General features: G+C 66.0%; 42 protein-coding genes. 25 read left to right on the top strand and 17 right to left on the bottom strand.

The annotated features are described in order from the left end of the window. Positions 1–171 precede the first annotated feature (171 nt). Both NA5_RS35045 and NA5_RS35040 read right to left on the bottom strand, forming a co-directional pair. Entirely contained in the window at positions 172–1791 is a 1620-nt protein-coding gene (locus tag NA5_RS35045) for an acyl-CoA dehydrogenase family protein (protein ID WP_062993326.1), read from the bottom strand. Continuing rightward, positions 1778–2407 carry a TetR/AcrR family transcriptional regulator gene (locus tag NA5_RS35040; protein WP_062993325.1) on the bottom strand — a complete coding sequence of 210 codons (630 nt, stop codon included), beginning with the start codon at positions 2405–2407 and terminating at the stop codon, positions 1778–1780. The genes NA5_RS35045 and NA5_RS35040 overlap by 14 nt, the downstream gene beginning before the upstream one ends. Positions 2408–2461: 54 nt before the next feature. On the opposite strand from NA5_RS35040, the gene NA5_RS35035 reads away from it, so the two are divergent. Both NA5_RS35035 and NA5_RS42640 read left to right on the top strand, forming a co-directional pair. Beyond that, a complete protein-coding gene (locus NA5_RS35035; protein WP_218020230.1) occupies positions 2462–3235 on the top strand; it encodes a crotonase/enoyl-CoA hydratase family protein in 774 nt (257 codons plus the stop codon). Between the two features lie 2 nt (positions 3236–3237). Further along, positions 3238–4914: a hypothetical protein gene (locus tag NA5_RS42640; RefSeq protein ID WP_062993324.1), complete on the top strand. Its 1677-nt coding sequence runs from the start codon at positions 3238–3240 to the stop codon at positions 4912–4914. A gap of 530 nt (positions 4915–5444) precedes the next feature. Here the strand turns inward: NA5_RS42640 and NA5_RS35025 are convergent. After that, the gene (locus tag NA5_RS35025; protein ID WP_062993323.1) at positions 5445–6128 is read right to left on the bottom strand and encodes a pyridoxamine 5'-phosphate oxidase family protein; all 684 of its coding nucleotides are present in this window, start codon (positions 6126–6128) and stop codon (positions 5445–5447) included. A gap of 81 nt (positions 6129–6209) precedes the next feature. Here NA5_RS35025 and pdxR point away from each other — a divergent pair, with 81 nt between their 5' ends. Next, on the top strand, positions 6210–7640 hold the full coding sequence (gene pdxR / locus NA5_RS35020; protein ID WP_062993322.1) for a MocR-like pyridoxine biosynthesis transcription factor PdxR: 1431 nt from the start codon (positions 6210–6212) through the stop codon (positions 7638–7640). On the opposite strand, the gene NA5_RS35015 is transcribed toward pdxR, so the two are convergent. Beyond that, positions 7599–8714, bottom strand: a complete 1116-nt coding sequence (locus NA5_RS35015) for a lipase family protein (protein WP_157110815.1) — start codon at positions 8712–8714, stop codon at positions 7599–7601. The two genes, pdxR and NA5_RS35015, sit on opposite strands and share 42 nt — an antisense overlap. Positions 8715–8814: 100 nt before the next feature. On the opposite strand from NA5_RS35015, the gene NA5_RS35010 reads away from it, so the two are divergent. The 4 genes from NA5_RS35010 to NA5_RS34995 are packed head-to-tail and all read left to right on the top strand — an operon-like array spanning position 8815 to position 12671. Continuing rightward, entirely contained in the window at positions 8815–9468 is a 654-nt protein-coding gene (locus NA5_RS35010; RefSeq protein WP_062993320.1) for a TetR/AcrR family transcriptional regulator, read from the top strand. A gap of 10 nt (positions 9469–9478) precedes the next feature. Then, positions 9479–9724 (top strand): DUF2630 family protein, encoded by a 246-nt coding sequence (locus NA5_RS35005; RefSeq protein ID WP_062993331.1) that lies wholly within the window; start codon positions 9479–9481, stop codon positions 9722–9724. Then, a complete protein-coding gene (locus NA5_RS35000; protein ID WP_062993319.1) occupies positions 9721–11151 on the top strand; it encodes a dihydrolipoyl dehydrogenase family protein in 1431 nt (476 codons plus the stop codon). Before NA5_RS35005 ends, NA5_RS35000 begins: the two co-directional genes overlap by 4 nt. Before the next feature lie 14 nt (positions 11152–11165). Further along, positions 11166–12671, top strand: a complete 1506-nt coding sequence (locus tag NA5_RS34995; RefSeq protein ID WP_062993318.1) for a carboxylesterase/lipase family protein — start codon at positions 11166–11168, stop codon at positions 12669–12671. Position 12672: 1 nt separating this feature from the next. Here the strand turns inward: NA5_RS34995 and NA5_RS34990 are convergent, their stop codons facing one another. Beyond that, on the bottom strand, positions 12673–13542 hold the full coding sequence (locus NA5_RS34990; protein WP_062993317.1) for an Fpg/Nei family DNA glycosylase: 870 nt from the start codon (positions 13540–13542) through the stop codon (positions 12673–12675). Between the two features lie 207 nt (positions 13543–13749). Next, a complete protein-coding gene (locus tag NA5_RS34985) occupies positions 13750–14613 on the bottom strand; it encodes an NAD(P)H-binding protein (protein ID WP_062993316.1) in 864 nt (287 codons plus the stop codon). Positions 14614–14725: 112 nt separating this feature from the next. Here NA5_RS34985 and NA5_RS34980 point away from each other — a divergent pair, with 112 nt between their 5' ends. Then, complete coding sequence (locus NA5_RS34980) at positions 14726–15757, top strand: Lrp/AsnC family transcriptional regulator (RefSeq protein ID WP_245672571.1); 1032 nt, start codon at positions 14726–14728, stop codon at positions 15755–15757. Here NA5_RS34980 and cobF read toward each other — a convergent pair. After that, on the bottom strand, positions 15733–16473 hold the full coding sequence (gene cobF / locus NA5_RS34975) for a precorrin-6A synthase (deacetylating) (RefSeq protein ID WP_062993315.1): 741 nt from the start codon (positions 16471–16473) through the stop codon (positions 15733–15735). The two genes, NA5_RS34980 and cobF, sit on opposite strands and share 25 nt — an antisense overlap. A 42-nt stretch (positions 16474–16515) precedes the next feature. Between cobF and NA5_RS34970 the strand changes: the two genes are divergently transcribed. The 7 genes from NA5_RS34970 (at position 16516) to NA5_RS34940 (ending at position 22559) form a co-directional block, all read left to right on the top strand. Next, positions 16516–17322 (top strand): thymidylate synthase, encoded by an 807-nt coding sequence (locus tag NA5_RS34970; protein WP_062993314.1) that lies wholly within the window; start codon positions 16516–16518, stop codon positions 17320–17322. Continuing rightward, positions 17319–17831: a dihydrofolate reductase gene (locus tag NA5_RS34965; RefSeq protein ID WP_062993313.1), complete on the top strand. Its 513-nt coding sequence runs from the start codon at positions 17319–17321 to the stop codon at positions 17829–17831. The genes NA5_RS34970 and NA5_RS34965 overlap by 4 nt, the downstream gene beginning before the upstream one ends. Before the next feature lie 198 nt (positions 17832–18029). Next, the gene (locus NA5_RS34960; RefSeq protein WP_062993312.1) at positions 18030–18359 is read left to right on the top strand and encodes a cupin domain-containing protein; all 330 of its coding nucleotides are present in this window, start codon (positions 18030–18032) and stop codon (positions 18357–18359) included. Between the two features lie 56 nt (positions 18360–18415). Further along, positions 18416–19444 carry a Dyp-type peroxidase gene (locus NA5_RS34955; protein ID WP_062993311.1) on the top strand — a complete coding sequence of 343 codons (1029 nt, stop codon included), beginning with the start codon at positions 18416–18418 and terminating at the stop codon, positions 19442–19444. After that, positions 19441–20241 carry a family 1 encapsulin nanocompartment shell protein gene (locus tag NA5_RS34950; RefSeq protein WP_062993310.1) on the top strand — a complete coding sequence of 267 codons (801 nt, stop codon included), beginning with the start codon at positions 19441–19443 and terminating at the stop codon, positions 20239–20241. The genes NA5_RS34955 and NA5_RS34950 overlap by 4 nt, the downstream gene beginning before the upstream one ends. A 76-nt stretch (positions 20242–20317) precedes the next feature. Then, positions 20318–20848: a hypothetical protein gene (locus NA5_RS34945; protein WP_062993329.1), complete on the top strand. Its 531-nt coding sequence runs from the start codon at positions 20318–20320 to the stop codon at positions 20846–20848. 64 nt (positions 20849–20912) lie between these two features. Next, positions 20913–22559, top strand: coding sequence for a TerD family protein (locus tag NA5_RS34940; protein WP_062993309.1), 1647 nt, complete (start codon positions 20913–20915; stop codon positions 22557–22559). A gap of 20 nt (positions 22560–22579) precedes the next feature. Here NA5_RS34940 and NA5_RS34935 read toward each other — a convergent pair whose 3' ends face one another. Next, the gene (locus tag NA5_RS34935) at positions 22580–23233 is read right to left on the bottom strand and encodes a TetR/AcrR family transcriptional regulator (RefSeq protein WP_062993308.1); all 654 of its coding nucleotides are present in this window, start codon (positions 23231–23233) and stop codon (positions 22580–22582) included. A gap of 232 nt (positions 23234–23465) precedes the next feature. Here NA5_RS34935 and NA5_RS34930 point away from each other — a divergent pair, with 232 nt between their 5' ends. The 4 genes from NA5_RS34930 to NA5_RS34915 all read left to right on the top strand — a co-directional run bounded on the left by NA5_RS34930 (position 23466) and on the right by NA5_RS34915 (position 28606). After that, a complete protein-coding gene (locus NA5_RS34930; protein ID WP_062993307.1) occupies positions 23466–25001 on the top strand; it encodes an amino acid permease in 1536 nt (511 codons plus the stop codon). Positions 25002–25197: 196 nt separating this feature from the next. After that, positions 25198–25947, top strand: coding sequence for a DUF1989 domain-containing protein (locus tag NA5_RS34925; protein WP_062993306.1), 750 nt, complete (start codon positions 25198–25200; stop codon positions 25945–25947). Beyond that, a complete protein-coding gene (locus NA5_RS34920; protein WP_062993305.1) occupies positions 25944–26564 on the top strand; it encodes an urea amidolyase associated protein UAAP2 in 621 nt (206 codons plus the stop codon). The genes NA5_RS34925 and NA5_RS34920 overlap by 4 nt, the downstream gene beginning before the upstream one ends. After that, the gene (locus NA5_RS34915; protein ID WP_084484656.1) at positions 26561–28606 is read left to right on the top strand and encodes a 5-oxoprolinase/urea amidolyase family protein; all 2046 of its coding nucleotides are present in this window, start codon (positions 26561–26563) and stop codon (positions 28604–28606) included. The genes NA5_RS34920 and NA5_RS34915 overlap by 4 nt, the downstream gene beginning before the upstream one ends. 7 nt (positions 28607–28613) lie before the next feature. On the opposite strand, the gene NA5_RS41540 is transcribed toward NA5_RS34915, so the two are convergent. After that, positions 28614–28766, bottom strand: coding sequence for a hypothetical protein (locus tag NA5_RS41540; protein ID WP_169811408.1), 153 nt, complete (start codon positions 28764–28766; stop codon positions 28614–28616). An 82-nt stretch (positions 28767–28848) separates the two neighbouring features. Next, entirely contained in the window at positions 28849–30003 is a 1155-nt protein-coding gene (locus tag NA5_RS34905; RefSeq protein ID WP_062993303.1) for an epoxide hydrolase family protein, read from the bottom strand. Between the two features lie 63 nt (positions 30004–30066). Here NA5_RS34905 and NA5_RS34900 point away from each other — a divergent pair, with 63 nt between their 5' ends. Then, positions 30067–31017: a helix-turn-helix transcriptional regulator gene (locus NA5_RS34900; RefSeq protein ID WP_062993302.1), complete on the top strand. Its 951-nt coding sequence runs from the start codon at positions 30067–30069 to the stop codon at positions 31015–31017. 110 nt (positions 31018–31127) lie between these two features. On the opposite strand, the gene NA5_RS34895 is transcribed toward NA5_RS34900, so the two are convergent. Continuing rightward, the gene (locus NA5_RS34895) at positions 31128–31601 is read right to left on the bottom strand and encodes a MarR family winged helix-turn-helix transcriptional regulator (RefSeq protein WP_062993301.1); all 474 of its coding nucleotides are present in this window, start codon (positions 31599–31601) and stop codon (positions 31128–31130) included. Between the two features lie 110 nt (positions 31602–31711). Between NA5_RS34895 and NA5_RS34890 the strand changes: the two genes are divergently transcribed. Then, positions 31712–32836, top strand: coding sequence for a GDSL-type esterase/lipase family protein (locus tag NA5_RS34890; RefSeq protein WP_063813783.1), 1125 nt, complete (start codon positions 31712–31714; stop codon positions 32834–32836). On the opposite strand, the gene NA5_RS34885 is transcribed toward NA5_RS34890, so the two are convergent. Next, a complete protein-coding gene (locus NA5_RS34885) occupies positions 32829–33443 on the bottom strand; it encodes a TetR/AcrR family transcriptional regulator (RefSeq protein WP_062993299.1) in 615 nt (204 codons plus the stop codon). The two genes, NA5_RS34890 and NA5_RS34885, sit on opposite strands and share 8 nt — an antisense overlap. A 71-nt stretch (positions 33444–33514) precedes the next feature. Between NA5_RS34885 and NA5_RS34880 the strand changes: the two genes are divergently transcribed. Next, positions 33515–34087, top strand: a complete 573-nt coding sequence (locus NA5_RS34880) for a peroxiredoxin-like family protein (protein WP_062993298.1) — start codon at positions 33515–33517, stop codon at positions 34085–34087. Here the strand turns inward: NA5_RS34880 and NA5_RS34875 are convergent. Then, complete coding sequence (locus NA5_RS34875; RefSeq protein WP_062993297.1) at positions 34073–34648, bottom strand: Uma2 family endonuclease; 576 nt, start codon at positions 34646–34648, stop codon at positions 34073–34075. The genes NA5_RS34880 and NA5_RS34875 overlap by 15 nt on opposite strands. A gap of 227 nt (positions 34649–34875) precedes the next feature. Here NA5_RS34875 and NA5_RS34870 point away from each other — a divergent pair, with 227 nt between their 5' ends. Continuing rightward, positions 34876–36261: a serine hydrolase domain-containing protein gene (locus tag NA5_RS34870; protein ID WP_062993327.1), complete on the top strand. Its 1386-nt coding sequence runs from the start codon at positions 34876–34878 to the stop codon at positions 36259–36261. A 40-nt stretch (positions 36262–36301) separates the two neighbouring features. Here the strand turns inward: NA5_RS34870 and NA5_RS34865 are convergent, their stop codons facing one another. The 3 genes from NA5_RS34865 to NA5_RS39875 are packed head-to-tail and all read right to left on the bottom strand — an operon-like array spanning position 36302 to position 37978. Next, positions 36302–37135: a helix-turn-helix domain-containing protein gene (locus NA5_RS34865; protein WP_062993296.1), complete on the bottom strand. Its 834-nt coding sequence runs from the start codon at positions 37133–37135 to the stop codon at positions 36302–36304. Then, positions 37132–37671, bottom strand: coding sequence for a DUF6879 family protein (locus tag NA5_RS39880; protein ID WP_084484655.1), 540 nt, complete (start codon positions 37669–37671; stop codon positions 37132–37134). Before NA5_RS39880 ends, NA5_RS34865 begins: the two co-directional genes overlap by 4 nt. Beyond that, on the bottom strand, positions 37652–37978 hold the full coding sequence (locus NA5_RS39875; protein WP_084484654.1) for a hypothetical protein: 327 nt from the start codon (positions 37976–37978) through the stop codon (positions 37652–37654). The genes NA5_RS39880 and NA5_RS39875 overlap by 20 nt, the downstream gene beginning before the upstream one ends. Before the next feature lie 219 nt (positions 37979–38197). Between NA5_RS39875 and NA5_RS34855 the strand changes: the two genes are divergently transcribed. Both NA5_RS34855 and NA5_RS34850 read left to right on the top strand, forming a co-directional pair. Beyond that, positions 38198–38431, top strand: a complete 234-nt coding sequence (locus NA5_RS34855; RefSeq protein ID WP_157110814.1) for a hypothetical protein — start codon at positions 38198–38200, stop codon at positions 38429–38431. Between the two features lie 294 nt (positions 38432–38725). Continuing rightward, positions 38726–39016: a DUF6968 family protein gene (locus NA5_RS34850; RefSeq protein WP_157110813.1), complete on the top strand. Its 291-nt coding sequence runs from the start codon at positions 38726–38728 to the stop codon at positions 39014–39016. An 81-nt stretch (positions 39017–39097) separates the two neighbouring features. On the opposite strand, the gene NA5_RS34845 is transcribed toward NA5_RS34850, so the two are convergent. Continuing rightward, a partial coding sequence (locus NA5_RS34845) for a non-ribosomal peptide synthetase (RefSeq protein ID WP_157110812.1) occupies positions 39098–49578 on the bottom strand: 10481 nt, incomplete at its 5' end.

Genomic DNA, 49578 nt, shown 5'->3' with positions numbered 1-49578 from the left:
GCGGCGGGCATCCGTAGCGGACTGAGACGGGCACAACGGACTGACGCGGGCGCAGTGGACTGATACGAGCGCGGGCACCTGTAGCGCGCCGACGCGGGAGCCTGTCAGGAGGTCCCTGGACTTCGCACCCGCGCGTCGGCGCCCACACTGGATCCCTGCGAGCGTGCGTGGTCAGGTGAGGGCGCGGGCGATGATGTCGGTGGTGTTCACGCCGGTGGGGAGGGTGCCGAAGGCGATGCCCCAGTCGTCGCCCAGGCGGGTCGCGCAGAAGGCGTCGGCGACGGCGGGGTGGCCGTGGCGGACCAATTGCGCACCCTGCAGCACCAGGGCCATGAGTTCGACGACGCGGCGGGCGCGGTATTCGATTTCGTCGAGGTCGGACAGCTCCTTGCCGAGGCGGGCGATGGCATCGTCGAGACGGGGGTCGGCACCAGCGGCGAGAGAGACTTCGTTGAAGAAGGCCTCCACCGTTTCGGGCTGACGACCCATGGCACGCAAGGCATCCAGCGCCGCGACATTGCCGGAGCCTTCCCAGATGGACATGAGCGGAGCCTCGCGATACAGCCGGGGCATACCGGATTCCTCGGCATAACCATTGCCGCCGAAGCATTCCAGAGCCTCGGCCGCATGCGCGGGGGCACGCTTGCACACCCAATACTTGGTGACCGCCAACGCGATTCGGCGCAGCGCGGCCTCGGCGGGATCGGTGCCCGCGCGGTCGGTCGCACCGGCCAAACGCATCATGACCGTGGTGGCGGCGTCGGATTCGATTACCAGGTCGGCGAGCACGTTGCGCATCGCGGGTTGATCGATCAGCTTGGCCCCGAAAGCTTCTCGGTGCCGCGCATGGTGCGCGGCGTAGACGGCGCCGACGCGCATGCCGGTAGCCGAGCCGATGACGCAGTCCAGGCGGGTCATATTGACCATTTCGATAATGGTCTTGACGCCAGCCCCTTCCGCGCCGACCAGCCAGCCGGTGGCGTTCTCGTATTCGATCTCCGAGGACGCGTTCGACTTATTGCCGAGCTTGTCCTTGAGGCGTTGGATCCGGATGGGGTTGCGGGTGGCGTCCGGGAGAACGCGCGGCAGCAGGAAACAGGACAGGCCGCCGGGCGCCTGGGCCAGGGTGAGGAACATATCCGACATGGGCGCCGAGGTGAACCACTTGTGGCCGACGATGCGGTAGCTGCCATCGGTTTGCGGTGTGGCGGTGGTGGTGTTGGCGCGGACGTCGGAGCCGCCCTGCTTCTCGGTCATCGACATGCCTGCGATGAGACCGGCCTTTGTCGACGGTTCGCGCAGGCCGAAATCGTAAGTGCGGGAACCGAGTAGCGGTTCGTACTTGGCCGCGAGTTCCGGATTGTGGCGCAACGCGGGCACGACGGCGTAGGTCATCGAGATCGGGCACATATGCCCGGCGTCGGCGACGCCCCAGGTGTAGAACTTCGCGGCGCGGGCAACGTGGGTGCCCGGCCGGTCGTCGAGCCAAGGCGAGCCGTGTAGTCCGTGTGCGACAGCGACTTTCATCAGCTCATGCCAGTACGGATGGAATTCGACCTCGTCGATGCGGTTGCCGTAGCGGTCGTGCGTATGCAGGACGGGCGGGTATTCGTTGGCGAGGCGGCCCCACTCCTGCGCTTCGAATCCGCCTGCGAGCGTGCCGAGTTCGCGCACCTCGGGTTCGGCCCAGCCCGCGCCTTCGCGGTGCAGTCCCTCGAGCAGGGCCGGGTTCCGCGCGACATCGAAGGGCACGATATCGGGAACCTGGTTGAAGACTTCATGCGTCGGCATCGGACACTCCTGAGTCGGATTCATCGCGCACACCCAGTGCGCGTAACGCGAAACTGATGAGTTCGGGCACAACGGATTCGCTGTGCGGTGCGTCGGCCAGCGGGCCGACCAGGACCTCGCCGATCGCGCCGACGAGCGCGGCCGCGCTGGTCCTGGCATCCTGCGCGGGCAGTTCACCACGCGAAACACCTTCCGCGACAGCGGATTCGAAGGCTTCGGCGAAGGCGCGACGGAAACGCAGACGCTCGGCGTCGACCACGGTATCGACGGGTTCGACGAGCAGGACGTAGGCGAGTTTCGGATTCTTCAGTGCCCGTCCCGCGAAGGTCTCCACCGCCGCGGTCACCCGTTCGACGGCGGTTCCGGCGGCACTCGCGGAGACCACGGCGGCCACCTCATGCGCGACAACTTTCCGAAATACCGCACTCACCAGGTCGGCCTTGCCGCTGAAGTTCTTGTAGACCGTCCCGGTGGCCACGCCGGCCTCGGCGGCGACGGCCGCCATGGACAGTCCGGCATAGCCCGCGCGGGACAGCACCTTGGTCGCCGCCTGCACGATCAGGCCCGCCTGGGCATCGAGGCGAGCCTGTACAGCAGGGGTTCTGCGGTAGACCATACAAGAAGTGAACCATAAATTCATTTCTTCACACAAGGGTTGTTCTGACGGCGTATGGTCGTGCACGTGACTGTGCGAATCGAACGCAACGGGCCCGTGACCACGGTGATCCTGCACCGCCCTGAGGCACGCAATGCCGTCGACGGTCCGACCGCCGCGGCACTGGTCGACGCATTCCGCGAATTCGATGCCGATCCGGATGCTGCGGTCGCCGTGCTGTGGGGCGAGGGCGGCACCTTCTGCGCGGGTGCGGACCTGAAGGCACTCGGCACCGAGCGCTCCAATCGGGTCACCGAGGACGGTGACGGTCCGATGGGGCCGACCCGAATGCGGCTGTCCAAACCGGTGATCGCCGCGGTCTCGGGATACGCGGTCGCGGGTGGACTGGAGCTGGCCCTGTGGTGCGATATGCGAGTTGCCGAGCAGGACAGCACATTCGGCGTGTTCTGTCGCCGCTGGGGTGTGCCGCTGATCGACGGCGGCACGATTCGGTTGCCGCGCATTATCGGCACCGGACGTGCGATGGATTTGGTGCTCACCGGTCGCGCCGTCGCGGCCACCGAGGCGCTGCAGATCGGGCTGGTCAATCGGGTGGTGCCGAATGGCGAATCCCGCAGCGCCGCTGAGCAACTCGCCGCCGAGCTGGCCGCACTGCCGCAGACGTGCCTGCGCTCGGACCGCATGTCGCTGCTGGAGCAGGACGGTATGGAAGAACAGACCGCACTGCTCAATGAATACCGACATGGCCTGAAGGCCCTGGCCGACGGAGCCTTGGACGGCGCGCAACGGTTCGCCGCCGGTGCGGGCCGTCACGGAGCGCATACCTGACAATGGCGCCTGCCCAACGCCTGAGCGTCGTCGACGAGATCTTCCTGCGCACCCATCGCGGGCTCGGCACCCCGATCGTGCTCCAGGGTTTGTGGCGCACCTCCGATCGCGTCGATTCAGACTTGCTGTGCCAGGTGCACGCGGCGCTGCGAGTTGGACCGTTGGGACGCAGGGTGATTCGACCTCGCGTTCCGGGCGCACGTCGCAGTTGGCGGGCGAACACTCGGGCATATCCGCTCGCATTCACCGATGGCACTATCGCTGCCGGAGCCCTGCTCGAGTGGGCCGATGAGCAGGGCGCGAACCTCGACCCCGAATACGGCCCGGGTTGGCGCTTGTCGACCGCTCAGCTGGATGACGGCGGATCGATCGTGTCGCTGACCTGCTCACATGCACTCGCTGACGGCCGAGCACTTGTGCTCGCGGTGGACGACGCGCTGGGCGGTACGGGCTTGACCACACCGTCGGTGCGGGCAACGCATTCCCCGGACACCGGATCAGGCATGAGCTCGGCGCGGTCGACAGTCCGTCCGATCAGCACGTCAGCCGCGAAATCCACTCCGCCAGAAACGCATGGCTCAGGGATTGCCAAAGATCCGCCCGGTCGACCGAGCACGAACGGGCCGGTCACATCCGATGCCACCGCCGCATCGGAATCGAATCACTCCGGTGGGAAGGATCGGTTGGTCGGCACCGCGGACTGTCGCAACGCGCCGACCGAGGATCCAGGGTCGGCTTATAAGACGCTGCCGGGCCGATCGAATGTGGGCGGCTCGATGTCGAAGTCTTCGGCTTGCACTGAAATCCGGTGCAACCCGTGGGGGAATACCTCGTCGGAGCGAGAGGTCGAGGCCCGATATTCGGCGTCGGATTGGTCCGATGCTCGGCGGCAGTGGGCGATCGTTGTGCGCGGCACTTTCCGCGCACTTCGTCGGGGGATCCCCGAACGTCCTACCCGAGCGGCATCGGCTCGCGAACACGACTTGTCGACCAGTGCACGCGGGTCGATCGCTGGACGCGCAGGGATCGAGAGCGTGCCGACCATCAGCGTCGTACTGCAGTGTCCCGCTGCGGACTGGGAGTCGGCGGCTGCGGCGCAGGGCGGCACCGCCAATAGCCTGTTCATCGCGCTGGTCGCGAAGGTGTTGTTGGCCAGTGGGTTTCCGGGCGAGACGATCGATGCCAGTCTCCCGGTCGACACCCGCGATGAGCCGCGCGTCGACAATGACCTCGCGATGACCGAGATCACCATCGAGCGCACCGATACTCCGGCCACCATCCGCGACAAGACCCGAATCGCCTACGAGCGGCGCATGTCCAGCCCCGGTGGGATGCCGGAGGAACTGCTGCAGGTCATTCCGGACCGCTGGGCCTATGCCCTGTCCAAGGGCGCCGGTGAACGAGACATCCTGTGCTCCAACATCGGAACGCTTCCCGACTCCCTGCACGCCCTCGGCCCACACCGCTGCACCGGCGTCGCGGCCCGCGCCATCCATCCCGGCCTCACCGCGGACCGCCTCCCCCGCACCCGACTATCCGGCTATCTGTGCCGCATCGCGGACACCTACACCCTCGCCCTCGTGAGCCTCGACCCCACCCGCATCGACACCCCCGAAACCCTCCGCACCCTGGCCCACAAAACCACAACCACCCTCGGCCTCCCGGTCACCCTGTGGTGACCTCGGGCACCCGGCCCGGGCTACCGCACACCCTGTGAGCACCTCGCAAAAGCTATAGCCTGTGCGAAGTCCGCACTAGTTATGCGGGAACCGGGCTGGCGCAGCGGCGGTCGCGGGGAACCCAGCCCGTGAGACGCGGAAGTTGGCACGCAGTGGTGTGGCTAGCCGCCGAGTGCGCGTAGGTCCGACGCGCAATTGGGGCGCTCGACGAAAAATCGCTGCTCGCAACAATTGGTTCCTCGTCGGCCGACACCAGTTGCGGCCATGGACGGCGCAAGCGCTCGCAGATGGGCTCGGACACCAGTCGCACACGCTTGTCGCACACTCAGTGAGCACCTCGCAGAAGCTATGGCCTATGCGAGGTCCGCACTAGCTATGCGCGAGCCGCATATCGTCGGCTGGGACAACCGTGGTCGACGTCGATGCCTGCGCCTGGCGGTTTCGAGTCGGCACGCTTGTCGCATACCTGGTGGCTGCCTCGCAGAGGGTGCAGCCTGCGCTGGGTGTGCGGTCTACTTGGAGGGGCGGGGTCAGGGGGTGGGGAGTGGGGTGAGGTCGGTTCGATCGAGGACGTCCTGGGGGATCTCGATGCCGGGCTCGAGATCGGCCGAGGGGATCGGGGGGTCCCAGACCTGGCGCAGGGGTAGGACGCCTGCCCAGACCCCGCCTGTTTCGATATCGGCGGTGTCGTCCTTGGGGCCGCCGGTTCGGACCTTTACCGATGCCTCGGTCAGGTCGAGGGCGAGGACCATGGTGGCGGCCATTTCCCTTTTGTTCGGCTGCCGCACGCGATCCCACGCACCGGGGGCGGAGTGTTCGACGATGACGCGCAGCGCGTGCATGCGCTCATCGGGGTCGGTGAGTTCGACGGCGCGGCCGCGCACCACGGCCGAGCGGAAGTTGGCGGAAAAGTGCATGGCAGAACGGGCGTAGACGATGCCATCGACGAGGGTGACGGCGATGGAGATATCGCCGGTCAGCGCCGCCCGCAGGTTTCCGGCGCCGGTCGAGCCGTGCAGGTACAGCGTGTCGCCGTCACGGCCGTAGACGGTCGGGAGCACCACCGGGCTGTCGTCGAGTACGACGCCGAGGTGGCAGACCAGGCCCGCGTCGAGGACCGCATCCAGCTCGTCGCGATCGGTTCGGCCACGCTCCTTGGAACGTGTCAGGGTGGTACGTGGGGTAGGCGAAAGCGGCGGCCGAGAGTTCGTCATACCTTTAGCGTGGAGCCGGAAGTGGCATTCTGAAATAGCCAATTCATGGAAATTCGAACAGTCCAATTCGGGAGGTGTGCGATGCTGGAGGAACTTCCGCTCGTCCTCGACCGCGAGGCTGACCAGCCATTATCGGTTCAGGTCGCGGAGGCGCTGCGCGCCGCGGCCAGCAACGGACTGCTGCGCGCGGATGATCGACTCCCCTCCTCGCGAGCGCTGGCCCAGCGCCTCGGCGTGAGCCGCACGGTGGTCGCCGCGGCCTACGACCAACTGCACGCCGAAGGCTGGATCGCGGGCCGCCGCGGCTCGGGCACCTACCTGACCACCGCCCCCGTCGAACCGCCCGCCCGAGCGAATACGCGCAGCATCGCCGAGCACGAACCGGACCTGCTCGATCTCGGCCCCGGCGCGCCCTGCGTCGAAGCGCTCGACCAGGCAGCCTGGCGACGTGCCTGGCGGGCGGCCGCCGACAACTCGCCCATCATCCGCAAGGATCGCGGCGGCGAATCGGAATACCGCGCGGTGGTCGCCGAACACCTGCTGCGCCACCGCGGCCTCGGTGCGGGCAGCAAGTCGGTAGTGCTCGCGACGGCCGGAACCAGTTCGGCCGTAGGCGAACTCGCGACCGCCGTGCTGCGCCCCGGCGACGCCATTGCCATGGAAGATCCGGGCTATCAGCGTGCCGCGGGCGCATTCGTCGCCGCTGGCGTCCGAGTACTTCCGGTGCCGATCGATGCGGACGGCCTGCGCGTCGACCGACTGCCCGACCCCATCAAGGCCGTGTATTGCACTCCGGCACATCAATTTCCACTCGGCACTCGCATGCAGGCGGCACGTCGCGTACAACTCGTCGAATTCGCCAGGCGCGCTGGCCTACTCATCATCGAGGACGACTACGACGGCGAATTGCGCTACGACACCGCGCCTTTGCCGCTACTGGCCGCAATGGCACCCGATGTCGTCATCCATCTCGGCACTACGAGCAAGATCCTGTCGCCGACCTTGGGCATCGGCTGGCTCGTCGCAGCCCCGGATATCACCGAAGCCGTTGTCGCACACCGCGAACGAACCGGTACCAGCCCGAGTCCCGCTGGCCAGCGCGTACTCGCCGAATTCGCCCGGCACGGCGATCTCGCCCGACACCTGCGCCGACTGCGCCGCGCGGTGCCTCCGCGCCGAGCCCTGGTCGTGGACGAGCTGCGCCGCCGTGGACTCGAAGTACTCGGCGACGACGCCGGTTCGCACGTGGTGGTGCCACTGGATTCGGCCGAAGCCGAACAACGTGCCGTGGCAATGGGCCGAGCGCGCGGTGTGGCGCTCGATGGATTGTCCCGCCACCACCTCGCGGCACAACAACACCCACTCGCGGTCGCAGCCGGTCCGCACACCTTCGGGATCGCACTCGGCTACACCGCACTGAGCTGGAACGAGCTGACCACCGCCGTTCCGATCGCCGGAGCATGCCTGGGTTCAGCCGAACAGTCGGGCGACGAACGGCATGCTGTCCGGTAGCGAACCAGCGACGGTCGCGTTGTGATCGAGGCCGGGATAGACGTGTACCTCGGGCCGGACGCCATTGGCCTGCAGGTCGGCGACCAGCTTCGCGGTCAATGGCGCGGGCACATCGGTGTCATCGGTGCCCTGGCCGATGAACAGCGGGCGGTCGTATCCGGTCATCGGCACATCCATGATCGGACGCGCGGTCGCGGCGAAGTCACCGTCCGAAAGTGGCCGGGCGAACAGCTGATTCACGGTGACGCCCTCGGCGCGCTGGGCCAGCGGTGCGAAGCACAGCGTCCGGGCCGCGGCGACCAATTCCTTGCCGACGGGGGTGAGGTAGCTGTCCAGGTCGAAGTCCGGGCGTGCCGCCTTCAACCCGTTCATCACATATGTCGCGTAGGCGGTCAGGTGCGACGACCGAATCGTCGGTGTCGACGGGCCGACCAATGTGAACGCGTCGACGATATTCGAGGCGGGTCCGGTGGCGACCGCACCGCGATAGTCGAGATCAGGACCGTACTTCGTCGCCAGCGATGCGGTGAACACCGCTGCCCCTCCGCCCTGGGACTGTCCGATCGCCACCCATTTCGACGAAAGCGAGTCGTCGACAGCGCGGGCGGCGCGCACCATATCGATCGCGGCATGCGCCTCGGCGCGACCATGGAGATAGGCATGCACACCGGGCGTGCCGAGACCGATGTAATCGGTCGCAACGACGGCATAACCCTGCCGCAGCCAGGTGGCCAGGTAGTTCTTGTCGCGCTCGGAGCGGCCCGCGGTCGACGGGGCGCAATCGTCGCCGATGCCGACGGTCCCGTGTTCCCATGACAGCACCGGCCAGCCGCCGGGTGGGGGCGTACCCGCTGGGATGAAGATCGCGCCGGTCGATTGGGCGGGCCGATCGTCGGAGTCGCGGGTCCAGTAGGTGAGTCGGCGCGCGGATCCGGTGCCCGCGAGCCACAGGTCCGATGGCAGCACCTCGTCGCGCAGCACCGTTCCGGGTTCGGCCGGATCCGCCTGCGCGGTCGCGGCCAAGGGTCCGGCCAGGATGGCCGCCGCGGCCAGGGTGATCAGTGTCCGACGCATCGACACTATTCCTCTCACTCGGAGTTGCTGTCTCATCGAGACACTTTAGCCAGACTAAACTAGAAAGTGTCACATTGAGACAGATGATTCTGGAGGTCGCATGGAGCAGAGCGGTCTGCGCGAAAAGGAGAAGGCCCGGGTGCGCCGGGAACTGATCGATACCGCGCTGCGCCTGTTCGAGCGGCAGGGTTTCGAGCAGACCACCGTGCAGCAGATCGCCGATGCTGTGCAGGTTTCGCGGCGCACCTTCCACCGTCACTTCCCGTCCAAGATGGCCGTGGTGTTCGCGCACGAGGAAGATCTGATGGCGCAATTGCTTTCGGAACTGGAGCGCCGACCGGTCACCGAATCCGCGCTCACCGCAATGCGTTCGGCGATTCAGCAGCTATTGCTCGACGAATCCGAGGCGGCGCTGCGCCGCCACCAGGCCGATACCGCGCGCCGCGCCCGCCACTTGTTGGTCACCAATCCCGAACTGCGCCAAGAGAATTTCACCGGCGCGATGAGCCGAAAACATGCCCTCGCCCTGCTCCTCGCCGAGCGTTCCGGACTTCCCGAATCCGATCTGCGCCCGCAACTCGTCGCCGCCACCTGCTTCGCCGCCTTCGGCGTCGGTCTCGACCACTGGATGCTCGGCTCCGATCATTCGATCGCGGCCCTGTACGAAATCCTGGACAGCATCGTGGCCACGTTGCAGCAAGGTATCGATGTGCCAGGTTCGCACCGACCGGTCGGATTCTCGGCACGGCCGTAGCATGGTCCCCATGACCGAACAGGACATCCTGGCGCGTATCAAGAATCTCGTCGATCGCGAGCATGATTTGCGGTCCAAGGCGACGGCCGGTGCGGTCGATCCGGTAACCGAGCGCAAGCAGCTCGCCGAACTCGAAGTCATGCTCGATCAGGCCTGGGATCTGCTGCGGCAGCGCCGCGCGCGCATCGACGCCGGGGCCACGCCCGAGGAAGCGCAGGAGAACCCGCCCCGTCAGGTCGAGGGTTACCTGCAGTGACCTCCGATTCCCCCGCCGAATACGACGTCATCGTGATCGGTGGTGGACCCGCCGGTGAGAACGCCGCGGCCTACGCCATCGCCGACAGTGACCGCACGGCGGCCATCGTGGAGCGGGAACTCGTCGGCGGTGAATGTTCGTACTGGGCGTGCATGCCGAGTAAGGCACTGCTGCGACCGGCGCACGTGTTGTCCGGCGCCAAGGCCATGGCCGGAATCACTGCGAGCGGGCTCGATGTCGACGCGATATTGAAGCGGCGCGACGCGTTCACGCATAAGCACGATGACAGCTCGCAGGTCGACTGGGCCGCCGACAATCGCATCGACGTGGTCCGCGGTACGGGACGGCTCGCTGGCGAGCGACTCGTCGAGGTCGACGGCCGACAGCTGCGCGCCCGGCACGCGGTGGTGCTGGCCACCGGCACCAAGGCCGCGGTTCCCGATGTACCCGGATTGCGCGATGCGCTGCCGTGGATCTCCCGGGATGTAACCAATCTGCACGAGGTTCCGCGCCGGGTGGTGATCATCGGCGGCGGTGTGGTCGCGTGCGAAGCGGCCACCTGGCTCGCCGCATTGGGCGCGAGTGAGATCACCATGCTGGTCCGCGGCGATGCGTTGTTGGGCAATGCCGAACCGTTCGCGGGAGAACGCGTGGCCGCGGCGCTGGCCGATGCCGGTGTGCGGATTCGATTCGGCACCCAACCCACGCGGGTGTCGCGCGCGGATGCGAAGGACTCCGGCGAGGGCTGTATTCACGGCGGTGCGGTGACCGTCGAAATCGGCGAGAGCGAGATCGAGGCCGACGAGATCGTGGTCGCCGCCGGGCGCGCACCGGCGACAGCCGAACTCGGACTGGGGTCGGTCGGACTCGCGGACGGCTATGTCGAGGTGGACGACCGGTTGACGGTGCGCGGCGTCGACGGCGACTGGCTGTACGCGGTCGGCGACGTGAATCACCGTGCGGCGCTTACCCATATGGGGAAATACCAGGCCAGGGTGTGTGGTGATGTCATTGCCGCACGGGCCGACGGACGCGCGCTGACGGATGGCAGGTACGCAGCGAGCGCCGACCACGGGCAGGTGCCGCAGGTGGTATTCACCGCACCGGAAGTCGCGTCGGTCGGGCGCACCGAGGCGGCGGCCCGTAAAGCGGGCTATGCGGTGGAAACCGTGGAGCTCGATATCGCGGTCGCCGGATCGTCACTGGCACGCGACGATTACGCGGGGCGGGCGAAGATCGTCATCGATACAGCCACCGATACGCTGCTCGGCGCCACTTTCGTCGGACCCGAGGTCGGCGAACTGATTCACGCGGCGACCGTTGCCGTGGTCGGGAAAGTGCCGCTGGCGGCGCTATGGCACGCGGTGCCTGCCTACCCGACGGTGAGTGAGCTGTGGCTGCGTCTGTTGGAGGCCCGCCGCTCGTAGTTACCATCGGAAAGATGTCCGATATCACGACCGCCGACGGAGTTGTCCGCGGTTACCGCGGCCGTCGTGTGCTGCGCTGGCGTTCCCTACCCTATGCCGCACCACCGGTCGGCGATCTGCGATTTCGCGCACCGGAGCCGGTGGCGCCGTGGACCGGGGTGCGCGAGGCAACCGCATTCGGGTTCGCCGCAATGCAGCATCGGTCCGGTGCCAGGATCGGGCCGCGCCGGTATCAGCCGACCAGTGAAGACGCACTGACACTCAATGTCGTCGCACCGATCGAACCCTCGTCGAAACCCCGGCCGGTACTGGTATTCATTCACGGCGGCGGATATCTGATCGGCACGTCGGCACTCGGTCTGTATTCCGGTGCGCGACTAGTGGTCGGCGGCGACGTGATCGTGGTGTCGCTGAACTACCGGCTCGGCGCGTTCGGCTATGTCGATTTCAGTGAATTCAGCACGCCCGAACGACCTTTCGACAGCAACCTCGGACTGCGTGATCAGGTCGCGGCACTGGAATGGGTGCAGCGCAATATCGCTGCATTCGGCGGAGACCCCGACAATGTCACCATCTTCGGTGAATCCGCCGGTGCCCATGCGGTACTCACGCTACTGGCCACACCCGCGGCAAAGGGACTGTTCCATCGCGGCATCGCCCAGAGCCCGCCCGCCGATTGGGGTATGAGTGCCGAGGACGGTCGCGCCTTCGCCCGCCGATGTATCGACGCGCTCGGCGCCACACCCGATACCGCGGCCAAGGCACTGATCACTGCCGGTGCCAATGACATTCGGCACGCGGTCGACAAGACCAGCAATAAGGTGCTGCGGGAGCGTCCCGGACTGTTCCCGATCGCGCCGGTCGTGGACGGCGACTACCTACCGCAGTCACCGATCGATGCGATCACCAGCGGTGCCGCACACAAGGTTCCGCTCATCATCGGCACCAATCGCGATGAGGGCACATTGTTCGCGAAGTTCGCCGACGAACTGCCGACCACCCCGGGACGCCTGCATGCCCTGCTCACCCGAGACGGTGGCGCGGAACTCGAATCCCGCATCATCGCGGCCTACCCCGGCTATCCGGATGCGAAGGCCGCCGTTCGTGCCGGTGGTGATTACGTGTTCTGGCGACCATCGGTCACCGTCGCGGCGGGGCATAGTCGCTACGCACCGACCTATTCCTACCGTTACGACTTCGCCCCGCGCGCATTGCGTCTCGCCGGAATCGGCGCGACCCATGCCACGGAGCTGATCCCGGTCTTCGGTGCGGCCAATTCGCCGATCGGCCGGACCTTCACCGCGGCGGGCGGGCGGCGTGGGCTGCTGGCGGTTACCCGCCAGTTCCAGGACAATTGGCTGGCATTCGCGCGGACCGGGCGACCACTCCCCTCCTGGCCCGCCTATACCGAGGACCGGCGCACCACGCTGATCATCGATGAGATCACCCGGTTGGAGAACGATCCGGACAAGGCCAAACGCATTGCCTGGCAAGGAATCCGGGTACCGACCTTGATCTGACCTACTTCAGCAGTCGGGACATGCGGCGGTCGGCGAGTACCTTTCCGCCGGTCTGGCAGGTCGGGCAGTACTGGAACGAGCGCTCGGCGTAGGAGACCTCGCGGACGGTGTCGCCGCAGACCGGGCACGGCAGGCCGGTGCGGGCGTGTACCCGCATGCCGGAACGCTTTTCGCCCTTGAGGCGGGCGGCGGCCTGGCCGACCGAGCGCTGCACGGCGTCCGTGAGCACCGAGCGCATGGCGTCGTACAGCACCGAAATGGTCTCCGCCGACATGGTTTTGGTATTGGCGAAGGGCGAGATCTTGGCGGTGTGCAGGATCTCGTCGGAGTAGGCATTGCCGATTCCGGCCAGCAGGGACTGGTCGACGATCGCGGTCTTGATGCGTTGCGACGCGCCGTGCATGATCTCGCCGAATTGTTCCTCGGTCACCTCGAGTGCGTCCGGGCCGAGGCGCGCGATGCCGGGGACGAGTTTCGGATCGTCGACGATGTACACCGCGAGCCGTTTCTTGGTGCCCGCCTCGGTCAGGTCGAATGCGGGGGTCATGCCCTCGGGCGTGAAGAAATGAACCCGCAGCGCGAGCGGGCTCTTGCCGCCCGGTTTCGGCGGTGTCTGACTCGGCTCATCGATCCACCGCAACCATCCGCCGCGCGACAGATGGGTGATCAACCAGAGCCCGTCGCACTCCATCCCCAGGAATTTCCCCCACCGCCCAGCCCCGGTCACATCACGCCCGGACAGCGCCGTAACCGGCGGATCGAACGTCTTGACCGCACTCAAGGCCGCCACATCGACACGCCCCACCACGGCGCCGACCGCGTGCTCCCGCAGGAACTGCGCCAACGCCTCCACTTCCGGTAGCTCGGGCACGATCCTCAGGCTACCCGGCCCCACCGACATCCACGCAGTTCACGCACACGGGCGGACCAAGATCAGGTGGAACCGGTGGCGGGCCTTCTCGGGCGATGCCGCCATGGATTCCACCTGATCTTGATCGCCGGTCGCTCGGCGGCGCAGCGAGCAGGCAATGAGGATCGGCGCGTGATGCAGGGGCGCTCGGACGCGCAAGAGCGAGTGCTAGGCGACGGCTGCGGAGGTGAAGTGGGTGCGGTGGTTTTCGGCCCAGGTGTGGAAGGGGCGGGGTGGGATTGCGGTGAGGCGCTCGACGGTGGGGTGTACGACCGAGGTGAACGCCTCCAGGGCGGTGGCGCGCAGGGCCATGATCGCGTCGGCCATCTCGTCGGGAACTCCGTGGTCGATGATCGACTGGCGAGCGGCGGCGGGTTCCACTTCGACGTACCGCAGTGGGCGGCCAAGGACGTCGGCGAGGATGTCGGTCTGCTCGCCGGGGGATAGCGGCTGTGGGCCGCTCAACGTGTAGATCTCGCCCTCATGGCCTTCGGTGGTGAGTGCTGTCGCGGCGACGGCGGCGATGTCGTGCGGGTCGATCACGGCGATGCGGCCCTGGCCGAAAGGGGCGTAGACCGCGCCGTGATCGCGAATCGAACCGGCCCAGTGCAGCGCATTTGCCATGAAACCCAAGGGGCGCAGCATCGTCCATGGGACTCCGCTGTCCCGGACCGCCTGTTCTCCGGCACGATGCCAGGTGGGTATCGGATCGGTCGCGGTGTCGTCACCGGTGCGTCCGGATGACAACTTGACGATGTGCGCCACGCCAGCATGGGCCGCCGCCTGCGCGAGATTCGCGTCGTGCGTGGGGATTTCGGGTCCACTGGACAACAGGAACACGCGATCGACACCACGCATCGCATCCGTGAGGGTGTCCGGATCACCCAGGTCCGCCCGCACCACCTCGATACCGTCGGGCAGTCCGGCGAGCTCGGGCCGCCGCGTCACCGCCCGGATCGGAACACCTTGCGCCACCAACTGACCGACCAACTCGCGGCCTACCGTGCCGGTCGCTCCCGTCACCAGGATCATCGACTTCTCCTTCGATTCGCCGGGCCGAGCGGCCCGGGGCGAAGTCCACCTTCGGCAGGCACGGCGAAATGCACCATCAACCGTCGAAGATCAGCAGATAATTTCCATATTCATGGCGAATATGAAAGATGTTTCCATGCTCGATGACGTAGACCGCGGCCTGATCCATGGCTTGCACATCGACGGCCGTGCACCGTTCCGCAAGATCGCGGCGGTCCTGGATGTCTCGACGCAAACCGTCACCCGCCGCTACCAACGCCTGCGCGCCACGGCCGGACTGCGCGTGGTCGGCCTCCCCGATCCGACCCACGCCGGACACACCCAGTGGCTCGTGCGCCTCACCACCACGACGGCCAGTGGCCAGAACCTCGCGAACTCACTGGCGCGCCGTCCCGACACGTCATGGGTCAAACTCCTCTCCGGCGGCACGGAAATCCTTCTGGTAGTGAATATTCCGCGCGGTGACGCGTCCCGCTCGATATTGCTGCGCGACCTTCCCCGGGCCGCGGGCATCACCGCCGTCTCCGCGCACTATGTTCTGCACACCTACCTCGGCGGACCGACCGCATGGCGCGGCCACATCACCGCACTGAACGAACACCAGCGAAAACAACTGGAGCCGACCACGGGACCAGTCAGCGGATCCGGCGGCGGCACCGCGACCGCGAGGCACCGAGCACCCCGTCGTGACCTCGCCGACACCGATGCCGCGCTGCTGCGCGCCCTGCAAAAGGACGGCCGAGCGACCTTGGCCCAACTCGCCGCCGCGACCGGCTGGTCTCAAGCCACCGTCACCCGACGACTCACGGAACTACAAGCGGCACAGGCGATATTCTTCGATGTCGAACTCGATGCCGCGCACTTCGGCGCCACAACCCAAGCGCTGCTGTGGATGTCGGTGGCACCATCGCAGCTCGACCGGGTCGCGACCGCGCTCGCCGAGCACGACGAGTTGGCCTTCGTCGCCGCCACCACCGGCCCGACAAACCTTGTCGCCCAGGCCTTGTGCTCTGATACCGAGGCCCTGCACGACTACCTCACCCAGGGTCTCGGCGCGTTCGATGCCATCCACAACTTGGAAACAACACCTGTCCTTGCCACCGTGAAGGCGGTCTCGCTTCAGGAACCCGGGCGCAGGAGATAAACGTCGAAGATCCAACCCTTTTCGGCGCGCAACCGAGTGCGCCGCTCGACGATCTCCTGCTCGACCGCACGCAGCGGCCCCTCGATCAACGTCTCGTCGGGCATCCCCAGATACGCGCCCCACCAGATGTGCACGTCATCGCCGGGCACTTCCGTGAACGAACAGTCACCGTCCAGCATCACCAGTGTCGAGCCGCTGAGCCCGTCTTCGCGCAGTCGCCGCCCGGTGGTGATGTGCACCGGCTCGCCGATGCGATGCAGCACCATCCGGTGCCGAGCCGCCAAGGCCTGCGCGCTGGTGACCCCCGGAATCACCTCGTAATCGAAGCTCTCGGCACCGCGATCCAGCACCCGTTCGATCATGCGCAGCGTGCTGTCGTAGAGCGACGGATCACCCCAGACGAGAATGCCACCGACCCCATCGACCTGCGCGAACGCATCCGCCAGCAGGGCCGAACGGCGATCGTGCCAATCCTCGACAACGCCGCGATAATCGGCGGGATCCCGCTCGCGCGGCGGATCGGCGATCTCCACGATGCGGTAGGGGTGATCGAGGTGTTCGGTCAGGATCGACGTGCGCACGTCGACCAACTCCTGCTTCTCGGCCCCCTTGCCGATCATGAAAAACACCTCTACCTGCCGCATTGCCTTGATCGCCTGGACCGTCACCTGATCCGGATCCCCGGCACCGATGCCGATCACGTAGAGCTTGCGCATGGCTCGAGCTTGCCAGGCAGGACATGGGTAAGCTCGCCAGGCGTGGCCAACAATGCTGATACCCAGTACGAGGACCTATTGCGACTGGTCCTGGAGTCCGGTACCGCCAAGGCGGATCGCACCGGCACCGGCACCCGCAGCATCTTCGGCCATCAGCTGCGCTACGACCTCGGCGCGGGCTTTCCACTGATCACCACCAAAAAGGTGCATCTGAAGTCGATCATCTACGAATTGCTGTGGTTCCTGCGCGGCGATTCGAATGTGGCCTGGCTACACGAACACGGCGTCACCATCTGGGATGAATGGGCGGATCGGCACGGCGAACTCGGCCCGGTCTACGGCGTGCAGTGGCGATCATGGCCCACCCCCAACGGCACCCACATCGACCAGATCGCCGAGGTGCTGCACACCCTGCGCACCAATCCGGATTCCCGGCGCATCATCGTCTCGGCCTGGAATGTGGCCGACCTCGACAAGATGGCTTTGGCGCCGTGCCACGCGTTCTTCCAGTTCTATGTGGCCGACGGCAAGCTGTCATGCCAGCTCTACCAGCGCAGTGCGGACCTGTTCCTCGGCGTGCCGTTCAATATCGCCAGCTATGCCCTGCTCACGCACATGGTCGCCCAGCAGACCGAGCTGGAACCCGGTGATTTCATCTGGACCGGCGGCGATTGCCATATCTACGACAACCACCTCGAGCAGGTCACCGAGCAGCTGAGCAGGCAGCCCTATCCCTTCCCCACATTGAAACTGCGGCCCGCGCCGACGCTGTTCGATTACGCCTACGAAGATGTGGAAGTGGTCGGCTACCAACACCATCCGGCGATCAAGGCGCCGGTTGCGGTATGAATGCGCCATCGCGTAGGCCGGACCGCACCATCGGGCTGATCTGGGCGCAGACTCCGGACGGCGTGATCGGCTTGGAGAACACCATCCCCTGGCGCGTGCCCGAGGACATGGCGAATTTCAAGGCCGTCACCATGGGTCATCCGGTCATCATGGGCCGTCGTACCTGGGATTCCCTGCCGCCCAGATTCCGCCCGCTCGACGGTCGCCGCAATATCGTGGTCACCCGACAGCCCGACTGGTCGGGCGTGGGCGCCGAACGCGCGGCATCGCTGTCCGACGCGCTCGCCGTGACGGCACCGGAGGACGTCTGGATCATCGGCGGCGGCGAAATCTATCGAGCCGCTATGGATTTCGCGACCGACCTGCTCGTCACCGAGGTGGACACCGTGGTCGACGGTGACGCTTATGCACCCGCCATCGCCGCCGAATGGCATGCCGACGACACCGAGCCGTGGCACGAGTCGAAGTCGGGCCTGCGCTTCCGGATTCGTCGCTACACCCGTAAGTAAGCCACCAATCGGCAAATCTTCCGCATCACGCATTCGGGACCGCGCAACACGGTTCACGCACCGACCGGCGGCGAACACGCCGCATACCGTCGCGGCGACCAAACCGGACACACGTCACCCGTCGGTCGGGCATACTCCTCGATATCAGCCCGTGTCACCAGCCCTGATCCGGCTGATTGCATCTGCGGAAGGTGGTCTATGGACAAGAAATCGCTGACTGCGGTCGCGCGCCAACAGCTCAAGTTGGCCAGCACCGCCACGAGCGGGCGCAGTTCGCAAACCATCTACGGCGGTCATGCCAATGCGCTGCGGCAGACCGTGGTCGGTCTGTCGGCGGGCCAGAGCCTGGCCGAACACGACAATGCGGGCGAATCCACCCTGCTGGTGCTCAGCGGCACACTCACCTTGATCAGCGGCGCCAACGAATGGAAGGGATCGGCCGGAGACCTGCTGGTCGTGCCCAAGGCGCGGCATAGCGTCAAGGCCGTCGACGACGTCGCATTCCTGTTGACGGTCGCCAAGTCGTAGCGGACGGGGCGCCCCGCTCGGCCGGATTGTCGGTGCCGCCCTCTAGGGTGGAGCGCATGGGTGAGCCGCAGCCGATCCTCGAACCGCTCACACCAGCCGCGATCTTCCTCGTCGCCACGATCGACGAGGGTGGCGAGGCGGCGGTGCGCGACCTGCTCGCCGATCTTCCCGGGTTACGTCGTTCGGTCGGTTTTCGGCTGCCCGGCGCCGGACTCACCTGCGTCGCATCGATCGGTTCCGACGCCTGGGATCGCCTTTTCGCGGGCCCGCGACCGGCCGAACTGCATGTGCTGCCCGAATTCGTCGGCCAGCACCACAGCGCCCCGAGCACGCCGGGCGATCTGCTGTTCCACATCAAGTCCGAATTCCAGGACGCCTGCTTCGAATTGGCGATGACCATCGCCGACCGGCTCGACGGCGCGGTCACCATCGTCGATCAGACCGTCGGATTCCGGTATTTCGAGCAGCGCGATCTGCTCGGCTTCGTGGACGGCACGGAGAATCCGGAGGGCGCCGCGGCCGTCAGCACGGCGTTCGTCGGGGACGAGGATCCGGACTTCGCGGGCGGCAGCTATGTCGTCGTGCAGAAGTATCTGCACACCATGGCGCAGTGGCGGGCGCTGTCGGTCGAGGAGCAGGAGCGGGTGATCGGACGCACCAAGCTCGACGATTTCGAGCTCTCCGATGCGGATAAACCCGCGAATTCGCATGTCGCGGTGAACACCGTCACCGACGACGAGGGCAACGAGCGAAAGATCCTGCGCGCCAATATGCCTTTCGGCAGCATCAAGGACGGCGAATTCGGCACCTATTACGTCGCCTACGCGGCCACGCCGAGCGTCACCGAAACCATGCTGTCCCGGATGTTCATCGGAACGGAGGATGCTGCCTATGACCGGATCCTGGACTTCTCCATCGCGGTGACCGGCACGCTGTTCTTCGCACCGTCACTGGACTTCTTCGACGACCTCCCCGACGCACCCGAGGTCGCCGCGACAGCGCTCGAGGAATCTTTATCGCCGAATGGTGTTGGCAGTAACGGTTCTCTGGGTATCGGCACGTTGAAAAGGAGCATGCAATCATGAACAACCTCCATCGCGAACTCGCGCCGATCACCGCCGAGGCATGGACCGCCATCGAGCAAGAGGCGACGCGCACCTTCAAACGTCATATCGCCGGTCGCCGGGTGGTCGATCTGTCCGGACCGCACGGCACCGACTACTCCGCGGTCGGCCTCGGCCGCACCACCGTCATCACCGCACCGGATGAGGGTGTGCAGGCCCGGCAACGGGTGGTCGCGCCGCTGGTCGAGTTGCGGGTGCCGTTCACGTTGTCGCGCGAGGAACTCGACGATGTCGAGCGCGGCGCGCAGGACACCGATCTGGACGCGGTCAAGGAGGCGGCGCGCAAGATCGCCTTCGCCGAGGACCGGGCCATCTTCGAGGGCTATCAGGCCGCGAATATCACCGGTATCCGGGCGAGTTCGTCGAATTCCCCGATCACACTGCCGAGCGATCCGCGACTGGTGCCGGAGGCCGTCGCCCAAGCGCTGAGCGCATTGCGGTTGGCCGGTGTCGACGGGCCGTATTCGGTGCTGTTGAGCGCGGACCTGTATACGGCGGTCAGCGAGACCTCCGATCATGGCCACCCGATCCGCACCCATATCGAACGACTCATCCCGGAGGGCGAGATCATCTGGGCTCCGGCCATCGACGGCGCGTTCGTGCTGACCACGCGTGGCGGCGATTTCGATCTGCAGCTGGGCCAGGACCTGTCCATCGGCTATCAGACCCACGATGCGCAATCGGTGCAGCTGTACTTCCAGCAGAGTCTGCAGTTCCTCGTCTACACCGGCGAGGCGGCCGTCGCGCTGTCGTCCTGATACCGGACCCACCCGCATCGGGAAGCCAGCAGTAAACCGACCGACTAGGTTGGGGTGCGGTATGCAGGAGGTCGAGATGACGATGGTGCGCGCGGGTGTGGTGCCGACGCGGCGGGCGATGCTGTACGGGATGCTCGGAATCGCGATCACCGTGCTGGTATGCGCTGCGATCGTGGCGGGATTCGGGGTCAACCGGGTCTTCACCGGTCTGCTGGCCGGTGCGGTGGCCGGAATCGCATTGCTTGTCGCGCTGTTCGGGCGCGATGTCGTCGTGCTCACCGAGGGGGCGATCTATCAGCGCACGCCGTGGCGGGAATCCAGTATCGACTGGGAGCGGGTGGTGGCCGGACGGTTCGCACTCGACGAGCGGGCCCGCTGGTCGCTGGCGCTGGATCTGATCGGCGGCGACGAGCGGCACGGCGAACTCGTGCTGCTGTCCATCCCACCGGTGCGACGACCGGTCGCCGGGGCGTACGACATGCGCAAACGCGAGCAGGTCAACGAGATTCGGGCCATGCTGCGGCGCAAGCGCGTACCGGTGACAGTGCTGCCGGAGATCGCCGGTGCGCTGCAACAACATTGGCAGATCGCGCCGCCCACCCGCTGACAGCCCGGGCGCGCGGTGACCGAGACAGGGCGCGCTCAGGTCGTATACCTTGGCAGATGTGTCGATGATGAAGGGCGCCAATGTCGCGGTGCCGATGTCTTCAGTCCGCGTCGAGCTGGGGTGGCAGTCAGGTCAAGGGGTTCCGGATGCGGATGCCTCCGCGCTGTTACTCGTGTCCGGGAAGGTGCGCTCGGACAACGACTTCGTCTTCTATAACCAGCCGACTCATCCGTCCGGCGCGGTGCGGCACGAAGGTAAGCGACCGGGAGCGACGGTCATCGATACCTTGTCGGTGAATCTGGCGCAGGTCGAAGCGCAGATCGACACGATTGTCATCGCGGCATCCGCGGATGGTGGCACGTTCGGGCAGTTCCATGGGCTGTATGTGCGGGTGCTCGATGCGGTGAGCGGCGCGGAGGCGGCGCGGTTCGACAGCACGGGGGCGACTTCCGAGACCGCGTTCGTGCTCGGGGAGTTGTATCGACGGCAGGGGGCGTGGAAGTTCCGGGCGGTTGGTCAGGGGTATGCGACCGGATTGGCCGGGCTGGCTACGGATTTCGGGATTTCGGTTGATGATGCGGGGGCTGGGCAGGCTCCTGCGGCGCAGCCGCAACCGGCTGCTTATACGCCGCCCGCACAGCCGCATACACCGCGGCAGCACCACACACCACCCACACCGCAGCAGCAAACGCCGCCACCTGCGTCGCAGCAGTTCGCGCCGCCGCCCGGCCCACAGCAGTTCGCGCCGCCGCCCGGCCCACAGCAGTTCGCGCCGCCGCCCGGCCCGCAGCAATTCGGGGCACCGCCCGCCCCGCAGCAATTCGGGACACCGCCCGCCCCGCAGCAATTCGGGGAACCCGCGCTGTATCCGCCTGCGGCACCGCCCGGGTATCCGCCGAATCAGGGGCAGCCGTATCCGGCGAGCCCGACGTCGCAGAACCCCTATCCACCGAACCAAACGCCGCAGCCCTATGCGCCGCCGAATCAGCCACCGCCCCCGCCGAATCAACCGCCGCAGCCTTATACGCCGCCGACCGCGTCCAGCCCGCCTACCGCCGCTCCCGGCGCGCCGGTGAACCTCAGCAAGGTTTCGCTGACGAAGGAAGCGCCGACGGTCTCGCTGACCAAACACGGTGCCACCTCCGGCACCATGCGGGTCAACCTGAATTGGGTCACCGCGCAGACCGGTGGCGGTGGTCTGTTCGGTCGCAAGCGCGCCAATGCCCTCGATCTCGATCTGTGCTGCTTCTTCGAACTGGCCGACGGGCGGATCGGATCCGTTCGCGCCCTGGACCGTTCGTTCGGCGCGCTGGATCGCCCGCCGTTCATTCGGCTCGACCAGGACGACCGGACCGGCAGCAGCACGACCGGGGAGAATCTGGATATCAATCTCGACTACACCGCGCAGTTCCGCCGGATTCTGGTCTTCGCCTCGATCTATGAAGGGGCGAACAATTTCCAGGGCGTGCAGTCCACCGCCACGTTGTATCCGCTGAACTCGCCGCCGATCGAGATGATCATCAGTGGCTGCCAGGACAATTCGCGCGATGTGATCCTCGCCCATATCGAAAATGTCAATGGCGAGTTCATCGTTCGTCGTGACGGCACCTTCATCAGGCCGCCCTCTGGGCATCCCGGTGGCGGCGTCCGTGAAATCGCACGCATCTACAACTGGGGCTTCGAATTCCAAGCCACCCGCGGCAAAGGATAGAGTCGCCGCGCGCAAGCGCTTCAGGCCGCACGCCGCAGGAGTGCGGTCGCGTCGGCACGGAGGCTGTCCAGATCACCGCGCCATCCGAGCATGCGCATGATCGCGTCGGGGATGGTGTGTTCGGCGTGGGCGGGTGCGCTGCCCTCGTCCGAGCGGATGTTGATCACCGTCTCCACCAGCCGGAACGGCAGGGCCTCGGCCCCCGGCACGCCCGCCTCAGCGGCGACTGCGGCAGCCAAAGTTTCGTAGTGCCTGCGTAATTCGTCGCGGCGCAGGCGAAAGGCGGCGAAGCGTTCGGTGCGCAATTCCGGAAGTAGGTACAGCGCACCGAGATTCCAGTGCGATGCGCACAGCTGGCGCACGTCGAACCGGGCCAGCGCGTATAACCGGGTGTGCGCTGGCTCCGAAACCTCGCGTAGACGTTCGGCGAGATCCAAGGGGCCCGCGATGGTTTCGGCGAGCAGCGCGTCGAGGATGTCGTCCTTGGCGGCGAAGTGGTGGTAGAGCGAGGCCTGCCGGATACCGACCGCATCGGCGACGGCACGCGTCGAGGTATTGGCATAGCCATTGGTGGTGAACAGCTCTCCGGCGGCGTCGAGGATCTCGGCGCGTGGCGTCCGACCGCGCCGGGGACGCTGGTCGAGACGGGGACGGCCGGGACCGAGATTTGCCACGACGTCATTCTGACACCGCCTCCGACGCGGCCGACCGTCGCCATAGCGATCAGACCGGTCTGATGTTTCCAGCGTGAACGCCCCGGTGTGAGTTTTCTGTCACTCGATAGAAATCAAGGCAACGCAGAAGTTACCGGCGTTCCCGGAAGCGATACACCAGGGACACCGAAACCGCGATCGCGAACGCAAAACTGTCATGCGATAGGTATTGGCCGCTCGCGAAGGAAACCCCATGGCCACCAGAGTCGATTCCCCCGCCCCCGCCCTCGCACCGCCCGCCGACCAGGACAATGCCGACCTGGCAGGCTTCGGCTATCAGCCGGTGCTACACCGCAAGCTCGGCCGCTACGCCTCATTCGCGGCCGGATTCTCCTTCGTCTCGATCCTCACCACGATCTTCCAGTTCTTCGGCTTCGGTTATTCGTTCGGTGGAGCCGCATTTTTCTGGACTTGGCCGATCGTGTTCGTCGGACAGTTCCTGGTTGCGCTGAACTTCGCCGAACTGGCCGCGCGCTACCCGATTTCGGGCTGTATCTACCAGTGGTCGCGTCGGCTCGGCGGCGAGGTCGTCGGCTGGTTCGCCGGGTGGATGATGGTCATCGCACAGATCGTGACTGCCGCTGCCGCGGCGATCGCGCTGCAGGTGGTACTGCCATCGATCTGGAGCGGATTCCAGATCATCGGCGACGACGCCGCGCTCACCTCGACCTCCGGCGCCACCAATGCGGTACTGCTCGGCAGCATCCTGCTGGTGCTCACCACGGTGATCAATGTGATCGGCATCGATCTGATGGCGCGGATCAATTCGATCGGCGTCACGGTAGAGATCATCGGCGTGCTGGCGATCATCGCGTTGTTCTTCACCCACACCGAGCGCGGGCCGGGCGTGGTGCTGCATACCGAGCAGGCCGCACCCGGACCGTATTGGGCGGCGTTCCTCGTCTCGGGTCTGATGGCCGCCTATGTGATGGTCGGATTCGATTCGGCCGGAGAGCTTTCCGAGGAAACCAAGAATCCGCGCCGGGTCGCGCCGCGCACCATTCTGACCGCGCTCGCTGTCTCCGCACTCGGCGGTGGACTGCTACTGCTGGGTGCGCTGATGGCGGCGCCGAGTCTGGATGACGGTTCGTTGGGCTCGCAGGGCCTGGCCTATGTGCTCACCGCAAAGCTGGACAGCCCGGCGGGCACGGTGCTGCTCGGTTGTGTCGCGGTGGCGATCATGGTGTGCACCTTGGCAATTCAGACCGCTGGTTCGCGGCTGATGTTCTCGATGGCACGAGACGGCAAGTTGCCCTTCGCCCGTCGCCTGGCCGTGGTGCATCCGCGCTTCGGCACGCCGGTGCTGCCCGCCGTGATCATCGGCGTGCTCGGTATCGGCCTGCTGGTACTCAATCTCGGCAATGCGGCGATCTTCGCCACCCTGGCCAGCGTCTGCATCGTGACGCTCTACCTGGCATATCTGCTGGTCACCGTGCCGCTGCTGGTGCGGCGGATCCGGGGCTGGGACAGCGACGATACCGGGCTGTTCCGCCTGGGCCGCTTCGGAATTCCGATCAACGCACTCGCCGTCGTCTGGGGCGTAGCGATGGCGGTGAATCTAGCCTGGCCGCGCGCCGAGGTGTACACACCGACCGGTGGTGGGTGGTGGATGCTCTGGGCCGCACCGCTTTTCGTGCTGTGCGTAGTCGCCGTCGGAGTTGTCGTGCACCGCATCGTCAACGCGGGGCTGAAGACCGAAAGCCTCGAACCCGCAGTCCAACCCGCCTGACCGACACAGCGCAAGGCCGAAGAGGCCGCCGCACGTCCGGCCCAGGACGGTACGCGGCGGTGGGGCGAACCGCCGCGCACCGCGCACTGCGCCACGCCCGACCGCGCAGCACCGGCACCCCTACCCAGAAAGCACCCACCAGCCACAGCGGAGACCCGCCCGCCACCAACAACCGATCACCTCGAAAGGAACATAAATGACCAGCACCGCCTCCACCACTGGGGCACGGGCGCACGCCCGCTCACAAGCGGCCGCCGCCGAGATTGTGGGGCCGCAGCTGCCCGACGGCGTGGCGGCGGCGAAGATCGCCTTTGCACAGCGTATTCCGGCTGGCGGGTATGCGAATGTCGTACTCGGTCGGGGAACAAGGGTTCGATTGCGTGATGTCGACGGTGCCGCGTGCGCGCACGTTTTGCTCCTTCGCGCCGACGCACCATGGGAGCGGCTCAATGTCGCCGACACCGTGAAGGTGCCGTGGCAGGCCTATCCCAGTACCGGACATCCGCTGCTCTCCGATCAGGGCCGGGTGCTGGCCACGATCGTCGCCGACACTTCTGGGCGACATGACGCCCTGTGCGGCCCGACGCCCGAAGGCCGTGCGCTGCTGCGGCTCGCGGGCGCGAAGCAGGGACTCGAGCCACGGGATATCGCGCCGACCGTGTCCTTCTTCCGCGGTGTCCGTGTCGAATCCGATGGTGCGCTGACCGCCATCGGCAGCGCGGCCGCGGGCTCCTCGATCGACCTGCTCATCCATCTTCCAGTGGTGCTGCTCGTCGCCGATGCCGCGCACCCGCTCGATGACCGACCCGTGACCGATCTCGATCTGGTCGCCTGGTCCGCGCCGGAAGAGCTTGCCGAGCAGCACAATTCGGAACCGGAATATCTGCGAGCCGTCGAGAACACCGAACAGGCCTGGGCGGCCGCGACTCTGGAGGTAGGAGCATGACCTCGGCACCGACCCGCACCATCGTGCTCGACGAAACCGTGCCCGCATGCGCACCATGGTCGACCGTGGTCCGCGCGGGCGACCACCTCGAGATTGTCGATCTGCACGGCAATCAGGCGGTGGACTGCCTGCTCTACTCCGCCGCCGACCACACCGACCGCTACAGCGCGCAGGCCACCATCACCGCACAGCGCAATATCTTCCTCGGCACCGGCAGTGTGCTGCGCACCGATGCGGGCACCGCACTCATGACCGTGCTCGCCGACGAGGTCGCCAACCACGACACCATCGCGGGCGCCTGCTCCCAGGAGTCCAATACGCTGCGCTACGGCCAGCACACCCGCCACCAGCACGCCTGTGTGGAGAACTTCCTCACCGAGGCGCTGAAATGGGGCTTGGGCAAGCGTGATCTGGTGTCGAATATCAACTGGTTCATGAATGTCCCGGTCGAGGCCGATGGCACCCTCGGGATTGTCGACGGATTGTCGGCTCCGGGAAAGAGCGTCACACTGCGCGCCGAGATCGACACGTTGATCCTGGTGTCGAATTGCCCGCAGATCAATAACCCCTGCAACGGATTCGATCCCACGCCCGTGCGGATGGTGGTGAGCCGATGACCGTCGCCGACCTAGCGGTTGAATACAGCGAAGTCGCGCGAGCCGCCGACGGCACGCACGCCGAAGGTTCACAGCAGACTGCGCAGGTGGTACGGCCGGGAATGCTCACCACGGTGCAGGATTGGCCGGGACGAATCGGGTATTGGCACGTCGGAGTTCCGCCTTCGGGACCCATGGACGATCTGTCGTTCCGACTAGGCAACCGCGTACTGGGCAACCCCGAGGGCGCCGCTGGCCTCGAGTGCACACTCGGCGGTCCCGCGCTGAAGTTTTCCGCGCCGACCTGGGTATGCGTCACCGGCGCACCGACCGATGTCACCGTGAACGGAATCCACGTCCAGCAGTGGCGCACGGTGCGAGTTCCGGCGGGCGCAACGCTCGATATCGGTGCGGTGCGCGGACCGGGCATGCGCTGCTATGTGCTGATCGCGGGCGGTATTCAGTTGCCCGAATATCTTGGTAGCACAGCGACATTCACGCTCGGCAAATTCGGCGGCAGCGCGGGCAATACGTTGCGTGCCGGTGAAATGCTGTCGCTCGGCCCGCATCAGGGGTGGGTGGCGGCCGCGGTGCCGATGGAGGAGCAGCCGGTCCTGTCCCGCCGATGGGAATTGGCGGTGACCGAAGGCCCGCACGGCGCACCGGAGTTCTTCACCCGCAAGGACTTCGACACCATTATCAGTACCGACTACGAGGTGCATTTCAATTCCGATCGCACCGGCGTGCGGCTGATCGGACCGAAACCCGAATGGGCCAGAACCGATGGCGGCGAGGCCGGACTGCACCCGTCCAATATCCATGACACGCCGTATTCCGTTGGGGCACTGGACTTCACCGGCGATACACCCATCCTGCTGGGCCCCGACGGACCCAGCCTCGGTGGCTTCGTCTGCCCGGTCACGGTGGTCGCCGCCGACCGATGGAAACTCGGCCAACTCGCCCCCGGCGACACCGTGCGCTTCGTCCCGATCCGCAGCGAACGCGCCGCCTCGGTTCGAGAACTCGGTCCGGCCCGACGCGCCGCCTGGCCCGCCGTACTCTCCCCCGGCGGCGATGGCGATGACGGTGTACTGCGCCGCACCGATGTCGACGCCGAGACCGGGGTGACCTACCGCCGTCAGGGAGATGACGGCGTCCTGGTCGAATACGGCAGCATGACATTGGACCTCGGTCTGCGCGCCCGCGTGCACGCGCTGCATCAGCACCTGCTCGAGGCCGGTGTGCGCGGCGTGACGGAACTGACACCGGGTGTCCGTTCGCTACAGATCCGAGTCGATCCGACGGTCATGCCGGTGTCCACGCTGCTCGATCTGCTCGCCGAGGCCGAACAGCACATCCCCGCGTCCGACCGGCTCGTGGTACCGAGCCGCACCGTACATCTGCCGCTGTCCTGGGACGATCCGACCACGAGGGAGGCGATTACCCGCTATATGCACGGTGTGCGCGCGGACGCGCCCTGGTGTCCGTGGAATATCGAATTCATCCGGCGCGTGAACGGATTGGCTTCGGTGCAGGACGTCTACGACACCGTCTTCGGGGCCGAATACCTGGTCCTCGGTCTCGGCGATGTCTATCTCGGCGCACCGGTCGCGACCCCGACCGATCCGCGGCACCGACTGGTCACCACGAAGTACAACCCGGCCCGCACATGGACCCCGGAAAATGCTGTCGGCATCGGCGGCGCGTACCTGTGCATCTACGGGATGGAGGGTCCCGGCGGTTACCAATTCGTCGGCCGCACAACACAAGTCTGGAACCACCGTCACCCCGGCAACGTGAGTGGCGAATCCCCCTGGCTGCTGCGGTATTTCGACCGAATCCACTGGTATCCGGTCGAAGCCGGTGAACTCCTCGACCTGCGTGCCGATTTCGCGGCGGGCAAGGTGGAGGTGCGGGCCGAGGACGGCTGGTTCGCACTCGCCGACTATCGGAAGTTCCTCTCCGACAACGCCGAATCCATCGACGAATTCCGCGCGGTACAGACCGCGGCCTTCGCCGCCGAACGCGACTCCTGGCGGCAGGCAGGTGAACTCACCGCCTGAGCGTGCGCTACCAGCCGAACAGCTCCGCCATATCGATGGACTCGTCATCCCAGATTTCCTCGATATGGCGTCTCTCGCCCTCGGGCAGATCGGGTGACCAGCCGCAGCGCCGCCAGAACTCTTCCCGATATTCCTGAGTAATCCTTCTCGGCTCACTCATGGCGCTCACCCCTGCGTTGCCACCATCCTGCTGCCATTGATTGTGGGCCTGTTCCGGCCGCGACATGCCGGAACAGGCGTTTTCAGCGCAGGTCGCGGAAGAACTCGCGAATGTCTTCCAGCAGCAGCACCGGCTCCTCCAGCGCGGCGAAATGTCCGCCGCGATCCACATCGACCCAGCGGGTCATGGTGTGCTGGGTCTCGCAATAGCGCCGAATGCCGACGTCCTGGGCGAAAACGATGGCCGCGGTGGGCACTCCGGAAATCGATTTGTTCGTACCCCACCCGGCGCGCTGCGCGTAGCCGACGAATGCGGCCGAACCCGCGGTCCCGTTGAGCCAATACAGCATCACATTGGTCAGCAGGCGGTCGCGGTCGATGATCTTGTCCGGGTCGACGTTTCGCGGATAGGTCCATTCCCGGAATTTGTCCATGATCCAGGCGAGCTGGCCGATCGGCGAATCGACCAGTCCGTAGGCCAGGGTCTGCGGGCGGGTGGATTGAATCGCGATATAGCCGGTTTCCTCGCGCAGGAATGCCTGGATGCGATCGATCCGGTCGCGTTCGAGATCGGTCAGGCTGGCCAGCTCGTCCTCGGAGAGCTGATGGGTCGCAATCGGATCCGGGCCGCCGTTGGTGTGGACGCCCACCACATTTTTCGGTGCGCTCCGGGCCACCTCCGGACTCACCGCGGCACCGATATCACCGCCCTGTGTGCCATAGCGCTCGTAGCCGAGGCGACGCATGAGTTGGGCCCAGGTGTCGCCGATCTTCGCGCTGGTCCAGCCCGACTCGGCGACGGGGCCGGAGAAGCCGAAGCCCGGTAGCGATGGAATGACCAGGTGGAAGGCGTCGGCGGGATCGCCGCCGTGCGTGCGCGGGTCGGTGAGCGGTCCGATCACGTCGAGGAATTCGACGACCGAACCTGGCCAGCCGTGCGTCATCAGCAGCGGCAGGGCATCGGGCTCGGGCGAGCGGATGTGCAGGAAGTGGATGCGCTGTCCGTCGATTTCGGTGGTGAATTGCGGATAGGCGTTGAGCTGGGCCTCGGCGGCGCGCCAGTCGTAGCCGGTGCACCAGTAGTCGACCAGGTCGCGCAGCCAGGCGGTCGGCACGCCGATGTCCCAGCCGTCGCCGGGCAGCGGTGCGGGCCAGCGCGCATTCTCGAGACGATTGCGCAGGTCATCGAGCTGCTGCTGCGGGATTTCGATGCGGAATGGGGTGATCTCTTGGCTCATGTGAACCACGGTATGAGCCGCCTAGGACAGGCCTGGCCCTAGGTTTGCGGCAGACTTTCAACCATGTTGGAAACCTCCGCGCGCCTGCTGCGATTGCTTTCGCTCTTGCAGACGCCTCGCGACTGGACCGGTACCGAACTCGCCGAACGCCTCGAGGTCGATGTGCGCACGGTGCGCCGCGATATCGATAAGTTGCGCAATCTCGGCTATCCGGTCGATGCGACCGCCGGTGTCGCGGGCTACCGTCTCGGCGCGGGTGCGAAACTGCCGCCGCTGCTGCTCGACGATGACGAGGCGGTCGCCGTCGCCGTCAGGTTGCGCACCGCGGCGGGCGGCACCATCGCGGGCATCGAGGACAGCTCATTGCGCGCGCTCACCAAACTGGAGCAGGTTTTGCCGTCGAGGTTGCGGCATCGGGTCAGCCTGCTCCAATCGGTCACTGTCACAGTGCCTTCCGCAGGACCGACCGTCGACCCCGATGTGCTGACTGCCATCGCCGGTGCCATCCGCGACAATCACCGCCTGCGCTTCGACTACCGAACGCACGGCGGCACAACATCATTGCGCACCACCGAGCCGCACCGCCTGGTCCACACCGGTCGGCACTGGTACCTCATCGCCTGGGATATCGACCGCGCGGACTGGCGCACCTATCGCGTCGACCGCGTGCACCCCCGCATTCCCACCGGCCCGCGCTTCACCCCGCGGGAACCACCCGAGGCCGATCTGGCCCACTACATCACCAGCGGCACAACGACTTCCCCCTACCGCTACGCCGCCCGCGTCACCCTGTTTGTGCCCGCCCAAGTCGCCGCCGAACGCATCGCGCCGACCGTCGGCGTCATCGAGGCCATCGATGAACACAGCTGCCTACTCCGCACGGGGTCCAACTCCCTGGACGAACTCGCCATCTACATAGCGACTTTCGGCTTCGACTGCCGAATCCACGAACCCCCCGAACTGATCGCCCACATCCGCGAACTCACCAATCGCCTCACCGCGGCGATCGACTAGCGCTCACATACAAGCGGCGGCGATGGCCTCGATCTCGTGCTCGATGGATGCATGCCCGCGGCTTCGAGGTAGGGCGTCATGTCGCGCAACGTAGCAACCGAGGCCGACGGCTAGTCGGGTTCGCGGGCGGTGGCTTCTGGATTCACCTGATCGCGAATGGTGCGTAGACCGGCGACAAAGGCGTCGAGCTGGTCTGGGGGAAGCAAGCCGGTGAACCAGCGCTCGATGACCTCGAGGTAATCCGGGAGGACGCTGGCCAAGCGGGTCGCACCGGTGGCGGTGAGCACGGCGTAGGAGCTGCGGCGGTCCACCGAGTCGAGTTCGCGGTGCACGAAACCGTTGCGCTGCAGGCGGTCGACCAGCCGGGTGACGCCGCTGGTGGACAGGTTGGTCTGAGCGGCGAGATCGGTCATTCGCAGGCGACGCTCCGGTGAGCGGCTCAGGCGCATAAGCGCATTGACATCGAGCCCGGACAGACCGTGTTTCTTCCAGGTGGGTTCCAGTTTTCGGGTCAGGCCTTCGTACGCCTCGTAGAGCAGGCCCATGGTGGTGAGCCTGGGGTCGTCGAAGAGTTCTGCGTCCACGGTTGCGAGCTTAGCCGAGATAGTTGCCGTGGGGATAGTTGACATGCGGAACATATGCGCTAGATTGTTGTCACCGCAATATTCCTCACCGCAACTAAATGGAGATTCCGATGACTACCTCTTCGCGCTGGGTCGCTGGCTTCCGTTCCACGCTGGTCGATCCTGCCGAGCGGATTCGTTTCGCCGAGCCACGCGGGTTCGCCGATGAGACGGTGCGTCAGGTGCTGCACCTGGTTGGCGGCGGCGAGCAGCTGCGGGTGCGGCTGACGAACCGTTACGGCTCGACGCCGGTGAGCCTCGGCGCGGCCCGCATCGCGCTGCGCAAGTCGGGGGTGGAGATCGTCGCGGAGACCGATACCGAGCTGCGCTTCGACGGCAAGGCACAAGTCGTCATTCCCGCCGGGGCCGATATCGTCAGTGACCCAGTCGATTTCGCTACAGCGGCCGGTACGGATCTGGTGCTGAGCATTTACCTGCCGGAAAAGACTAGCCTGGCGCCGTTTTCGCAGCTGCCGATGGAACCCAGCTTCGTGGCCGCTGGCGATCAGGTCACCGCACTCGCGCTAACCGAAGCCGAGGAGACCACCTCGCGCTTCTATGTGACCGGCGTCGACGTGCTCACCTCGGCGAATGGCCCGATCGTTGTCGCGTTCGGCGACTCCTGGTTCGAAGGCGTCGGATCGACCTCGGGTGCGAACCATCGTTCCGTCGACGTCCTGAACGAACGCCTCAGCAGCGGTTGGGTTCTCAATCAAGGCATCGGTGGGACCCGACTGCTGACCGATCAGGTCGGCGAACACGGCCTGGCCCGTTTCGACCGCGATGTGCTCGCGGTTCCCGGTGTGACGCATGTGGTCCTGAACTTCGGTATCAACGATTTGATCCTCGACAACAGCACGTCATCCGCCGAGGCGCTCATCGCCGGTTTCACGGAGTTGGCCGGACGTGCGCATGCAGCCGGACTCGCGGTGTACGCCAACACCATCGGGCCCTTCGCCGGTGTCATCTATCCGGACCTCAATGTCGCCGAGGGCCGCGTGGTCCGCCATCAGATCAACGAATGGCTGCGCACCACAACCGTTTTCGATGCGGTGTTCGATGTGGCTGCCGCCGTGGAGGATCCGAACGATCCCGACTTCATCCGACCCGATCTGGACAGCGGCGACGGCCTGCATTTGAACGATACCGGTCACCGCATCATGGGTGAGATCATGTCCATTCCGGGGCTCATCTAGGCACGAGGCCGCGCAGGACAATTTCGATGCCGAGGCGGAATTCCGTCTCGGCATCGACATTTCGGGCGTCGGCGGCGGTTTCGACGAGTACCGGATAGTCGGCCGGTGCCAGTCCGGCCATCGCGGCGGTGCCCGCGCCGGAGAGTGGGCCGTAGTGCTCGTTCTGGAGATGGCCGAGCAGGAAGGCCATGAGGGTTCGCTGGGCCAGGACTCGACCGACGCCGGTGAAACCCGCATCGGTGAGCACGGTCAGTGTGGCTTCGATCCAGCGCAGGCTGTTGGGGGCGGACTGGCGGTGGCGCACGACCAGCGGGACCGTTGCCGGGTGGGCGGAGACCGTCGTGCGCATGCGGTCCAGTAGGGCCGCGATGCGGTCGCGCCAGTCGGGTGCAGTCGGTGGCGTGAGGTCGATGTCTGCCAGGAGATGGTCGACGACCAGCAGCTCGAGTTCGTCGCGGTCGGCGACGTAGCGGTAGAGCCCCATGGTGGCGATGCGGAGTTCCTTCGCGACCGCGCGCATGGTGAGGCCGGACAGACCGTCGCGGTCGAGCACCGCGATGGCGGCGGCCGCGATGGCGGGGCTGGTCAGCGAGCGAGGGCGGGGCACGGGTTGACAGCGTACAAGGTACGCGCATACTTGTCGTAGGCGTACGTCGTACACCTACGAAAGGAGTTTCCATGCCATTGCCGACCACGGTGCCCGCCCGGGAGCTGGTCACCATCGCCGACAGCACTATTCGGATTCCGGACCAGGATTGCCTGATCCATCTGCAGTTCCGCCGCTTCGCCGGATGCCCCATCTGCAACCTGCACCTGCGCTCGTTCGCGGCCCGGCACGCCGAAATCCTCGCCGCCGATATCCGCGAGGTCGTCGTATTCCATTCCAGCGCAGACGAATTGCGCAAATACGAAGGCGACCTCCCCTTCGACCTGATCGCCGACCCGGCCCGAACCCTCTACCGCGAATTCGGCATCGAAGCCAAACCCCGCGCACTACTCGACCCCCGCGCCTGGCCCACCATCATCCGTGGCGTCACCACAGCGACCCTGGCTGTCCTCCGCAAGGAAAAGCCCGCTCCCCCAACGCAACCCGAAGGCGGCCGCCTAGGCCTCCCCGGCGACTTCCTCATCGCGCCCGACGGACGGGTAGTCGCCAGCAAACTCGGTGCCCATGCCGATGACCAATGGTCGGTCGCTGAACTGCTCGCGTTCGTACCTGACCGCGATAAGTCTGGATCAGGGCATCAGTGACGCCGGATCGACGGTGAATTCGAAGGGACTACGCAGGGTGGCAGTGTCTCCGGCTGCCACCCGGTGCGTAGGTTCGTAGGTTTCGTCCGGTCCTAGCGCATAAGCGAAGAGAACAGGCAAGGTTTCGTTGAGGAGCTGGCCTTTGAACGGGTTGATCTCGACGCGCCAGTAGTTCGGGATCCCGGCCGACGCGTATAGCACAGGCTTGACCATCCGGTCCTGCAACGTGGTGGATTTGGACACCACTTCGACCACCAGTTCGACCTGCTCGGCGGGCACTCCGCGCGCATCCCAGTCGATCGGGCCAGTAACGACCATGACATCCGGAATCGGCTCGTCGTCGCCGATCAGCACCCCAACGCCCTCGAGCACTACGTAGCCGGGTGGCACGGTATCAGCAAGTGCTCGGGCCAGCCATTGAATCAGCCATTGATGGCGAGGCTTGGGAGCAGCGTTCACGACGAGCTGGCCATTCAGCACCTCGTATCGTAATCCGTCTTCGGGCATGTGATCGAGGTCCTCGGCGGTCCAACGGTCGGACCGGGGAATGGGCATTGCCATCGTAGCCACCTCCTACCTCGCCGAACGGGATACAACGACCTTCTTCGACTCGAATGAAGTTTAGTGCACTGCATCAAATGCAGTGCATTGCAGCGAGCCTATACCGAGCTGTTCGTATCAGCGCCGTGTCAGCGGAGGTGGGCATCCTTCTGTTCAGCCCCGGACGCACGCGATACCGGATCGAGAGACCTTGTCGTCACGGGCGAACACGGATGGAAGGGAATGACATGTCTGATACTGCGCTGGCCGAATTCGTCGAGGCCACGGCTCGCAAGTTCGGGGTGCCGGGGGCGGCGGTTGGGGTTTGGGTTGATGGGCGGGAGGTTTTCGCCGCGCATGGGGTGACGAGTATCGAGAGTCCGGTGCCGGTGGATCGGGACACCATGTTCGTGTTGGGGTCGGTGAGTAAGACGTTCACCGCGACGGCGGTGATGCGGCTGGTCGCGGAGGGCAAGGTCGAGTTGGATGCGCCGGTGCGGCGGTACGTGCCGGAGTTGGTGCTGGGCGATGAGGCGGCCGCCGCCGAGATGACGGTGTTCAATCTACTCAATCACACTGCGGGGCTGGGGATTCGGCTGATCGTCGAGACCGGGGACGGGGATGACGCGCTGGCCGAATATGTGGCGCGCATGAACGAGTTGGAGCTGATCGGGCCGGTCGGTGCTCGCGCTTCCTATTCGCAGGCCGGGTACAACCTGCTGGGGCGGGTCATCGAGAAGGTGACCGGGCTGACCTTCGAGAAGGCGGTCGCACAGTTGCTGCTCGACCCGATCGGGTTGTCGCGCAGTCGATATCTGTTGAGCGAGATCATGACTCGGCGCTTCGCGGTCGGGCACAATCGCGGTGCGGACGGCGCGCTGTCGGTCGCAAGCCAGTGGAAGGACACCCGCGCCAACAATCCGGGCGGCGGCCTCGTGTCGTCGGTTGCCGACCAATTGCGCTGGGCGCGTTTCCAACTCGGCGACGGCCGCGCCGAAAGCGGTGAACGTCTGATGCCCGCCGAGACGCTGGCACGGATGAAGGAGCAGACCGTCGAGTTGCATGGCAGCTCGCTCGGCGACGCCTTCGGCATCTGCTGGTTCCTGCGCGATACGGACGGTGTGCGAATCGCCGCCCACGGTGGCTCATCGAACGGCCAATTCGCCGAACTCGTCACCGTGCCAGAGCGGAACTTCGCCATTACCGTCATGTCCAACGCGGGCCCGGACGACGGCATCCAATTCAACCAGGCCGTGGTGCGCTGGGCACTCGAGCATTACCTCGGGTTGATCGATAGGGATCCCGAACCACTCCCCTTCGATCCGGCACGCGCTGAGGAATTCATCGGCGACTACGAAATCGACGCCATGACACTCACCATCGGCACCGACGAGACCGGCCTGACGATCGCCTGTGGAATCAAACCCGAGATCCGTGCGGCCTCGGAAATCGAACTGCCCCCGGACCTTCCGGCAGCCGGACTCGGCCTGCTCCCCGGCGAGCGCGACGAATACATCGTCACCAGCGGCGGCCTGCAGGGCCAGCGCGGTTTCTTCACCCGCGACGAACGCGGCCGGATCGTGGGCGCTGATATGGCCGGACGGATGTTCAATCGGGTCTCGACCATGGGCTGATCGGCGAACGAGTGATAGCCGTGGCCCTGCACTGCGACGGCTATCTAGCCCGCCTTTCCAGCGCCCTCCGGATGAGTTCCCGCGCTGTCTCCCCTGTAACCGATTGACCGGCAAGCACATCGAACGCCCGGCCGTAGATCGCAACTTCTCGCGGCTGAGTGATTGTCAGCTCTGCCGCTGTGCTCTCAACCATAACCATGCGGTTGTCGAACATGACAAAGCTATTCGAAACGATGAGTGCTTCAGCAATAGCCGGAATGATACCTATAGTGATCCGGGGCATTCCGATGATTGATGCTAACCTATCGAGTTGCCCTCGCATCACATCGTCATTCCCAACAGTCGTGAATAGCGACTGCTCACTGATCAGGAAGTGAAACCGGTGTTCACGCTGATAAAGAATGCGTTGCCGGTCCATCCGCTTGGAAACACCTTCTTCCACATCATCGGGCACTCGATAGAACTCGACATGACGCCTGAGGATGGACTCAGCGTATTCGGCGGTCTGGAGGAGGCCAGGAACTACCTGAGTGGTATAGACACGGAGGTTATTCGCCTCCGCTTCGAGCTTCACAGATTTCTGCTGTCTGCGCTTCACTCCGGTAGCAAGGATTCGCCGCCACTCCAGATAAGCAGTATCGATGTTGTAGAGGGTCGCGAGCAGGTCCTCGAGTTGGTCAGCTGCATTCGCATGATCACAATATGCGCGAATATCGGAGTCAGACGGCTTGATCCGGCCATATTCGATCTTCGAGACTTTCGACGGGTGCCAGCCAGACAGAGAGGCGAGCCTCCTGCCGGTGATACCCGATCTGCGGCGAAGCTCCCGGAGCCGCGCCCCGAGAGCTTCCCGCGCGTCGTCAACACCTGTCACTGTCGGCCGTAGTCGCTATCGACATATTCGACGTATGGCGTAGCCAAATCCCAAAGCCGTTGTTTCACACTATGGCAGTATTCGACTATTCGGGAGTCAGTAGTGACGGCGACCCATTCTGCCTGTGCGCCCTGCTCGTCAACAAGGTTGAACACCACCCGATCATTATCGATGAGCCACCAATCATCGGGTGGCACCTCCCCGGCGAGATGGCGCGGTACGTAACGAATATCTTCGCCCGCCTCCACATTGCCCTTGGTGACAGACAATAGCCATCGCTGGTAATCCGAGTGGGGGATGGTTACAACTCGCACCCGGCTAATTTCCACACCCCGCGCGGTTGTATCTTGAACGAGGGCAACCCAATCGTTCTTGTAGTCATCAACCGTCGGAGGCTCGCCGTTGAGGAATCGGCGGAAGCGTTCGTTTTCCTGTGGAACGGCATAAGCATCTCTGACCTCCAAATGAAATGCTCGAGCCTTACAACCGTGGAAGAAGCCCAACCAGGTTGACCAATCATTTCGAAGGTGCTGCACCGTAAAACGTCCTCCGTGATATCGGTACTTCGATAGCAGTTTCGTTGTCGGCTAGGTCTAGCTGTCCCAGCGTCTCAGCGTCGGTTACAGGTTGACCGGTAAGGGTGAAGGTGCCCCTACCGGTGTCGGTGAGCGTGGCTCCGATGAACGTATCCGGCTCCAGGAAGCCGAGTAGGAGATGAGGTATCTCAACAGTTTCGGGTCGGTCGGTGATCCACCCCTGCGCTAGGTAGCCGTCGTCGGTGGCGTAGAGGGAAGGGCATCCTGTGACCTCTGAGCCACCCTTTCCAAGAAACCTCAAGCCCATGTCAAAGCCTCCTGTCTAGTTGGTGCACAAAGTTTCTCGTGCTGGGTACATGATCCCTGGAATCACAGACCTTTGTTGCCTGATAGACGAATCTGGGCAACTCTTTGCAACTTTCTAGCGTTGCTGCTGGGCCCCTCCTTAACGTCTGAACTGGCCCCCGTGACATGTGACGCCAACCGGTCGCGGGGTGCCTACCAATACCGGACTACAGGAGTAGCGATGGACAGGCGCACAAGACTGTTCGTGTTCCCAGGCGGGATGTTGGAGGTCGCCGACTACGGCGACGAGAACGACAGTCCAGGGGTGTACCTGGAGTTGTGGACTCCAGCCGATCGCGGACTACCGCAACGGGTTCCGGAGGCCGCCGTCGTGGGTCACCGCGTCAACCCTGTCGAACCTGCCGACGCCGAGACATGCGCCACGGTGCTGCGACTCCTCCAAGACCTGGCGTGATCACGCTCGGCTGGGTTGTCGCGATCGGGCTACCGCTGGCGGTGACGGTCGGCGTAATCGTATGGCCGGAACGGATTCCGAAGAATCGGTCCGTCAGGGGAATCCGCGAACGGATCGAATGCGAGGACACGGGCGGGATGAAATCCGACGCATCACAGGACTACTGATCGGCTCCGGCCGGTCAGCTATTGGAAGGGAAACGTTGCGTAACGATATTTCTCGGCTCGATGATGCGCTGGGCCGGGCGGACCAGACACGCCTGCCGCGCTCGGCGGAGCTGGATAGGATGCGGCAATGGCAATGACCTGGGAGGTTGGGGAACCGATCGCGACCCGCGAACTTCGCAAGGGCGATGATCCCGTGGTCGTCACGTTCGGGAAGCCCGAGCCGTCCGAAGGTGGTTCCTACTCGTGCGCCGTTCGGATCGAAGGCATGGAGGCGGAGCCGTTGACTCGGGCTATCTTCGGTGTGGATGCGGTCCAGGCTCTTATCGAGGCTATGACCTTCGCTGGTCGTCTGCTCGAAGCCAATGAAGGCGAGTACACGTTTCTCGGGGAATCCGACCTCGGATTTCCTCGAAGCTGACCGGTAAGGCAAGAGCCCCGCACCTCCATCTGTTCGAGGTGCGGGGCTCTTGCCTTACCGGTACCGCCCAGGCGGTCTCGACTACTCCACGATCACGATTCGCACGTCCTCGTCCGCAGCGTCGGTCGACTCGCCCACGGTGACGAACCAGTGGGTGACCTCGCCGTCGGCCAGGTCGTCGGCGATGTCGTCCGCGCCGGGGAGCACCGACAACGCTCCGGCGACGGCCGCCGTCATGGACTCCAGGAATGCGGCTCGGCCCGAGACGGCGGTGGTAAAGGTCGTCGACTCGTAATCGATGTCGTAGTCCGAGCGGACCTGCTCGGCCTGCTCGAGCGCCTCGGTCTGGCTGAAGGCGCGTACCGTGCCGTCGGCCGCGAGGACCACGAAGGCCGGGTGTTCCTCGGCGAGCGGGCGGACCCGATCGGCGTAGGAGACCGGATGCGCCGCGGCCGCGGCCAATTCGGCCTGGACCGTCGGATCGCTCGGGACCAGCCAGTTGATCGGGCCATCGGTCGGTTCCAGCGTGATACCGAAAACGGCTCCGGCGGTGGCCATTTCGGCGGCGGACAGATCACCGGCGAACAGGCAGGCGGCACCGGCCTTCTGGATGGCCCAGACCGCGACCACCGCATCCACCGAACGCGGCAGCGCAAGGGCCACCACATCGCCGGGTCCGGCACCGTGCGCGATGAGCACCCGGGCCAGCTGCGAGGAACGCCGATCAAGCACGTGGTAGGCGATTTCGTCGCCGTCCACCAGCAGTGCGGGCGCCTCGGGATCCGCCTCGACCACCTCGGCGAGCACCTTCGACACCGTGCGCGCACCGACCCGGCCCACCGGCTCCGGCGCGGGCGCCGTCGCCGCGATACCGGATTCGACGAGCAGGCGGGCCCGCTCACCGGCATCGAGGATATCGATATCGCCGACCAGCCCGGCCGGATCGCCGATGAGCGCGTCCAGCACCCGAATCAGCCTGGTGGACAGGGTTTCCACCTCTTCGGCGCTGAACCGGCTGATGAGGTACTCGAAGGTGAATTCGAGGGTCGATTCCGCGGTCACCTGCAGAGTGAGCGGGTAGTGCGTCGCACTGTCCACACCGACATCGGTCACCGACATGCCGTCGATCGAACTCGCCGCGGCGATCGCCTCCCGATCGATCGGGTACGACTCGAACACCAGCAGCGTGTCGAAGTGCGAGGCGATTCCGGCGGCCCGCTGGATATCGGACAGGCCGACGTAGTGGTGATCGAGCAGCTCGGCCTGGTCGCGCTGCAACCGCTTCAGCTGATCGTCGATCGTCGCGCGGTCATCGATGCGCACCCGCACCGGGAGCGTATTGATGAACAGACCGACCATCGATTCCACACCGGTCAGCTCGGCGGGCCGACCCGACACGGTGGCGCCGAACACCACATCGGCGCGGCCGGTGAGCCTGCCGAGCAGGATGCCCCAGGCCGCCTGCACCAGAGTGTTGACCGTGATACCGAGTTCGGCGCAGTGCTTGGTCAGCTGACGGGTGCGGTCGGCGTCGATCTGGGTGATCAGTTTAGCGGTCTCGTAGGTCTCGACCGTCCGTGCGGGCGTAGCCAATTCGGTCGGTTCGGTGGCACCGTCGAAGGCATCGGCCCAGACCCGCAACGACTCGTCCTGATCGCGGGTGGCGAGCCAGTCCAGGAAGTCGCGGTAGGAGGAGACCTGCGGCAGTGCCGACTGGTCGCCACGAGTCGCGTAGAGCACCAACAGATCACGCATCAGCAGCGGCATCGACCAGCCGTCGAGCAGCACGTGGTGCGTGGTGATCGCCAGCGACCACTCCTCGGCCGCGGTGCGCAACAGCGTGTAGCGCACCAGCGGCGGGGTGGACATATCGAAGCGCTCGGCGTGGTCCGCCTCGATCCGACGACGCAGTTCCTCGGCCCGCTCCGCCTCCGGCAGTTCGGTGAGATCGACGACGCGCCAAGGCACTTCGACCCGATCGAGCACGACCTGCCGGACCTGACCGGTGGAGTCGGTGACGAATGCGGTGCGCAGATTCGGGTACCGATCCAGGATCGCCTGCGCGGCCGCGTTCAACCGCGCCGCATCCACCGTTCCGGTCAGCCGCACCACGGCCTGGATGGTGTAGACGTCCAGAGTCGCCGTGGTCATCAGCGCGTGGAAGAGCAGACCGGACTGCAGCGGCGAGACCGGCCAGACATCATCGAGGCCCGGATAGGTCTGTTCCCACAGTTCGATATCGGCCTGGCCGACCTGCACCAGCGGCAGATCCGACGGCGTATGACCACCGGCGTCCGGCCGCTGCGCGTGCTCGGCCAGCGCGGTGAGCGCGGCGACCCACAGCTCCGCCAACTCCTGCACCCGCTCGGGAGACAGCAGGCCCACCGGGAATTCGAAGGTGGCCAGCAGTCGCGGACCGTCGTCCTCGTCGCCGATGGTGACGGCGATATCCAGCGGCCCGTTCGCGGGCATGGTGGCATCCCGCTCGGTCTTGATCGCCGCTCCCTGATACCGGAAGCCGACCTGACCCACCAGCGGCAGCCGCAGCAGACCATGGCCGACGCCTTGATCCGGCACCTCGAGCAGCTGTTCCTTCACCGACTTGATGAGCGCACCAGCGGCATCGCCGCCGTCGAACGCCTCGGCCAGATCGATCCCGCCCAGCGCGAGCCGGGCCGGATAGACGGCGGTGAAAGCACCCACGGTGCGCGACAATTCGGCACCGCTGACCGCGGACCGGCCGTCACCGTCGAGCCGGATCAGCACATCCGATCCGTGCTCCTCGCCGCGCCAACGCACCAGCGCCATGGCCAATGCCGACAGCAGTCCGTCCGGCACCCTGCCGTGGAACCGCGCAGGAACGGTGGTGAGCAGTACCTCGGAGATATCCGTCGGCACCTCGATGCGCACCCGTCGCGTGGTGGCGACGGTGTCCAGCGCCGGATCGAAGGCGCGCGCGCCGAGCAGCGGCTCGGTTGTGGCCGAAACCTCCTGCCAGAACGGCAGTTCCGCGGCGCGGCCGCTCGCCTGCTCGGTCAGACCGTATGCCCAACGCCGCAGCGAGGTGCCGACCTCCGGAAGGACGACCTGGTCGTCGGCGATCAGGTCGAGCAGATCGCCGGTCAGGATGCCGAGGGACTTCGGATCGGCCGCGAACCCGTGCACCACGACCAACATGAAGTTGCCGCCGTCGAGCCGGTCGGCGGTGCACCGCACGAACTGTGCCATCACACCGTTGGCCGGATCGAGGCGATCCGCGGCGGCCGTGCGTTCGTTGTCGGCCAGCCGCATCAGCTCGTCGTAGCCGTAGTCGTCGTCGAGCTCGGTATCGAAGGCGACCTCGCGCACCAGCGCATCGATATCGATGGCGCCGCGGTCGAGCGCTTCGAATTCCCAGCCCTCATCGACCGAGCGCAAGCGAGTGCGCAGCGCGTCGTGCCGGTCGACCAAAGCGGCGACCGCCGCACGCAGCCGATCCCCGTCGAGTTCGCTCGGCAGTGCCACCGCCGCCTCATAGGAGAAGCGCTGGTACGCCGCGCCGTTCGCCAGCACCGCGGCGATGCTCGGCGGCAGCGGGATCTCGCCGATGCCGCCGCCGGGCAGCTCGGCCATCGTCGCCTGCCGCAGATCCGCGGCCGAGCTGGCGATGGCGGCGAGTCCGGCGACACTGCGCCGATCGAAGACGTCGCGCACGGAGAACACCACACCGAGCGCCTTCGCCCGCGATACCAACTGGATCGACAGGATGCTGTTACCGCCGAGTGCGAAGAAGTCGTCGTCGGCGCCGATCCGTTCGATGCCGAGCACATCGGCGAACACACCGGCCACGATCTGCTCGACCGGGGTGACCGGCGCGCGGAATGCGGCATGTTCGAAGGTGGGCTGCGGCAAGGCCTTTCGATCGAGCTTGCCATTCGCGTTGAGTGGCAAGGCGTCCAGCGCCAGGAAGGCGCTCGGCACCATGTAGGACGGCAGTTCCGCGGCCAGCGCCGACTGCAGCGCACCCTTGTCGAGTTCGCCGGTGGTCGGTACCACATAGGCGACCAGGCGGTCACCGAGTGCCGGATCGGTATGCGCGAGCACCGCGGCCGAGCTGATCGAGGTCTGCCGCAGCAGGGCCGCCTCGATCTCACCGAGCTCGATCCGGAACCCGCGGATCTTCACCTGGAAGTCGGTGCGACCGCGATACTCCAGCTCGCCATCGCTGTTCCAGGCCACCAGGTCACCGGTGCGGTACATGCGCTCACCGGTGCCGAACGGGTCGGCCACGAAGCGATCCGCGGTCAGGTCCACGCGTCCGAAGTAACCGCGCGCCAACTGCGCACCGGCCAGATACAACTCACCCGACACACCCACCGGAACCGGACGCAACCGCGCATCCAGCACGTACACCTGGCTGTTCCACTCCGGCACACCAATCGATACGGAGACAGTATCCGCGTCGGTCACCTCATGGTTGGTGATCGAGACCGCGGCCTCGGTCGGGCCGTAGAGGTTGAACAGGGTGGCCGCGTTCGACTCGCGGAACCGCTGCGCGGTCGTCGCGGGCAGCGCCTCACCGATGGCGAGCACCCGGCGCAACGACTCGGGCAGCTGTCCGTCCGATTCGATCAGCAGGGCATCCAACATCGACGGCACCACATGCAGGGTGGTGACGGCGTTATCGCGCATCAGCGTGTTGAGGTAGCTCGGATCGCGATGTCCGTCGGCGGACGCGATGACCAGTCGGCCACCGGAAACCGCCGCCGACCAGAATTCCCACACCGACAGGTCGAAGGTCGCGGCCGTCTTCAGCAGCACCGCGTCCTCGGCGCCGAGGCCGAATTCGCTGGTCTTCCACAGCAACTGGTTGACGATCGCCGCATGCGGCACCGCGACACCCTTGGGGCGACCGGTGGAACCCGAGGTGAAGATCACGTACGCCGTGTTCGCGGCGCGCAATGGCGCGATCCGTTCCGCGTCGGCGATCGGCGCGTCCGCGATGTCCGCGAGTGCGTCCATCCGAACGACGTCGGTCACCGAGGTATGGAAATCGGTGTCGGCGTTGGTCAGGACACACAGTGGCCGAGCGGTCTCGAGAATGTAGTCGGTCCGCTCACCGGTCTGATCCGGATCCAGCGGCACGTACGCGCCACCGGCCTGGGTGACCGCGTACATCGCGACCACCAGGTCCACCGAGCGGCGCAGCGCGAGCGCCACCCGCGCCTCCGGTCCGACACCCAGCGAAATCAGGTGCCGGGCAAGCTGATTCACCCGGGAGCCGAGTTCGCCATAGGTTATGGCGGTGCCGTCGTCGCCGACCAGCGCCACCGCATCCGGCGTGGCCGCCACGGTTCGATCCAGCAGCGAGGCGAGCGTCGCGGACGAATCCACCTGCCGCGCTGTCGCATTCCGGCCGGAGACAAGCTCGCGGCGTTCATCCGCGGCCATGATCTCGAGATCGCCGACGGCCGCGCGCGGTGCCGCGATGATCTCGGCGAGCACACGTGCGAAGCGATCGGCGAAGCCACGGACGGTATCCGGGTCGAACAGGTCGGTGGCGTAGGTGAAATAGCCGCCCATACCCGACGCGGTGCCGTCCTCGTCGTAGCTGTCCGCCACGATCAGATGCAGATCGAACTGCGAGAGCTGGGTGTCGATATCGAATCCGGCCACCGTCAGTCCGGGCAGCTCCAGCGTGGTCCGCGCCAGGTTCTGGAACGACAGACCCACCTGGAACAGCGGATGACGCGCCTGCGACCGGACCGGGTTCAGCACCTCGACCAACCGCTCGAACGGCACATCCGCATGCGCGAACGCCTGGATATCGGTTTCGCGCTGACGCCCGAGCAGCTCGGTGAACGGCTCACCGCGATCCAGCTGGGTACGGAACACCAGGGTGTTGACGAACATGCCGATCAGGTCGTCGAGCACGGCCTCACCGCGACCGGCCATCGGTGTGCCGATCGCGATGTCATCGGTGCCCGAGAGCCGCGAGAGCAGCACCGCGAACGCGGTGTGCACCACCATGAACAGCGTCGCGCCCTCGGCCCGGGCCAGCGCGACGAGCGCACGGTGCGTTTCCGCGTCGATGCTCAGCTCGACCTTGCCGCCCGCGAAGGACTGCACGGCCGGACGCGGACGGTCGGAGGGCAGATCCAGCTGGTCCGGCACATCGGCCAAGGCCGACTGCCAGTAGGCGATCTGCTTGGCCGCCAACGATTCCGGATCGTCCTCGCTGCCGAGCAGCTCGCGCTGCCAGATGGCGTAGTCCGCGTACTGCACCGGCAGCGGCGTCCACGTCGGGGATTCGCCGACCGAGCGGGCCGCGTACGCCGTCATCAGATCCCGGGTCAGCGGGCCCATCGACGAACCGTCACCGGCGATGTGGTGCACCACGAGCACCAGCACGAACTCGTTCGGGGCAGGAGCGGAGCCTGCGGAGTGACCCGAGGACACAGCGGCGGGAGCGTCGGTCACCTGGAACAGCTCGACCCGCACCGGCACCTCGGCCGTGACATCGAACGGCGCCGCCATTACCGCGATCACGGTGGATTCCAGTTCGGCGGCCGCGATCGGTCGCAGCTCCAGCGCCGGAACAGCCTGCGCCACCGGCAGAATCACCTGTGCGGGGGAACCCGCGGTCTCCGGGTACACCGTCCGCAGGATCTCGTGCCTGCCGACCAGATCGGCCATGGCCGCCCGCAGCGCGTCGACATCCAGCGCGCCGGTCAACCGGACCGCGATGGGCAGGTTGTAGGCCGCAGACTCGGTGTCGAAGCGGTTCAGGAACCACATCCGCTGCTGTGCCAGCGACAACGGCACCGGATCCGGCCGCGCACCGGCGACCAGTGGCCGCCGCTCGCCGACACCGGACAGCTGCTCCAGCTTCACCGCCAGGCCCGCCACGGTCGGCGCTTCGAACAGCGCGCGCACGGGCACCCGGCCGCCGATCGCGGCACTCAGCCGACCGACCACCTGGGTGGCCACCAGCGAGTTGCCGCCGAGGGCGAAGAAGTCGTCATCGGCGCCGACGCGCTCGATACCGAGCACATCGCCGAAGACGCCCGCCACGATCTCCTCCACCGGCGTTGCCGGGGCACGGAATTCGCGAGTGGTGAAGGTCGGTTCGGGCAGCGCCTTGCGGTCGAGCTTGCCGCTGGAATTCAGCGGGAAGGCGTCGAGCACCACGATGGCCGCCGGAACCATATAGCCCGGAAGCACCTGCGACACCTCGGCCAGCAGTGTCCGCTGGTCGATCGACTGGCCCGGCGCGGGAACTACATACGCGACCAACTGATCGCCCAGCGCCGACGCGGCCACCAGCGCGACCGCCTGACTCACCGCGGCATGTGCCAGCAGCGCCGTCTCGATCTCGCCGAGCTCGATCCGCTGACCGCGGAACTTCACCTGGAAGTCGGTGCGCCCCAGGTATTCCAGGCGATGACCCGCACCCGCGGGTTCGCGCCAGACCACCAGGTCGCCGGTGCGGTACATCCGCGCACCGGGCGCGAACGGGTTGGCCACGAAACGATCCGCGGTCAGATCCGGCCGTGCGACGTAACCGCGGGCCAGCTGATCACCGGCCAGGTAGAGCTCACCGGCCACACCGGCGGGCACCGGCCGCAGCCGCGAATCCAGCACGAAGACCTGGGTGTTCCACTGCGGCAAGCCGATCGGCACGGTGCGCACATCCGTCTCGCCCGCGGGCCAGTAGGTGACCGACACCGCGGCCTCCGTCGGCCCGTACAGGTTGTGCAGCACCGCATCCGAAACCGACCGCCACGCCGTCACCGTTTCCGGCGGCAGCGCCTCACCGATCACGAATACGTCCCGCAGCGTCGGCAGCGAACCCGCGTCCAGCTGGGCGGCGAACACCGTCAACATGGACGGCACGAAGTCGGTGACGGTAACACCGTGCGCCGCAATGGCATCCGCAACGTAGGCCGGGTCGCGATGGCCGTCGTGGGTGGCGACCACCAGCTTCGCGCCCGCGCGCAGCGGCATGAAGTAGCCCCACAGCGACACGTCGAATGTGGTCGCGGTCTTCTGCAGGTACACGTCATCGGGACCGAGCGGGTACTCCGCGAGCATCCACTCGATCTGGTTGTTGATCGCCCCGTGCGATACCGCGACGCCCTTCGGACGACCGGTCGAACCCGAGGTGAAGATGACGTAAGCCGGGTTGTCCTGGGTGACCGGGCGCAGCAGCTCGCCGGGTTCGATCGGAGCGGCGGAGAACACGTCCAGCTCCAGCGAATCCAGTTCGAGCACCGGGATGTCCGCGGGGACCGGCACCGCGTCGGCCGCGGTGGTGACCACGCACGCGGGTTGCGCGGTATCCAGGATGTGCGCGATCCGCTCCGCCGGATGATCCGGATCCAGCGGCACATACGCGCCACCGGCCGCGACGATCGCGTACATGCCGACAACCAGATCCAACGACCGGCGCACGGCGAGGCCGACCAGCGACTCGGCGCCTACACCCTGCGAAATCAACAGGCGGGCAAGCTTGTTCACCCGTTCGTCGAATTCGCGGTAGGTCAGTTCGGCACCTTCGAATACCACCGCGACAGCGTCCGGGTGCGCCGCGGCGGCGCGGCGGTATCCGTCGAGCAGCAGCTCGGGTTCCACCGGATGCGCGGTGGCGTTCCAGCCATCCAGCATCCGTTCCCGCTCCACCGCGGTGAGCAGCTCGAGATCGCCGACCGCCGCGCGCGGCGCGGTGATGATCTCGCCCAGCAGCCTGGTGAACCGGTCCGCGAACCCTTCGACCGTGCTCCGGTCGAAGAGGTCGGTGGCGTAGGTGAACACACCGGCGATGCCAGCGGGAGCTCCGGACTCGTCGTACAGATCGCTGAGAATCAGGTGCAGATCGAACTGGGAGATGTGGGTATCGAAATCCACACCCGAGACCGTGAGATCCGGCAATTCCAGGGTGGTCTGGGCCAGGTTCTGGAACGACAGACCCACCTGGAACAGCGGATGCCGCGCCTGCGACCGCGCCGGGTTCAGCACCTCCACCAACCGCTCGAACGGCACATCGGCATTGGCGAACGCCTGGATGTCGGTTTCGCGCTGCCGCCTGAGCAGATCCGCGAACGGCTCGGCCGAATCGACCCGGCTACGGAACACCAAGGTATTGATGAACGTGCCGATCAGATCGTTCAGCGCCGCCTCGCCCCGGCCCGCCATCGGCGTACCGATCGCGATGTCGTCCGTGCCGGACAGCCGGGACAGCAGCACGGCCAGCGCCGTGTGCACGATCATGAACAGCGTCGCACCCTCGGCCTGCGCCACACCGCTGAGACCGCGGTGGGTATCGGCGTCGATGCGCACCTCGACGGTGCCACCCGCGAAGGACTGCACCGCGGGCCGCGGGCGATCCGCGGGCAGGTCCAGCTGCTCCGGCAGATCGGCCAGCGCGGTCCGCCAGTAGGCGACCTGCTTGGACATCAGCGAATCCGGATCGTCCTCGCTGCCGAGCAGTTCGCGCTGCCAGATGCTGTAGTCCGCGTACTGGACTTCCAGCGGCGCCCAGTTGGGTGCGACACCCGCCGAGCGCGCCGCGTACGCCGTCATCAGATCGCGGGTCAGCGGCCCCATCGAGGAACCGTCACCGGCGATATGGTGCACGACCATCGCGATCACGTACTCGGGAGCCGAGCTTTCGGTGTCGATCTCGAACAACCGCACCCGCACCGGCACCTCGGCGGTGACATCGAACGGCGCCGAAATCAACTCGACCACGGCGGATTCGACCTGGTCTGGCGTGACCGTCCGGACGTCCAGCTCCGGAATCGCCTGTCCCACCGGCAGAATCAGCTGCACCGCACCCGATTCTGTCTCCGGGTAGATGGTGCGCAAGACCTCGTGCCTGCGCACCAGATCCGCGATGGCGGCGCGCAGTGCGGCCACGTCGAGCGCGCCGGTCAACCGCACCGCGATGGGGACGTTGTAGGCGGCGGACTGGGTGTCGAAGCGGTTGAGGAACCACATCCGCTGCTGGGCCAGCGACAGCGGAATATGTTCCGGCCGTGGACCGGCGACCAGGGCGTGCCGTCCGCGCCCGTCGGCCTGCTGTTCCACCCGGATGGCCAGTGCGCCGACGGTCGGCGCCTCGAACAGCAGTCGCACCGGAACGCGGGTGTTCAGCGCCGCGCCGAGGCGGGCCGCGACCTGCGTCGCGAGCAGCGAGTTGCCGCCCCACGCGAAGAAGTCGTCATCCAGCCCGAGCCGCTGTGCTCGGTCTCCGGATCCGAGGTGCAGCACCTCGGCGAAGGTGTTCGCGACGATCTCCTCGATCGGGGTGACCGGCGCGCGGAAGACCGCCTTCTCGAAGGTGGGCTCCGGCAATGCCTTTCGATCCAGCTTGCCGTTGGCGTTCAACGGCAGCGCGTCGAGGGTGAGGAAGACCGACGGCACCATGTAGGACGGCAGCTCGGCGGCCAATGCCGATTGCAGCCGCACGCTGTCGAGCTCACCGGATTCGGGCACCACGTAGGCGACCAGCCGGTCACCCAGATTCGGGTCGGTGTGCGCGAGCACCGCGGTGGCCGAAACCTCGGGCTGGCGCAGCAGCG

It is taken from the genome of Nocardia anaemiae NBRC 100462, from assembly GCF_001612725.1.
Lineage (GTDB): Bacteria > Actinomycetota > Actinomycetes > Mycobacteriales > Mycobacteriaceae > Nocardia > Nocardia anaemiae.
The sequence above is the reverse complement of the archived record's forward strand: the minus strand, read 5'-3'. Positions and strand labels throughout refer to the sequence as shown.

Coding starts and splice junctions, on each gene's coding strand:
- NA5_RS35045 (WP_062993326.1), bottom strand. CDS start 1,791: ATGCCGACGCATGAAGTCTTCAACCAGGTTCCCGATATCGTGCCCTTC.
- NA5_RS35040 (WP_062993325.1), bottom strand. CDS start 2,407: ATGGTCTACCGCAGAACCCCTGCTGTACAGGCTCGCCTCGATGCCCAG.
- NA5_RS35035 (WP_218020230.1), top strand. CDS start 2,462: ATGGTCGTGCACGTGACTGTGCGAATCGAACGCAACGGGCCCGTGACC.
- NA5_RS42640 (WP_062993324.1), top strand. CDS start 3,238: ATGGCGCCTGCCCAACGCCTGAGCGTCGTCGACGAGATCTTCCTGCGC.
- NA5_RS35025 (WP_062993323.1), bottom strand. CDS start 6,128: ATGACGAACTCTCGGCCGCCGCTTTCGCCTACCCCACGTACCACCCTG.
- pdxR (WP_062993322.1), top strand. CDS start 6,210: ATGCTGGAGGAACTTCCGCTCGTCCTCGACCGCGAGGCTGACCAGCCA.
- NA5_RS35015 (WP_157110815.1), bottom strand. CDS start 8,714: ATGCGTCGGACACTGATCACCCTGGCCGCGGCGGCCATCCTGGCCGGA.
- NA5_RS35010 (WP_062993320.1), top strand. CDS start 8,815: ATGGAGCAGAGCGGTCTGCGCGAAAAGGAGAAGGCCCGGGTGCGCCGG.
- NA5_RS35005 (WP_062993331.1), top strand. CDS start 9,479: ATGACCGAACAGGACATCCTGGCGCGTATCAAGAATCTCGTCGATCGC.
- NA5_RS34995 (WP_062993318.1), top strand. CDS start 11,166: ATGTCCGATATCACGACCGCCGACGGAGTTGTCCGCGGTTACCGCGGC.
- NA5_RS34985 (WP_062993316.1), bottom strand. CDS start 14,613: ATGATCCTGGTGACGGGAGCGACCGGCACGGTAGGCCGCGAGTTGGTC.
- NA5_RS34980 (WP_245672571.1), top strand. CDS start 14,726: ATGGCGAATATGAAAGATGTTTCCATGCTCGATGACGTAGACCGCGGC.
- cobF (WP_062993315.1), bottom strand. CDS start 16,473: ATGCGCAAGCTCTACGTGATCGGCATCGGTGCCGGGGATCCGGATCAG.
- NA5_RS34965 (WP_062993313.1), top strand. CDS start 17,319: ATGAATGCGCCATCGCGTAGGCCGGACCGCACCATCGGGCTGATCTGG.
- NA5_RS34960 (WP_062993312.1), top strand. CDS start 18,030: ATGGACAAGAAATCGCTGACTGCGGTCGCGCGCCAACAGCTCAAGTTG.
- NA5_RS34955 (WP_062993311.1), top strand. CDS start 18,416: ATGGGTGAGCCGCAGCCGATCCTCGAACCGCTCACACCAGCCGCGATC.
- NA5_RS34950 (WP_062993310.1), top strand. CDS start 19,441: ATGAACAACCTCCATCGCGAACTCGCGCCGATCACCGCCGAGGCATGG.
- NA5_RS34945 (WP_062993329.1), top strand. CDS start 20,318: ATGACGATGGTGCGCGCGGGTGTGGTGCCGACGCGGCGGGCGATGCTG.
- NA5_RS34940 (WP_062993309.1), top strand. CDS start 20,913: ATGATGAAGGGCGCCAATGTCGCGGTGCCGATGTCTTCAGTCCGCGTC.
- NA5_RS34930 (WP_062993307.1), top strand. CDS start 23,466: ATGGCCACCAGAGTCGATTCCCCCGCCCCCGCCCTCGCACCGCCCGCC.
- NA5_RS34925 (WP_062993306.1), top strand. CDS start 25,198: ATGACCAGCACCGCCTCCACCACTGGGGCACGGGCGCACGCCCGCTCA.
- NA5_RS34920 (WP_062993305.1), top strand. CDS start 25,944: ATGACCTCGGCACCGACCCGCACCATCGTGCTCGACGAAACCGTGCCC.
- NA5_RS34915 (WP_084484656.1), top strand. CDS start 26,561: ATGACCGTCGCCGACCTAGCGGTTGAATACAGCGAAGTCGCGCGAGCC.
- NA5_RS41540 (WP_169811408.1), bottom strand. CDS start 28,766: ATGAGTGAGCCGAGAAGGATTACTCAGGAATATCGGGAAGAGTTCTGG.
- NA5_RS34905 (WP_062993303.1), bottom strand. CDS start 30,003: ATGAGCCAAGAGATCACCCCATTCCGCATCGAAATCCCGCAGCAGCAG.
- NA5_RS34900 (WP_062993302.1), top strand. CDS start 30,067: ATGTTGGAAACCTCCGCGCGCCTGCTGCGATTGCTTTCGCTCTTGCAG.
- NA5_RS34890 (WP_063813783.1), top strand. CDS start 31,712: ATGACTACCTCTTCGCGCTGGGTCGCTGGCTTCCGTTCCACGCTGGTC.
- NA5_RS34880 (WP_062993298.1), top strand. CDS start 33,515: ATGCCATTGCCGACCACGGTGCCCGCCCGGGAGCTGGTCACCATCGCC.
- NA5_RS34875 (WP_062993297.1), bottom strand. CDS start 34,648: ATGGCAATGCCCATTCCCCGGTCCGACCGTTGGACCGCCGAGGACCTC.
- NA5_RS34870 (WP_062993327.1), top strand. CDS start 34,876: ATGTCTGATACTGCGCTGGCCGAATTCGTCGAGGCCACGGCTCGCAAG.
- NA5_RS39875 (WP_084484654.1), bottom strand. CDS start 37,978: ATGGGCTTGAGGTTTCTTGGAAAGGGTGGCTCAGAGGTCACAGGATGC.
- NA5_RS34855 (WP_157110814.1), top strand. CDS start 38,198: ATGGACAGGCGCACAAGACTGTTCGTGTTCCCAGGCGGGATGTTGGAG.
- NA5_RS34850 (WP_157110813.1), top strand. CDS start 38,726: ATGGCAATGACCTGGGAGGTTGGGGAACCGATCGCGACCCGCGAACTT.